40 protein-coding genes and 3 pseudogenes are annotated in these 50,840 nt (G+C 66.2%); 25 read left to right on the top strand and 18 right to left on the bottom strand.

Annotated elements, in window-relative coordinates; translation table 11 throughout:
* Positions 1-126 precede the first annotated feature (126 nt).
* Positions 127-1,266, top strand: a pseudogene (locus RIT73_RS15230) (ABC transporter ATP-binding protein); the annotation flags it as partial.
* A 103-nt stretch (positions 1,267-1,369) separates the two neighbouring features.
* Here the strand turns inward: RIT73_RS15230 and RIT73_RS15225 are convergent.
* A complete protein-coding gene (locus tag RIT73_RS15225; RefSeq protein WP_309132943.1) occupies positions 1,370-2,029 on the bottom strand; it encodes a TetR/AcrR family transcriptional regulator in 660 nt (219 codons plus the stop codon).
* Positions 2,030-2,336: 307 nt separating this feature from the next.
* On the opposite strand from RIT73_RS15225, the gene RIT73_RS15220 reads away from it, so the two are divergent.
* Both RIT73_RS15220 and RIT73_RS15215 read left to right on the top strand, forming a co-directional pair.
* Positions 2,337-2,918 (top strand): NAD(P)H-dependent oxidoreductase, encoded by a 582-nt coding sequence (locus tag RIT73_RS15220; RefSeq protein ID WP_309132942.1) that lies wholly within the window; start codon positions 2,337-2,339, stop codon positions 2,916-2,918.
* A gap of 176 nt (positions 2,919-3,094) precedes the next feature.
* On the top strand, positions 3,095-3,856 hold the full coding sequence (locus RIT73_RS15215) for an SDR family NAD(P)-dependent oxidoreductase (protein ID WP_309132941.1): 762 nt from the start codon (positions 3,095-3,097) through the stop codon (positions 3,854-3,856).
* A 7-nt stretch (positions 3,857-3,863) separates the two neighbouring features.
* Here the strand turns inward: RIT73_RS15215 and glyA are convergent, their stop codons facing one another.
* From glyA to RIT73_RS15200, 3 genes are all read right to left on the bottom strand, one after another.
* A complete protein-coding gene (glyA, locus tag RIT73_RS15210) occupies positions 3,864-5,225 on the bottom strand; it encodes a beta-eliminating lyase-related protein (RefSeq protein WP_309132940.1) in 1,362 nt (453 codons plus the stop codon).
* Between the two features lie 208 nt (positions 5,226-5,433).
* Complete coding sequence (locus RIT73_RS15205; RefSeq protein ID WP_309132939.1) at positions 5,434-6,393, bottom strand: hypothetical protein; 960 nt, start codon at positions 6,391-6,393, stop codon at positions 5,434-5,436.
* 49 nt (positions 6,394-6,442) lie between these two features.
* Complete coding sequence (locus RIT73_RS15200) at positions 6,443-7,477, bottom strand: nitronate monooxygenase (RefSeq protein ID WP_309132938.1); 1,035 nt, start codon at positions 7,475-7,477, stop codon at positions 6,443-6,445.
* A 258-nt stretch (positions 7,478-7,735) separates the two neighbouring features.
* On the opposite strand from RIT73_RS15200, the gene RIT73_RS15195 reads away from it, so the two are divergent.
* On the top strand, positions 7,736-9,124 hold the full coding sequence (locus RIT73_RS15195; protein WP_375295019.1) for a trans-sulfuration enzyme family protein: 1,389 nt from the start codon (positions 7,736-7,738) through the stop codon (positions 9,122-9,124).
* A 198-nt stretch (positions 9,125-9,322) separates the two neighbouring features.
* Here RIT73_RS15195 and RIT73_RS15190 read toward each other — a convergent pair whose 3' ends face one another.
* Positions 9,323-9,994, bottom strand: a complete 672-nt coding sequence (locus tag RIT73_RS15190) for a LysR family transcriptional regulator substrate-binding protein (protein WP_309132937.1) — start codon at positions 9,992-9,994, stop codon at positions 9,323-9,325.
* Positions 9,995-10,072: 78 nt separating this feature from the next.
* Positions 10,073-10,243 (bottom strand): annotated as a pseudogene (locus RIT73_RS17255) (LysR family transcriptional regulator); the annotation flags it as partial.
* A 230-nt stretch (positions 10,244-10,473) separates the two neighbouring features.
* On the opposite strand from RIT73_RS17255, the gene RIT73_RS15185 reads away from it, so the two are divergent.
* The 12 genes from RIT73_RS15185 to RIT73_RS15130 all read left to right on the top strand — a co-directional run bounded on the left by RIT73_RS15185 (position 10,474) and on the right by RIT73_RS15130 (position 22,847).
* Entirely contained in the window at positions 10,474-11,157 is a 684-nt protein-coding gene (locus RIT73_RS15185) for a methyltransferase (protein WP_309132936.1), read from the top strand.
* 34 nt (positions 11,158-11,191) lie between these two features.
* Positions 11,192-12,184 (top strand): tripartite tricarboxylate transporter substrate binding protein, encoded by a 993-nt coding sequence (locus tag RIT73_RS15180; RefSeq protein ID WP_309132935.1) that lies wholly within the window; start codon positions 11,192-11,194, stop codon positions 12,182-12,184.
* Between the two features lie 4 nt (positions 12,185-12,188).
* Entirely contained in the window at positions 12,189-12,680 is a 492-nt protein-coding gene (locus RIT73_RS15175; RefSeq protein ID WP_309132934.1) for a tripartite tricarboxylate transporter TctB family protein, read from the top strand.
* A 36-nt stretch (positions 12,681-12,716) separates the two neighbouring features.
* Positions 12,717-14,231, top strand: a complete 1,515-nt coding sequence (locus RIT73_RS15170; protein WP_309132933.1) for a tripartite tricarboxylate transporter permease — start codon at positions 12,717-12,719, stop codon at positions 14,229-14,231.
* A 36-nt stretch (positions 14,232-14,267) separates the two neighbouring features.
* Entirely contained in the window at positions 14,268-15,059 is a 792-nt protein-coding gene (locus RIT73_RS15165; protein ID WP_309132932.1) for a DUF1932 domain-containing protein, read from the top strand.
* A 147-nt stretch (positions 15,060-15,206) separates the two neighbouring features.
* On the top strand, positions 15,207-16,199 hold the full coding sequence (locus tag RIT73_RS15160) for a hydroxyacid dehydrogenase (RefSeq protein WP_309132931.1): 993 nt from the start codon (positions 15,207-15,209) through the stop codon (positions 16,197-16,199).
* 188 nt (positions 16,200-16,387) lie between these two features.
* Positions 16,388-16,930 (top strand): thiamine pyrophosphate-binding protein, encoded by a 543-nt coding sequence (locus tag RIT73_RS15155; protein WP_309132930.1) that lies wholly within the window; start codon positions 16,388-16,390, stop codon positions 16,928-16,930.
* 1 nt (position 16,931) lies between these two features.
* On the top strand, positions 16,932-17,528 hold the full coding sequence (locus tag RIT73_RS15150) for a thiamine pyrophosphate-dependent enzyme (protein ID WP_309132929.1): 597 nt from the start codon (positions 16,932-16,934) through the stop codon (positions 17,526-17,528).
* Positions 17,525-18,913, top strand: a complete 1,389-nt coding sequence (locus RIT73_RS15145; protein ID WP_309132928.1) for an aldehyde dehydrogenase family protein — start codon at positions 17,525-17,527, stop codon at positions 18,911-18,913. The genes RIT73_RS15150 and RIT73_RS15145 overlap by 4 nt, the downstream gene beginning before the upstream one ends.
* Before the next feature lie 385 nt (positions 18,914-19,298).
* Complete coding sequence (locus RIT73_RS15140) at positions 19,299-21,209, top strand: histidine kinase (RefSeq protein ID WP_309132927.1); 1,911 nt, start codon at positions 19,299-19,301, stop codon at positions 21,207-21,209.
* The gene (locus tag RIT73_RS15135) at positions 21,197-21,841 is read left to right on the top strand and encodes a response regulator transcription factor (RefSeq protein WP_309132926.1); all 645 of its coding nucleotides are present in this window, start codon (positions 21,197-21,199) and stop codon (positions 21,839-21,841) included. The genes RIT73_RS15140 and RIT73_RS15135 overlap by 13 nt, the downstream gene beginning before the upstream one ends.
* 1 nt (position 21,842) lies before the next feature.
* Positions 21,843-22,847, top strand: a complete 1,005-nt coding sequence (locus RIT73_RS15130) for a DUF4097 family beta strand repeat-containing protein (RefSeq protein WP_309132925.1) — start codon at positions 21,843-21,845, stop codon at positions 22,845-22,847.
* Positions 22,848-23,009: 162 nt separating this feature from the next.
* On the opposite strand, the gene RIT73_RS15125 is transcribed toward RIT73_RS15130, so the two are convergent.
* Together RIT73_RS15125 and RIT73_RS15120 are read right to left on the bottom strand one after the other, a co-directional pair.
* Positions 23,010-24,203: an MFS transporter gene (locus RIT73_RS15125; RefSeq protein ID WP_309132924.1), complete on the bottom strand. Its 1,194-nt coding sequence runs from the start codon at positions 24,201-24,203 to the stop codon at positions 23,010-23,012.
* A complete protein-coding gene (locus tag RIT73_RS15120) occupies positions 24,200-24,874 on the bottom strand; it encodes a GntR family transcriptional regulator (protein WP_309132923.1) in 675 nt (224 codons plus the stop codon). The genes RIT73_RS15125 and RIT73_RS15120 overlap by 4 nt, the downstream gene beginning before the upstream one ends.
* Positions 24,875-24,934: 60 nt before the next feature.
* On the opposite strand from RIT73_RS15120, the gene RIT73_RS15115 reads away from it, so the two are divergent.
* Entirely contained in the window at positions 24,935-25,807 is an 873-nt protein-coding gene (locus RIT73_RS15115; protein WP_309132922.1) for a DUF402 domain-containing protein, read from the top strand.
* A gap of 79 nt (positions 25,808-25,886) precedes the next feature.
* Positions 25,887-26,909, top strand: coding sequence for an NADP-dependent oxidoreductase (locus RIT73_RS15110; protein ID WP_309132921.1), 1,023 nt, complete (start codon positions 25,887-25,889; stop codon positions 26,907-26,909).
* 112 nt (positions 26,910-27,021) lie between these two features.
* Here the strand turns inward: RIT73_RS15110 and RIT73_RS15105 are convergent, their stop codons facing one another.
* The gene (locus tag RIT73_RS15105; RefSeq protein ID WP_309132920.1) at positions 27,022-28,011 is read right to left on the bottom strand and encodes an asparaginase; all 990 of its coding nucleotides are present in this window, start codon (positions 28,009-28,011) and stop codon (positions 27,022-27,024) included.
* A gap of 67 nt (positions 28,012-28,078) precedes the next feature.
* On the opposite strand from RIT73_RS15105, the gene RIT73_RS15100 reads away from it, so the two are divergent.
* The gene (locus RIT73_RS15100) at positions 28,079-28,549 is read left to right on the top strand and encodes an MmcQ/YjbR family DNA-binding protein (protein ID WP_309132919.1); all 471 of its coding nucleotides are present in this window, start codon (positions 28,079-28,081) and stop codon (positions 28,547-28,549) included.
* Here the strand turns inward: RIT73_RS15100 and RIT73_RS15095 are convergent.
* Positions 28,546-29,077: pseudogene (locus tag RIT73_RS15095) on the bottom strand (amidohydrolase family protein); the annotation flags it as partial. The gene RIT73_RS15100 and the pseudogene RIT73_RS15095 overlap by 4 nt on opposite strands.
* Positions 29,078-29,141: 64 nt before the next feature.
* Positions 29,142-29,747 carry a DsbA family protein gene (locus tag RIT73_RS15090; RefSeq protein WP_309132918.1) on the bottom strand — a complete coding sequence of 202 codons (606 nt, stop codon included), beginning with the start codon at positions 29,745-29,747 and terminating at the stop codon, positions 29,142-29,144.
* Positions 29,748-29,864: 117 nt separating this feature from the next.
* On the opposite strand from RIT73_RS15090, the gene RIT73_RS15085 reads away from it, so the two are divergent.
* Genes RIT73_RS15085 through RIT73_RS15070 form a run of 4 tightly spaced genes read left to right on the top strand, consistent with a single transcriptional unit; the run spans position 29,865 to position 36,729 of the window.
* Positions 29,865-31,325, top strand: a complete 1,461-nt coding sequence (locus RIT73_RS15085; protein WP_309132917.1) for a DUF3375 domain-containing protein — start codon at positions 29,865-29,867, stop codon at positions 31,323-31,325.
* Positions 31,322-32,149, top strand: a complete 828-nt coding sequence (locus RIT73_RS15080; RefSeq protein ID WP_309132916.1) for a DUF4194 domain-containing protein — start codon at positions 31,322-31,324, stop codon at positions 32,147-32,149. The genes RIT73_RS15085 and RIT73_RS15080 overlap by 4 nt, the downstream gene beginning before the upstream one ends.
* On the top strand, positions 32,146-35,499 hold the full coding sequence (locus tag RIT73_RS15075) for an ATP-binding protein (protein ID WP_309132915.1): 3,354 nt from the start codon (positions 32,146-32,148) through the stop codon (positions 35,497-35,499). The genes RIT73_RS15080 and RIT73_RS15075 overlap by 4 nt, the downstream gene beginning before the upstream one ends.
* A 3-nt stretch (positions 35,500-35,502) precedes the next feature.
* Positions 35,503-36,729, top strand: a complete 1,227-nt coding sequence (locus RIT73_RS15070; RefSeq protein WP_309132914.1) for a Wadjet anti-phage system protein JetD domain-containing protein — start codon at positions 35,503-35,505, stop codon at positions 36,727-36,729.
* 2 nt (positions 36,730-36,731) lie between these two features.
* On the opposite strand, the gene RIT73_RS15065 is transcribed toward RIT73_RS15070, so the two are convergent.
* Positions 36,732-37,811 (bottom strand): Fic family protein, encoded by a 1,080-nt coding sequence (locus RIT73_RS15065; protein ID WP_309132913.1) that lies wholly within the window; start codon positions 37,809-37,811, stop codon positions 36,732-36,734.
* A 177-nt stretch (positions 37,812-37,988) separates the two neighbouring features.
* Here RIT73_RS15065 and RIT73_RS15060 point away from each other — a divergent pair, with 177 nt between their 5' ends.
* Complete coding sequence (locus RIT73_RS15060) at positions 37,989-39,164, top strand: MFS transporter (RefSeq protein WP_309132912.1); 1,176 nt, start codon at positions 37,989-37,991, stop codon at positions 39,162-39,164.
* A gap of 25 nt (positions 39,165-39,189) precedes the next feature.
* Here RIT73_RS15060 and RIT73_RS15055 read toward each other — a convergent pair whose 3' ends face one another.
* From RIT73_RS15055 to RIT73_RS15030, 6 genes are all read right to left on the bottom strand, one after another.
* The gene (locus RIT73_RS15055; protein WP_309132911.1) at positions 39,190-40,911 is read right to left on the bottom strand and encodes an alpha-amylase family glycosyl hydrolase; all 1,722 of its coding nucleotides are present in this window, start codon (positions 40,909-40,911) and stop codon (positions 39,190-39,192) included.
* A gap of 28 nt (positions 40,912-40,939) precedes the next feature.
* On the bottom strand, positions 40,940-43,087 hold the full coding sequence (gene glgX, locus RIT73_RS15050; protein ID WP_309132910.1) for a glycogen debranching protein GlgX: 2,148 nt from the start codon (positions 43,085-43,087) through the stop codon (positions 40,940-40,942).
* Positions 43,084-44,550: a glycogen synthase GlgA gene (glgA, locus tag RIT73_RS15045; protein ID WP_309132909.1), complete on the bottom strand. Its 1,467-nt coding sequence runs from the start codon at positions 44,548-44,550 to the stop codon at positions 43,084-43,086. Before glgA ends, glgX begins: the two co-directional genes overlap by 4 nt.
* Positions 44,551-44,616: 66 nt before the next feature.
* Complete coding sequence (gene glgC / locus RIT73_RS15040; RefSeq protein WP_309132908.1) at positions 44,617-45,912, bottom strand: glucose-1-phosphate adenylyltransferase; 1,296 nt, start codon at positions 45,910-45,912, stop codon at positions 44,617-44,619.
* Positions 45,909-46,076, bottom strand: a complete 168-nt coding sequence (locus RIT73_RS15035) for a hypothetical protein (protein WP_309132907.1) — start codon at positions 46,074-46,076, stop codon at positions 45,909-45,911. The genes glgC and RIT73_RS15035 overlap by 4 nt, the downstream gene beginning before the upstream one ends.
* Positions 46,077-46,236: 160 nt before the next feature.
* Positions 46,237-48,675: a glycogen/starch/alpha-glucan phosphorylase gene (locus RIT73_RS15030; protein ID WP_309132906.1), complete on the bottom strand. Its 2,439-nt coding sequence runs from the start codon at positions 48,673-48,675 to the stop codon at positions 46,237-46,239.
* Positions 48,676-48,903: 228 nt separating this feature from the next.
* On the opposite strand from RIT73_RS15030, the gene poxB reads away from it, so the two are divergent.
* Positions 48,904-50,619 (top strand): ubiquinone-dependent pyruvate dehydrogenase, encoded by a 1,716-nt coding sequence (gene poxB, locus RIT73_RS15025; protein ID WP_309132905.1) that lies wholly within the window; start codon positions 48,904-48,906, stop codon positions 50,617-50,619.
* The last annotated feature ends 221 nt before the right edge of the window (positions 50,620-50,840 follow it).

The following is a 50,840-nucleotide window of genomic DNA, read 5'->3' as shown; positions in this document are numbered from 1 at the left end:
GATCTGTGGTACTCATGCCCCTTCTCGGCGCTCGGCGGGCAGTCCGAGGCGGCGGGCTCGCCCCCGTCCTGTGACCGAGTTCACCTATTTTGTTACCTGTGCGTATGATGTGAAGTGGATCTCTCCGTCCTCATCACCCACAACATGGGAGTCGTCGCGGACCTCGCCGATCGGGTGGCGGTGATGTACCGCGGCGACCTCGTCGAGGTGTCGCCGGTGAAGCAGCTGTTCACCGACCCTCAGGAGCAGTACACGCGTGACCTCCTCGCGGCTGTGCCCAGGCTGGGCTCGACGGTGTCGGGAAGCCGGAAGGAGGCCCGGGCCGAAGTCCGCACCGCCTCGGCGGAAGGTCGCGCCCCGGACGGGACCGCCTCGGCGGGGGAGGTGACTGCGAACGGGACCGCCTCGGCGGGGGAGGGACGCACGGACACAAGAGCACCGGTCGTTGTCGCACGCGACGTCGACATCGTCTACCCCGGCGGATTCGGCCGCTCGGACTTCCACGCAGTGAAGTCCGTGAGCTTCGACATCCGAGCAGGTGAGGTCTACGGCCTCGTCGGGGAATCGGGGTCGGGCAAGACCACGATCGGTCGGGCCATCGCCGGTCTGACCAGGGCGAGCGGAGGTTCGCTGCGGGTCCTCGACCATGAGATGGTGGGGTTCCGGGAGCGCGGGTTCTCCGCGGTCCGGCGCAGGATCGGCTTCGTGTTCCAGGACCCGGCGGCCTCGTTCAACCCGCACCTGACGATCGGGGAGTGCGTCGCCGAGCCTTTCGTGATCCACCGGAAGGAGATGGGCCCCGCGGATCGACGGGCCAAGGTCTTCGATCTGCTCGACTCCGTCCAGCTGCCGGCCGAGTATGCGGCGCGATACCCGCACGAGCTCTCGGGTGGGCAGCGGCAACGGGCCTCGCTGGCGCGGGCGCTCGCACTCGACCCGGAGATGCTCATCGCCGACGAGCCGACCTCCGCTCTCGACGTCTCCGTGCAGGCGAAGGTGCTCGAGCTGTTCGTCGAGCTGCAGAACCGGTTCGACTTCGCGGCGCTCTTCATCAGCCACGACCTCGCGGTCGTCGACATGCTCGCGGACCGCATCGGAGTGCTCTACCACGGGGAACTCCTCGAGGAGGGAACAGGTGAGCAGGTGCTCGGATCTCCGCGCCGTGATTACACGAAGCGGCTCATCGCCTCCCTGCCGGTCCCGGATCCGGTCGAGCAGGCCCAGCGTCGTGAACTGGCCCGAGCGCTGCGCGAGCCCGAGGTCTGACTGCGGTCCGCAGCTCCGTGCGGTCGACTCCCGGTTCGGTTCTGAGGGCAGGTCCGCAACTGCGGGACCGGGCACGGGTCGGGTCCGCGGAGGGGTGAGCCTGCTACTGGGGGTCGGAGATGAAGTCGAGGATCCCGGCTTGGCTGATGGGGAGCTCGAGCAGGCGGTCGAGCTCCTCGGGGTCGGGTTCCACTCCGACGATGCGCAGGGCATAGAGGGTGAAGTCGCGTTCGATCTGCTCGGGGGTCAGCTCGCCGGTCGGGCGGTACCAGATCGAGAGCGAGTTGCAGATCGACAGGACTGCGCGCGTGGCGAGCTGGGGGTCGTCGACCGTGAACCTGCCGGCGTCGACGCCTGCGGCGATGACATCGCCGAGAACGGCACGTGCCTGGCGCTGCAGCGTCTTGACCGCAGCTGCGTTCTCGCCCTCGAGGCGCTCGGTGTCGCGCAGCAGCACGGTCGACACCGAGACGTTCTCGATCCGATAGCGGACGAGGTAGCGCACCGATGCGGCGAATCGATCGAGGACGTCATCGCCCGCCTCGGAGATCACGGTCTGCCCGTGCTCGATGTACCAGGAGTAAGCGGTGTGGACGAGCTCGTACAGGGCGTCCTGCTTGGACGGGAAGTAGTAGTAGAGCGCGGACAGGCTCAGGCCCGCGGCTTGGGCGATGTCGCGGATGGAGGCGCCGTCGAAGCCCTTGGTGGCGAACGTGTCGCGCGCCGAGCGGAGGATGTTGTTGCGGCCGTTTGTTGAACGCACGGTGCCGGTTCTCCTTGGGCTGGGTATCGAACAATCACTCACTTGCCAGTCGACAATACAACAAGTCCCCAGCGCGGTGGGCCGGAATGTCGCGGAAAGCCTCGGCTGGTCCCGCCTGCCGGTCCCGTCGATGCGGTGCCGGTCGAGTGCCGTCCACTCCCTCCCGCCGAGACTGAGTGCCCCAACTCACTTCTGGCGAGCGGAATAGTTGATCCTTCAATCAGGTTGGATTCGATGCGGGCGACCGGCGCTGTGCGCCGACGCCAGCGAGCCCACTTCAGCAGCACTCGACGAACAGAGGACGACTATGCTCAACATCGCCATCATCCCCGGAACCTCCCGCCCTCAGGCGCTCAACCCCCAGATCGTTGCCTGGGTCGCTGAGCAGCTGACCGGCCGCGAGGACGTGCGCGCCGAGGTCGTCGACTTCGGCGACTTCGACCTCCCCCTGCTCGACGAGGTGATCCCTGCCGGTGCCAGGATGTACCAGAACGACCACACCAAGGGGTGGGGTGCCAAGCTCGACGAGTTCGATGCCTTCATCTTCGTCACCCCCGAGTACAACCATTCGATCTCCGGGTCGCTGAAGAATGCCCTCGACTTCGTCGCGAGCGAGTTCAACCACAAGGTCGCCGGCATCGTCAACTACGGCGCTGACAAGGGCGTGCGCGCCGCCGAGCACCTGCGTCACATCCTCGCCAACTACAAGCTCGCCGTCGTCCGCGACCAGGCTTCCTTCAGCATCTTCACCGACGTCACCGACGGTCAGTTCACCCCCACTGAGGTGTCCGCTGCTCCGTTCGCGTCGATGATCTCCGACATCGTCGCCTGGGGCGAGGCGCTGAAGTCGGTGCGCGAGGGCACAGCCGAGGACGAAGCAGCCGCCTGACCGTCCCCGATCGCCGAAAGTGCAGTGATCGATCGAAGGTGCACCTCGTGCGGAGCGCCCGCTCCGCGAAACATTGCACTTTCGTGCGATCCGCGCTCCCTGGGTGACCCGGACCACTTCCGTGCTTTAGAGTCTGAGTGAAAGAACGATCACTCAGTCTCGACCCAAGGACACTCATGGATCTCAACAACGTTGTCGCCCTGGTCACCGGCGGCGCCTCCGGCCTCGGCCGGGCCACCACCGAACGCCTGCTGGCCTCCGGCGCGCAGGTCGTCATGGTCGATCTCAACGCCGAGGTGGGTGAGCAGGTCTCGTCCGAACTCGGGGACGACGCCCACTTCGTCGCCGCCGATGTCATGGACGAGGAGCAGGTCCAGGCCGCTGTCGACACGGCGACCGGCCTCGGCGATCTGCGGGTCGTCGTCAACTGCGCAGGCGTTGCGACTCCCGGCAAGCTTGTGTCCAAGCGTGGCCCGCTGCCCCTGGACGCGTTCTCCAAGGTCGTCGGCATCAACCTCATCGGCACGATCAACGTCTGCCGCCTCGCCGCTGCCGCGATGCAGCAGCAGGACGCGCAAGGCGAGGAGCGCGGCGTCATCATCAACACCGCCTCCGTCGCCGCCTTCGACGGGCAGATCGGGCAGATCGCCTACTCCGCGTCGAAGGGCGCGGTGGCCGCGGTGACCCTGCCGATGGCGCGGGAACTCGCGTCCACGCAGATTCGCGTGATGACGATCGCGCCGGGAATCTTCGAGACCCCGATGATGGCCGGACTGCCCGCCGAGGCGCAGGAGTCCCTGGGTAGGTCCGTGCCGCACCCGGCCCGGCTGGGCAAGCCCGCCGAATACGCTCAGCTCGTCGAATCGATCATCGCCAACCCGATGCTCAACGGCGAGACGATCCGCCTCGACGGCGCGATCCGCATGCAGCCGAAATGATCTGAGCTCACACGGTGAACCTCACCCCGGCGAATTCCTTGCGCCACGCGGAGACTTCGGTCGCGATCGCGCGCAGGGCCGCCTCGGCGGGGTCAGCCCCTCCGGCCTCCAGCGCCCGGGCGATCAGCGACGCCAAGCGCGGCATGTTGTTTACGCTCATGCCCCGGCGCACGATCTCCGGGGTGCCGATGCGGATGCCGTTCTGATCACCGGGGACCTCGGGGACCGGCAGGCCGATTCCTGAGGTGAGGAAGCCGGCCTTCTCGAGCGTGCGGGCGGCTGTCGTGCCACCGCCGTAGGGGGAGGCGAGGAGACCGAACTGATGGGAGTCGGTGAAGCCGCGCGCGCATTCGTACGGCTGGACCCCCAGGCCGGCCAGTTCTGCCGCCAGCGCCTGGGCACACGCGCGCATCTGGGCGGCATAGTCCTCGCCGCAGGCGATCCAGTCCGCCAGCGTCACCCCGAGTGCGGCGACGGCGGCGACGTCGAAGTTCGCGGTCAACCCGGGGAAGGCGATGCGGTCGATGCGCTCGGACAGTCCGGGATCGTTGCTCAGCAGCAGTCCGCGTGAGGGACCGCCGAGGCTCTTGTACGTGCTCATCGACATCAGGTGGGCGCCCTCGTCGAGGGGGTTGGCCCACTGCTTCCCGGCGATCATCCCGCAGACGTGTGCGGCGTCGAACAGCAGGTGAGCGTCCACCTCATCGGCGATCTCCCGCACCGCGGCCACCGGATGCTCGAACAGGTTGAGTGATCCGCCGATCGTGATCAGCCGGGGCCTGACCTCGCGGGCCAGGTCTGCCAGGGCGTCGAGGTCGTAACTGTAGGCGCTCGCGTCGACCGGGGCACCGACCGTCCGCAGACCGTAGAGACCCGCAGCCCCTTCCGCGTGATGGGTGACGTGCCCGCCGATCGCGGCCGGAGAGGCGATGATCGTGTCACCGGGCACGCACGTGGCCATGAACGCATAGAGGTTCGCCATCGCACCACTGGGCACGCGCACCTCGGCGAAGGAGGCGTGGAAGAGTCGCGCGGCCAGCTCCGCCGTGATGACCTCGACCTGCTCGATGTGTTCGAGCCCCATCTCATACTTGTCACCGGCGTAGCCGAGTGAGGTGCGAGGCCCTGCGCCACTGGACAGGAGTGCAGCGGCCCGCGGATTGAGGACGTTCGAGGCGGGATTGAGGTTGAAGGCCTCCTCATCGTGGAGTGCATCGGAGGCCGCGATGAGTCCCTCGATGCGGTCGACGACCTCGGCCATCGGTACCCCCGGCGGCTGCGCCGCACCCTCGCCGAGGTGGGTGTGCGCGATCTCCTCGATGCGCGCTCGGCTGCCGGCCGGGACCCAGGGCTGGGGTGACTGGTGCATTCGTGACTCCTTCGTCGAGGTGGTGCAGGCGCTGCCGGACAACGACCGATCGGGTCGGTCGCCCGACTAGATCATCCTGACTCGATCATAGGGAGCCGGGAGTCGGAAGCCGGCGTTCGAAGCGCAAGAGTGCGTACACGGAATCGCTGAAGGACTTCGTACGATATCGGGTGAGTGCGTCGAACCGTTCGGTGGTCGAGGTGAGCGGCTATGGGCGCGGCAAGGCCGGAGTGTCGGGGCCATCCGGGCTGTCCGAGTCGTCACGGTTATCCGGGCCGTCGGGGTCGTTGGGGCCGTCGGGGTCGTGGGAGCCGTCACAGGCGTCGGAGTCTGAGGTGCCGAGAAGCCGCTCGATGAGTTCGTCCGGGGTGATTCCGGCGGCGCCCGCAGCGGAATTGATGCGGTCCATCGAGGCCTGCGACAGTCCGCCCTCCTGTGATTGCGCGGGAGAGCTCGGCGATAGCCCGCCCTGCGACAGCCCGCCCTGCGACAGCTCGCCCTGCGACTGCCCGCCCTGCTGTGATTGCGCGGGAGAGCTCGGCGAGGGCGGGCCCATCGCCTCCGGTCCTGGCTGGGCCGATTGACGCAGCAGCAGGGAGGACACCGGGACGACGACGATGCCCAGTGCGGCGAGGATCCAGACGATTCCGACGAGTCGCACGAACCAATCCGTAGCGGAGGCCTCTTCCACCCAGACCATGATGAGCGTCACGATGGTGCCGAGGGCGACCAGCGCGAGGGTGATGGCGAGTGCGATCTGCACCAGTAATGATCTGTGCCGCACCAGCAGCAGGATGAGGGACGAAACGGCCCCCGTTGCGGTGAGTATCGATGCTGTGGGAAGCCATTCCCAGCCGATGCTCTCGAAGATGACGTCGTACCAGACGAGTGCGAGCAGGAGGACCAGGGCGCAGACCGAAACGGAGACCGTGAGGATCCCGAACCATTGCACGGGTCTGCCGACCAGCATTGCCCCGCAGAACACGGCGATGCTGATGACACCAGTGATCACTGTCGTGGCGAGCACCTGGCCGGCGGTCTCCGACCACACGTCTGAAAGCAGCACGATGATTCCGCCGACAGCGGCCACACTGAACGACACGATCATCGTCACCACGATCGCGCGTTTGAGTCGTCGTGCGAAGAATGCGTGGGAGACGGTGTCCATGGGGAGTCAGTCCTTTGTCACGGTGACCGGAGGATGATTCAGTCTCTCATCATCCCCGCGTGAACGGCCCTCCGAGTTCCTTGATGATCGTCTCGGCCGACCCTTCCTTCGCACGCCGGTATCCGGTGCCGGCCCACAGGTGGAGTGCCTGCGGATCCTCGGACTTCTTGGCCTCCGCACGGAACTCCTTCGTCAGGTGGTGAACCGCCGGGTAGGCGTCGACGGCAAGGCCGTCGAACCTGCGGATGAAGTCGTTGGCGAGTGCCCGTGCCGGTCGGCCGGTGAATGCGCGGGTCAGTCTGGTCTCCGCGAATGCGTTGTCCTGGAGGGCCCGGCGATGGATCGCCGAGGTGCCCGCTTCGTCGGACAGGAGCAGCAGCGTCCCGATGACGACGGCGCTCGCCCCCGCCTCCAGCAGCTCCTCGACCGCCTCCGCACTGTCGACCCCGCCGCCGGCGGCGACGGGGAGATCCACCTCGGCGAGGATCTCACGGACCAGATCGACGGTGGCCCGGTCCTCGATCTGCCGCGTCGGATCTGCGGTTCCGGTGTGTCCTCCGGCCCGTGGACCCTGGACGATGAGGGCGTCGACGCCGCGCTCGCGGGCGGTGTCTGCCTCCGCGGCGGTCGTCACCGTGGCCGCGACCTGGGTGCCGACGGAATGGAGACGGTCGATCACCTCGGCGGTGGGAAGGTTGAACGTCGTCGAGACCAGCGGAACGGGATGGGTGATGAGGAGGTTGATCTTCTCTGCGTAGTGATCGTCGTCGTTGACGGGCTCAGGGTCGAGGGTGATGCCGCGTTCGGCGGCGAAGGGCTCGAGAGTGGCGACGAACGCGTCGAAGGCCGCGCGATCAAGAGGCACCGGATTCGGGGCGAAGAGATTGACGCCGAAGTTGTCGGTCGTCTCGCGCATCCGGTCGACCTGAGCGGCGAGTGCTTCGGCGGTGAGGTAGCCGCCGGCGACGAAGGGGAAGCCGCCGGCGCGGGCGACGGCCGCAGTGAGTTCCGGGGTTGTCGTGCCCCCGGCCATGGGTGCGCCGATGATCGGCAGGTCGGTTGTCACGAAGGCGATCGTGGACATGGTCGGTGCTCCTCGCTGTGGGTCCTGCCGCCATTGTCGCACTTGGGTCTCTCGCGCCTGAGTCCCTACCCGAGGTGACAGGACACGGTCGAGAACCTGACCCAGGGCGCCTCGTGAAGATGCCTGGCGACTGCACAAGTCGAAACATGACGAGCCGTGACATTCCGGGTCAGAGATGCCTCCCCTGGGCAGGACCCCGGTCCAGACTGGTGGTACTTCGGCAGCGATGTCGGAGAGCCCAGTGAGAAAGGACCCGCCGTGAGCTACCGCGTGCCGCCGAGTGAGCAGGTGTCGACGACGACTGCCGCTGACTCGCACCCCACCCCGACCGGAATCTCGACGCGCTCAATCCATGCCGGCGCTCGCCCCGAGGCACACACCGGGTCGGTCGTCGCTCCGATCTTCCAGACGTCGACTTTTCAGATGGACACTCCCGGAGAGACCCGCGCCGGTTTCGACTACGCGCGCACGGGCACCCCGAACCGCAGCGACCTCGAAGAGGTGCTGTGCGAACTGGAAGGCGCGACGTTCGCGGCGGCCGTGAACTCGGGAACTTCCGCCGAGGCCGCGGTCTTCTCCGCACTGCTCGGCCCGGGCGACGAGATCATCATCCCGCGCGACATCTACGGCGGCACCTACCGACTGCTCGTCAACGAGTACCAGCGCTGGGGCGTGACGATCCGCACCGTCGATCTCACGAACACGGCAGAGCTGGCCGCGGCGATCACCGACAAGACCGCGATCGTCTGGGTCGAGACCCCGAGCAACCCGGGCCTCGACATCATCGACATCGAGGAAGCTGCCCGGCTGGCCCACGCCGCGAACGCCATCCTCGCCGTCGACTCCACCTTCGCCACGCCGTTTCTGCAGCGCCCGATCGAACTCGGGGCCGATGTCGTCATCCACTCGACGACGAAGTTCATCAACGGCCACTCCGATGTCATCGGGGGTGCCGTGCTGGCCGGAGACGGCTCCACCTGCCCCCGCGCCGCCGAGGTGATCGACCGTCTGAGTGAGCACCTGGCCTCCGTCGGGCTGGGGATCTCCCCGTTCGACGCCTGGCTGACTCGGCGCGGGATCAAGACCCTGCCGCTGCGGATGGCCAAGCACTGCGAGAACGCCCAGATCGTTGCCGAATGGCTGGAGAGCCGTCCCGAGATCGCCGAGGTGTACTACCCGGGCTTGCCGTCCCACCCGGGTCATTCGATCGCGAAGAGGCAGATGAGCGGATTCGGCGGTGTCGTCTCCTTCTGCACGGACACCGAGGCCAGGGCCCTGTCGCTGGTCTCCGGCACGGAGCTGATCACCCTGGCCGAATCGCTCGGGGGAGTCGAGTCCCTCATCGACCACCCGGCCACGATGACCCACCTGTCCGTGGCGGACTGCGAGCTGAGCATCTCGCCGCGGTTCATCCGCCTGTCGCTCGGCATCGAGGACATCGATGACATCCTCGCTGACCTCGAGGCCGCATTCGCCAAGTCCGCCGAGGCGGGGCGTGCCGAGCCGGCGCCGAGCGAGGCGGGATCCGCTGCGGCGACCGCTGAGGCGACGACTGCTGAGGCGGCGACTGCCGAGGCGACGACTGCCGAGGCGGCTCCAGGCGAGTCTGCTCTCAGCGTGAAGGCTGATGCCCTGACCGGCGCCTGACGTTCAGACACGCTGCCTTGTGCCTGAATCAGGCACGAAGGCCTCCTGGCGACACAGGAATTCAACCCCTTAACCTGGGCTGACCAGGTTAAGGGGTGATTTCCCGGACATTGGAAGCCGCGGTAGGGCCTATCGGGCCAAGGTCGATGGCCACGATGCTGTGCCGATCGATTTGCTGAGTTCGCGGCTCGAGCGAACTCAGCCGACTTCGGCATCCCGGCGGATTTCTCGGGCCAGGGCGTCGGCCAGGTGACGGGTGGGTCCGTTCGGTTCCTTGTCGGCCGGCCAGGCCAGACCGATCTCCTGTATGAGATCCTCATGCTGGATGCGTACATAGGGCACCTCGGCATATTCGGACCGAGTGGCCATGGAGTCCGGGACGAACGTCACGCCGACGCCCGCGACCGCCAGATCGATCATCGGCACCACACTGTTGACATTCATCACCCGCCGAAGTCTGACACCCAGCTTGGTGAGGAAATCTCGGGTGACCGCGCCGAGGTTGTGCTCGGGGTGCATGAGTATGAGCCGCTCGGTCTGCAGAAAGGCCCTCAGCTGCATTGCAGGAACCACGGCACCTCGTTCTTGTCCTGCAAGCAGAGTTTCGACAGACTTGCCTGCCAACAGCACCTGTTCGTCAATGATCTTGTCGAAATGCACCCCGATCCCTGCTTGGCCCGTGTACATCACGGCCAGATCGAGCTTCTTTGCCCGCACCCCACTGAGAAGGTCGGAGTTGGAGAGCCCGTAGAGATTGAGGCTCAATCCTGGCCAGACTTCGAGGATTTCCGGCATCACCTGAGGAATCAGCGTCAGGGTCCGCCACCCTGTGGCACCCAGGCGAACAGTTTCACCGCTCAGCTGCCCCATACCTCTGAGGTCAGCCTCCATTGAGGATCGCAGCTTCTCTGCCGCAAGCAGGTAGTCGCTGTAGCGATGTCCCTCGGCAGTGAGAACGAGCGGCTGAGCGGAGCGATCGATCAAAGTGACTCCCACGGTCGCCTCAAGCCGGGCGATGTATCTGCTCAGTGCAGGCTGGCTGATGAACAAGGCGTCTGCCGCCCGAGTCAGGTTCCCGTGCTCGACGATGGTCTGCAGATATCTCAGCGCGTCACTCATCTCCGGAACCTCGTATCCACCATCGCATAACCACCATGTTATGCGGTGGTGGCTGTTTTTGCATTGGACGAGGGTAATGCGGCTCACATAACGTCATAACTCGAGCCCCCTGAGGACCACGAAGATTCGGAGCTGATCGCCATGCCGGAATCGGCATCATCCTCGCCGCATTCTCCGAGTCACAGCACTAAGCACTTGACAGAACCGCACTTCCACGAAAGAGGAAAACCATGGGATCAGCAGGCAACCGCGTCAAGGACATCACAATTCCGACACCGAAGGAGGAGACTCTGCGCCGTCTGGCTGCAGCGCCCGTCGCCAATGTCGGCGACGCCATGCAGCGTCTGTACTCGCTGGATGGCGATCTTGTTCCGCTCAACGACCACCGACTCTGCGGTCCGGCAGTGACCGTCAAGGTTCCGACGGGCGACAATCTGCTCATCCATGTCGCCATGGACACCATGACAGCAGGTCAGGTCCTCGTCGTCTCCGCTGAAGGCAGCAGCAGGCGCGCCGTGATCGGTGAGCTCATGCTGCAGTATCTGGCGACCAAGAACATCGGCGGTGTCGTCATCGATGGGTATGTCCGCGACCTCGACTACATCAGCTCCGCGTGCCCGTTCCCGGTCTTCGCGCGAGGCACCAACCCGAATGGGCCGTACAAGCATGGCCCCGGAGAGATCAACTACCCCATCTCCTGCGGGGGAGTCGTCGTCAACCCGGGCGACATCGTCATCGGCGACGCTGACGGACTGGCAGTCGTCCCGGCCGATGACGCCGATGACATCGCCGTCGAAGTTGACGGAGTCATGGACAAAGAAGCCACGATCATCGAATCCATCACCGCCACCGGCGAATTCAATCGCCCATGGGTGGCCGAACAGATGAGCCGCATCGGCGCAGTTCACATCTGAAGCACACACGAGTCTCACCTAACGAAGGACAATCATGAAGCACACACGACTAGCCACAGCCATCTCCGGAATCTCAGTTCTGGGCCTCACGCTCACTGCCTGCGGGTCGGGCGAACCCGAGAGTGCCGGTGCGTTTCCCTCCGAGCCCATTCAGGTCATCGTCGGCTTCGCAGCCGGCGGCGGCACTGACCTCGGTGCTCGCCAACTCATGCCCCTGGTCGAGAAGGAACTCGGTGACGGTGCGGAGATCCAGGTAGTCAATGAACCGGGAGCCGGAGGGTGGGTGGCCTGGGAACATGTGCTCAGCGAAGATCCAGATGGATACACGTTGACCTATATGAACACCCCGAACTTGCAATCCGGATACATCAACCCCGAGCTCGGGAGAGAGAAGTCGATCGACGACTTCACATTCCTGGCCAATCAGGTGACCGATCCCGGTGCCATCTCGATCCGCAATGACGAAGACCGCTTCACCGACCTCAAGTCGCTGATCGAGTATGCCAAGACCCACGAGCTGACGACGACGTCCACCGGTGTGGGCAGTGACGATCACATCTCGGCTCTGCAGCTGAACAAGGAACTCGGCACCAAGTTCAAGATCGTCCATACCGAGGGCGCGTCCGAAGGCATGTCCTCCTTCCTCGGCGGCCACGTCGATGTCCTCTTCAACAATGTGGGCGAGGCCTTCCAACCCAATGACCAGGGAGAGCTGAAAACCGTAGGAGTGCTGGCCGAGGAGCGTTCGGAGTTCCTGCCTGACGTGCCCACGGTCGAGGAATCCGGCTTCGGACCGGTCCATGGCAGCTCATCTCGTGGTGTCGGGGCCCCTGCCGGCATGCCGGACGATATCAAGACGAAGCTGTCTGACGCATTCCGGGCGGCCATCGAATCAGAAGAGCACAAGAAAGTGATGGACGAGCAGGGCTTGGCCATCAACTACCAGGGACCCGACGACTACAAGAACCTCATGCTCGAAGAGGACAAGAAGATCGAAGGACTGAAAGACCTGCTGGGATGGAGCTGACATCATGCAGAACAGAATCAGCTATATCGGACTAGCCGGGTTCCTGGCCGGAGTTGTGATGTTCGTCAGCATCTCAGACCTTCCTGAACTGTCCGCACTGTTCCCGAAGAGCGTCGCCTGGGCACTCATCGTCATCGGCGTCATCGAAATCATTCGCAACTACGTTGTCGGAACCAGAGATGCCAGGAGAGCCGCTCAAGCTTCCAGGTCCGCTGATCCGGCGCAGGCACCTGCCGACGAAGAAACTGAATCCGGTGCCGGCGGACAGGTCAGGCCCGTGCTCATCTTCGCTGGGGCCACCATCGCCTATGTCGCGCTCATCCCTGTTGTCGGGTTCTATGTGATGACGATCCTCTTCATGATCGGGCTCATGCTTGCACTCGGGGTTCGGAAGATCATCCTCTGTCTGGGCGTGCCGATCGTCATCACCGCCATCGTCTACCTGACCTTCACCTTGCAGCTGAATGTTCCACTGCCCGAAGGAGTTCTGCTGTGATCGCGTGCATAACAATCGGAGGAGGGGGTGTTCCCGATGTTCATTGATGTCATCGGCGAAGTGTTTCAGCTCGCCAGTCTGCTCTCGATCCTGTTGGGCACAGTCATCGGCGTCGTCATCGGGGCACTGCCCGGCCTCTCGGCAACTATGGCCATCGCCCTGCTCATTCCGGTCACGTTCCTCATGGATCCCATCCCGGGACTCATCCTGCTCGTCACGGTCTACACTGCCGGCGTATATGGAGGTACGATCTCCGCAATCCTCCTCTACACTCCGGGCACTCCGGCCAATGCGGCGACGAGCCTCGACGGCTATCCACTCACCCGGCAGGGTCTGGGCTATCGTGCCATCATCATCGCCACCGTCTCATCGATGGCCGGAGGAATACTCAGTGCGATCGCGCTGATTCTCTTCGCCCCGCTGCTGGCCAGGATCTCCTTGGTCTTCGGTCCGCAGGAGTATTTCTGGGTCGCGCTCTTCGGGCTCACTGTCATCGGCGGTCTGGCCGGGACCTCCCTGCTCAAGGGCATCATCGCCGCGCTGCTCGGCCTCGGGCTGAGCTTTGTCGGCATTGACAATATGGTCGGCACCCAACGCCTCACGTTCGAGGTCCAGGGCCTGCAGTCCGGTGTGCAGATGATTCCGGCCATGATCGGCCTCTTCGCAGTCGCACAGCTCATCGTCCTGCTGCGCACTCCCGCCGACAGCGGCAAGGAGATCCCGAAACAGGAAACCAGTCTGCGCAAGTCCAACCTCAGCTTCAAAGAATGGATGCGCATCACCCCGACCATCATCAAGTCAGGCTTCATCGGCACCGGAGTCGGCATCCTGCCCGGCGCCGGTGGTGACATCGCCTCATGGATCTCCTACAACGAGGCGAAACGGGCGAGCAAGACCCCGGAGAAATTCGGGACCGGCCACTACCCAGCGATCGCAGCACCGGAATCCGCCAACAATGCCGTGGTCGGCGGTGCGCTCATTCCCACCCTGACACTGGGCATCCCAGGCAGCACGGCTACGGCGATACTCCTCGGCGGACTGATCATGAAGGGGCTGGTCCCCGGACACGAGCTGTTCACCAAAGATGCCGTGGAGACCTACTCGATCATCGTCGGATTCATCATCGGCACACTCCTCATGGGAGTCGTCGGACTGGCGATCGCTCGCTACGTCGTCAAGGTCGCCGATGCCCCGGTCGGAGTCCTTGTCGCGGTGATCATCGCATTGTCCGTGCTCGGTGCCTTCGCAATCCGCAACTCGATGTTCGACGTCGTCATGATGCTCGTCTTCGGCCTCGTCGGTTACGGTCTGCGCGTCCTCAACATCAGTGCCGCCCCGGTGATCCTCGGACTCATACTCGGCCCGATCGCCGAACGAGGGTTTCGCCAGACCATGACCATCGTGGGAGACGACAATATCTGGTTGTCGTTCCTCACTCGGCCGATCTCCGTCGTCCTCATCATCATGATCGTCCTCACCTTGGTGTGGCCGATGATCGCCAAGGCGATGAAGCGGACAAAGGCGAAGAAGGCCCCGGCGACGATCGCCTGAGCGCAGCAGCTCCATCATTCACGAAAGCAGAAGAATATGACAACTGTAGGAATCCTCGGCGCAGGCATGGTCGGCAGCGCGTGGCTGCGGGGCATCCCGTGGGACACCCTCGACATGACGCCGACAGTCTTCGAACCAGCGGATATCGATGTCTCGCCCTTCAGTCAGGCATCGGAGGCCAGCGAGCTCGGCGCTTGCGACATCGTCCTGGTGTTCGTCAGCGGTGGAACAGCGGAGACGGCGATTCGCTCGACCTTCGGACCAGACGGAACCGCCGGACCTGCCGAGATCCTCGACTTCTCGTCGAATGGGCCGGAGGGCAAGAGGAGCATTGCCGAATGGTGCACTGCGCACGGCAGCTCTTACGTCGATGTCACCATCCTGGGTGCCATCGCGGCCGGTGGTCTGAGCACACCCTTGGCGATCGCCGGCACCCCGTCCGGAGCCGCACAGCAGCTCATCTCCGCGAGCGGAGCGTCACTGCTCCGAGCGGAGAACAGCGAAGCGGGGGCAGCCGCAAGGCTCAAGCTTGTGCGCTCGATCGTCACCAAGGGCCTGGAGGCGCTGGCCTGCGAAGCCCAGACGATCGCCGCGGAGTACAACCTGGGCGACGACTACCGGAGGATCTTCGGTGACTTCGAAACCGGCAGCTTCACCACCATCATGGACAGCATGGTGAGAACCCACCCGGATCATCGCGAGCGCAGAGGCAGAGAAGTGCGCGAAGTGATCGCCATGGTCAACGCCAGCGGTCGATCGAGCGCACTGCTCGACGCCGTGGCGCAGAACTATGAGCAGGGCGCGTTCCGTCCAGTCTGCTCACACTGATCCGACGCCACTCTCGATCTCCACTCTGCCAACCGGGTGCCGAGCACTGCGTCGCCTCGGCACCCGGTTCCATCTCCAGCAGCACGGGCAGCCGCAGTTCACTTGCCACCCGTTGGCAGATCATTCTCACCCAGGAAGGGCCAATCCATGCCGACCGTCTACATCACAGACCCCATTGCCACCGAGGTGTATGCGGACCTTCGATCCCGATACACCGTTTGCCGGGCCTACGGCCACGACGCCAGGACCTGGGCCGAGGTGGCCCCCGAGGTCGATGCCGTCCTGGTGCGCAGCGAGAACATCACCGCCGCGATGATCGATGCGGCACCGCACTTGAAGGTCATCGCCCGCCACGGAGTCGGCTTTGACAATGTCGATCTCGAGGCCGCCTCGGCGCGGAAGATCTGGGTGACCATCACTCCTGGAGCGAACGCCCCCGCCGTGGCAGAGCACGTCTTCGCCCTCGCGCTCAGCGCAGCGCGGAAGACCGTCGACGGCGCGCGCGCAGTCGCGGCCGGCGAATGGCATTCGGCCAAACCACGGCTGGTGGGGACCCAGCTGTTGGGAAAGACCATCGGAATCGTGGGCTACGGCCGGATCGGGCGTCGGGTCGCCACCATTGCTCGCGGCTTCGGGATGTCGATCGTAGTCACCGATCCCATCCTCAGCGACTCGGACATCACAGACGAGGACGTGCGCCTGACAGCGCTGGATCAACTGCTCGAATCATCCGACGTCGTCACGCTGCACGTCCCGCTCACCGTCGAGACTCGTCACATGATCAATGCCGATTCCCTGAGCAGACTGAAGGACGGATCGATCATCGTCAACACGAGCCGGGGCGGGCTGATCGACGAAGCCGCACTGCAGGACGAGATCGCAGAGGGCCGCCTGTACGCCGGGCTCGATGTCATCGAAGGCGAAGCGGTGAGCATGAATGATCCGCTTCCTCATTCGCGCATCGCCGTCGACCTTCCCGGACTGGTCGTCACACCGCACATCGCCGGGCAGTCTGATCGGTCGATGATCGACGTCGGGAATGCCGCGGCCGCGCAGATCCACGAGGCGCTGTCGGGACGAGAACCGCAGTATGCCGTCAACCGGGAGATGGTCAGTCGTGAGGTGACCTCAGCGGTCTGACCAGGGGAGGCTCTGAGCCCCTCGAAGGTCGCTTGGCAGACCGGGCACAAGTGGACAGACCTCAGGCGGGCGATGTGAGCCTCATCGTCCCTGAGGCTCGTTCCGAAGATCCAGTACCAAGAGTGGAGTTTCATCCGCAGATTCACCGGTCGATCCTCGACCGTCAATGAAGATCAAGAAAGGCAGATATGAGTTCGAAGACTTATGCACAGGCCGCCGCCGATGGAATCTGGCGTTCCGGTGCCGACCTGATCGGGTATGTCCCATCGGTGAGCGTAGCGCCCGTCATCAGCCGACTCATCGAAACTGATGGCGGTGCTGATGGTCGCTCCGAGCACGTCACTCCGCTGTCTCGTGAGGAGGAAGCCGTCGGTGTGCTGGGCGCCCTGCCCCTGGCAGGGAAGTTCGGTGCTGTGGTCATGCAGGACAACGGATTCGGCAACAGCCTCACCGCGCTGACAACGTTCTCCCTGTCCTACCACCTGCCGCTGCTCATCTTCGCCAACACGCGCGGCAGCCTCGGCGAATACAACTCCATGATCCATTCGATCAGCCATCCGGTGCCGCGGATCCTCGAGTCGATCGGATTGCCGGTCCTCGAGCTCGACCGTCGGTCCTCGGTCCAGGACTGGGAAGACACTGTCGCCGAGGCGGGAAACCACGCGAAGATGACCTACCGCCCGGTCGTGGTTCTGGGCTCGTTCTGGAACACCGACGGAAAGGTAGCCTGACATGCGTCGAATCGAAGCGCTGCAGCACATCAATGAACTCACCGCCGAGCTGCCGCTGGTCGTGACCTGCGCGGCGACCAGCCGTGAGCTCGCGTCGGTGGAGAACCGGGACAATCACTTCTACGTCCTCGATGCCATGGGTCTGGTCGGATCGATCACCACCGGTCTGGCACTGGCTGCCAGGGATTCGGCCCTGCCCAAGGTCGTCGGCCTCGAGGGTGACGGCTCCCTGCTGATGAACCCGAACGTGCTGCCCACCGGCGGATTCATCGCCCCGGAGAAGCTGTTCATCATTCTGCTCGACAATCAGGTCTACGGATCCACGGCATCCATTCCGACCTATGCCGACCGGGTGGACCTCGGTTCACTCGCCGGGGCGGCCGGCTGGACGGTGGGGCTCGCCGATGACGAGGCGAGCCTGCGCTCGGAGTATGCACGCCTGCTCACCACCGCCGGTCCGACCTTCCTGCACGTGAAGATCGAGGTGGGCAATGCTGCTGACATTCCGAAGCTGCTCGTTGACCCGGTGACGCTGACAAATCGTTTCCAGGCCTGGTTCACTGCCCGCCTGGAACAGGGCGCGGAGGTTCCGGAATGAGCCTGCCTGTGAAGACGGGGACCGGAATCAGGACGATCAATCCGTCCACCGGGGAAGAGATCAGCCAGTACGACTACACCTCACAGACCGAGCTGGACGAGATCCTCACCGGTGCCCGGGGCGCGTTCGGCCGGTTCAGCCGGACCCGCATCGATGAGCGCATCGCCGGGATCACGTCTCTCCTCGGGATCCTCACCTCGCGACGCGAAGAGTTCGCCACGCAGATCGTGGCCGAGATGGGCAAGCCCATCGGGCAGGCGCGCGGAGAGATCGACAAGTGCATCAGCACCTGCGAGTACTACGCCGAGCATCTTCCGGAGATGCTCACACCGCGGGTGATCGACGTCGCCCCCGACACGGCGAAGGTGCATCTGCGTCCGCTCGGCGTCGTCTTTGCGATCTTGCCGTGGAACTACCCGTGGTGGCAGGTCGTGCGCGCGATGCTTCCCGCGATCGGAGTCGGCAACACGGTCGTGCTCAAACATGCCGAATCCGTCACTGGCTGTGCTTTCGCCGTGCAGGAGGCGTTCCGCGAAGCGTTCTCCGAGAACGTCATGAACACCGTGGTGCTGCCCGGATCACGTGCTTCCGAGACGATCGGAGACGAGCGGATCGCTGCCGTGACCTTCACCGGCAGCGAGCAGGTCGGTGCCCTTGTCGCTCAGGCCGCCGGAGCGTCATTGAAGAAGTGCGTTCTCGAACTCGGAGGCTCGGACCCGTTCATCGTGCTCGACGATGCCGACATCGAAGCTGCCGCCGCGGCGGCAGTGAAGTCGCGGTTCCTCAACAACGGACAGTCGTGCATCGCAGCCAAGCGCATCATCGTTCCCCGGGCGATCAAGGACGAGTTCACCGCAGCTTTGCAGGCAAGTCTGGAGACCATGACGGTCGGTGACCCGATGGATGCCGAGGTCGCGGTCGGACCACTGGCCCGTTTCGATCTGCTTGACGCACTCGACGACCAACGCCGGCGCGGTCTTGCGGCAGGGGACAAGATCCTCGCCGAGGTTGCCCGTCCTGAAGGACCGGGCGCGTGGTTCGCTCCCGGCTTGGTCACGGTTTCCGACAATGACTCGCCACTGCTCCGAGAAGAGACCTTCGGACCACTGGGAGCTGTGACCTTCTACGACACCGAGGACGAAGCGATCGCAATCGCCAATGACACCCAGTACGGGCTCAGCTCTGCTGTGTGGAGCCGCGACACAGCACGTGCTGAGAGCGTGGCCGAGCAGATCGGCGCCGGTTCGGTGTTCATCAATTCCATCTCGGCTTCTGATCCCCGACTGCCGGTCGGTGGCATCAAAGCCAGCGGTTATGGCCGCGAACTCGCCGATTATGGCGTCGCGGAGTTCGCCAACGTGCAGGCTGTCCGCATCTCAGGCTGACCAGACTACGGCCACAGGCGTGGCGGACGCACTGTATCCATGGAGCGTCAGGACTGGGCAACTGGTCCTGGCGGGAGTCTGACACGGATAAGTGGTGAAGGCTGAATGCGGGCCTGCGCCTCAATGCGGGTCTGTGCCCTCACGCCCCGCTGGCTCCAATTCCTCGTGTTGCACGGGTAGGGATTGGAGCGGGCGGGGCGTTGTGCTGAGCCGGTGGGTTGAGTTGGAGCCGGCGAGGCGTTGTGCTGAGCTGAAGCGGTGAATACGAGCCGGCGGGGCGAATTGACGGCAAGCGGGTGTGACGCCGTTCGCGGAGGAAAACCCGAGGTGGGGTTGGTGGGCATCTTGCTGTCGGCCATCGAGCGGTCGGCGTAGCGTAATGGGTATGAGTGAGAAGACCCCCGAGAATCCGCCGGAGGCGCAGCCGCAGGGCTCCGAATTCGCGGAAACCTCCACCACCGAGGCCCACCCAGAGCCCGCGCACCCAGAGCCCGCGCACCCAGAGCAGACTCCCCAGGACAGCACGCATCCCGACCCCACCCTCGCGTACCCGACGCAGTCCCGGAGCGGACACCCGACGGACCCCACCCTCGAGTACCCGACGCAGTCCCGGAGTGGACACCCGACGGACCCCACCCTCGAGTACCCGACGCATCCTCAACAGGACACTCGGCAGTACCCGCGGGCTGCGCAGTCCGTGCCCCATGTGCCTGCTCAGCCCCAGCAGCCACCGCTGCAGGCAGCCCGGCCGGTCCTCGCGACCCAGCCGACTCAACCAACGAACTACCCGGCTCAGGCGTCCCACCCGGCTCAGCCCCAGACTCACCCCCAGCAAGCTGTTCACCCGGCTCAACCAGTAAACCACCCGGCTCAACCGCCGTACCCACCCCAGCCCGCCCAGCAATCACCCGCGCAGCCGATGCCAGTCGCTCAGTCACCTCGGCGGCGGAGGACTCGGTCTGAGGACCTCGTCCCCGCACCGGTGACCGGATCGGCGCCGCTGACTCATGAGGGCGTCACCGAGATTCCTGCGGACGGGCCGATCGAATGGCCGCGCAAGAGCATCGGCGTCGTCGGGGTGGCGAACCTGTTCCTGTCGGCGATCATGGCCGTGATCTGGGCCTGGATCCCGCTGGTCCTGCTGTTCACCGGAATCGGGGGCATCTTCGCTCTCGGCCTCGGCGTCCTCGCGCTCGTCGGCTGGGTCATCGTCCAACAGGGCGCCAATGTGTTCGAACGCTACCGGGCCGAGCTCGTCTACGGGGACGGCATCCCCGTCCCGACACGGATGCGCAACAACCGTGAACCCGGTTTCACCCGGTTCATCCACAACCTGTGGCTGCTCGTGAAGTCCGGCTCCTTCTGGCGCTCGACCGCACACCACTACCTCAAGATGCTGCTCGGCGGAGTCATCGTCGGCGGAACCGTCGCTGCGATCTGTGCCTCCATCTTCGCGATCTTCGGCGCGATCAACCCCGAAGGCGTCACCACCTTCTTCCTCGGCGGGCCGGCCGGCGGGCTCGGCCGAGTCGGCGTCGCGGTCGGCGCCCTCATCGTCCTGGGCAGTTCGCTCGCCATCCTGTGGTTCGCTCCGTACCTCGACCGGGCCCTCGACCGCAGCCTCCTGCCGCCGGCGCGCACCGCCGCCCTGCAGGAGGAAGTGACCGAACTCGACCGCGCCCGGATGGCCGGGATCGAAGCTGCCGCCGCGGAACGGCTGCGCATCGAACGAGACCTCCACGACGGAGCCCAGCCGCGCCTCGTCGCCCTGAGCATGACCTTGGGCATGGCGAAGGCGAAGATCGACTCCGACCCGGAGCGGGCCAAGGAGCTCGTCTCCGAAGCCCACGCCGAGGCGAAGGGAATCGTCAACGAACTCCGCCAGCTGGCCCGCGGCATCCATCCCGCAGTGCTCACCGATCGCGGCCTCGACGCCGCAGTGTCCGCCCTGGCCGGGCGTTCGCCGATCCCGGTCGACGTCGACGTCCGCCTCGACGGGCGGATCGAACGCGAGGCCGAAGCTGTCGCCTACTTCGTCGTCGCCGAGTGCCTGACGAACATCGCCAAGCACGCGCACGCCTCCCACGCCCGCGTCCTCATCGCCCCCATCGACCATGCGGTCCAGATCGTCGTCACCGACAACGGTCGCGGCGAGGCCCGCATCGACCGCTCCGGACGGCACACCGGCCTCGCCGGACTCGTCGACCGCGTCGAGGCTGCTCGTGGAACACTGAACCTGACCAGCCCCACCGGCGGGCCGACTACTGTAGTTGTGGAGGTGCCATGCGCATCGTGATCGCCGAAGACTCTGCCATCCTGCGAGCCGGACTCGAAAGGCTCCTCATCGATGCCGGCCACGAAGTGATCGCGGCCGTGGCAGACGCCAATGAGCTCCTCGCCGTCATCAACACCACGCCGCCGGACCTCGCGATCATTGATGTGCGGATGCCGCCCACATTCACCGACGAGGGAATCCGCGCCGCCGTTCTCATCCGGAAGCAGAACCCCGAGGTGAAGGTTCTCGTCTTCAGCCAGTACGTGGAGGAGCAGTACGCCTCCGAACTCATCGCGGAGAACACCGGCGGTTTCGGTTACCTCCTCAAGGACCGCGTCGCCGACGTCGAGGACTTCCTCGACGCTGTCGAGAAGGTCGCCTCGGGAGGGACCGTCCTCGACCCCGAGGTGGTCTCGCAGATCCTCGTGCGCACCCGCAAGCGCGACGGGCTGGGAACGCTGAGCCCGCGCGAACTCGAAGTCCTCCAGCTCATGGCCGAGGGGAAGTCGAACGCTGCGATCGCCGGCACCCTCTACCTCAGCGCCGGTGCCGTCGAGAAGCACATCAGTTCGATCTTCACCAAGTTCGGCCTCACCGCCGACACTTCGGACAACCGAAGAGTCCTTGCCGTACTCACTTTCCTCGGAGCATAGAATGCCTGCCACAGTTCAGCTCAACCCCTCCACCCGATCGAGCCTGCGCGCTCTCATCGTCATCGCGGCGATCATCGTCCTCCTCATCCCCGTCGGCATCACCGTCGCTCACGGCGCCTCCCGTCTCAACTACGGGAAGCTCGAGGTCACCGAACCGCTGCCGGCCTCGCTGACGGATCTGCAGATCTCCCTCGACTCCGGTGCCGATATCGAGGTGAAGACCGCCGGCACCGACGCCCCCTCCGTCAGATTCACCGGCACCGGCCCCCGCGGGCAGGCCCCGGGGCTGGACGTGAGAGAGGCCGGATCCTCGGCGGTAGTCTCCGTCGATGACTTGGACCGCGTCGAATCCCCGCGCATCGAGGTGGTCGTGCCCGCAACAACCTCGCAGGAGCTCAAGCTCGACCTCAACGGCGGATTCGGCAGCATCGACATCGCGGGGGACTACCGCGAGATCGCCAGCCGCAGCGAAGGTGGCGACATCGAGATCAACGGCTCGGCCGACAAAGTCCGCACTTCGACCAACTGGGGCTCGACCGATCTCTACGGAACCTTCGGGACTCTCGAAGCCAGAACCGAGGCGGGCTCGATCGACGGCAGCGACCTCGGCGTGCGCGACCGTGTCGACGCCACCACCGCCACCGGGGAGATCACGCTCGACTTCTCCAACGAGATGGCGCCGCTGGCCGGGATCGTGGCGAAGGCCGGCAATGGCGACATCTCACTGCACCTGCCGCGCCTCGACGCCGCCCGCGCCAGCATGGCCGCGGAAGCCGCATCCGGCCAGGGCGCAGGGAACGATGCAGGTGCGCCTCCGGCCCCGGCCAAGGACCTTTCGCGGGAACTGCTCTACCGGATCTCCGCCGATTCGACCCAGGGAGAGGTCTCCCTGGTCAAAGACCTGGAGAAGTACGATGCTTCCAAGGGGACGAAGTCCGAGGGCTCGGGCGTCATCCCGGTCTCGGTGACCACCGAGACCGGCGACATCAACATCGACCAGAACTGAGCCGGCACCTGCGGGCGGGGCGGAGTCGATCTCGATCCCCGGGCCCGTCTCCCGTGACGCGCTGATCCCGGACTCTCCGAGGCTCTCGACCGTGACCGTCGTGGACTGGCTGCGCACCCGCTGAGGTGTCCACCGCGGTGGGGAAGATCAGATGCGCAGCGTTCAGCTGCGCCGCGACCCCGCCGTCACGGCGCCGAGGCAGACGAGGCAGACGGCGAACACGACGGTCAGAGACACCGGATAACTCATCACCGGAAGCAGCGCTGCCAGCACTGTGGGCAGCAGGAATCCGAGATAGGCCAGGGCGTAGTAGACCCCGGTCAGTCCGGCGAGGTCCGCAGCGGTCGCGATCCGCTGCACCTGGATGAGACCGGCGATGACGAGCAGACCATAGGCGCCGCCGAGGAACGCTGCGACGGCGATTCCGAGCACGGGGCTCTGCAGAGCTGCGGCGATCACGGCGGCGAGAATTCCCGCACTCATCGCCGTCATCGCGATCACCACCGCCCGGCTGCGACCCACCCATGTCCAGCGCGGAGTGATCGTCTGCACCACTGCGCCGGTGCCCAAGGTGACGACGGTGAGCACGGTGGCATAGAGGGTCGTGCTGTCGCCGAGGTGGTGCTCGACGCTCGCGGGGAGGATGGCGTAGGCGATGCCGGCGGCCCCGAACACCCAGGGGGAGGCCGGGACGACCACTCGGGCGAAACGGCGGTGACCTGCGGCAGGCACCCGCAGATCCCTCCACCACGGACCCTCGGCAGGCGCGCGATCGGTGCGGGTCTCGGGGGCGAAGCAGGCGACGACCAGCGCCGCAAGGCTCAGGCCCAGGTGCACGAGATAGGGGAGAAGGGCCGGTCCCGGCGCGTACTGGGCGAGGATTCCCGTGACGCCGGCGCCGAGGGCGAAGCCCGTGGTCAGAGTCAGCGAGGGGCGTCTGGCTCCTGCGACCGCCGAGGCGGTGAGGTCGAAGGGCGGGGCGGAGAGCTCCTTCATCCACGAAGTGCCGACCGACATCGCCACCCCGACTCCGATGCCCGCGAGGACCCGTCCGAGGCACAGCAGAGGGAACGAGTCGAGGCCGCAGGCCAGGAGCACGCTGCCGACGACTGTGGCGACCATACCGAAGAGGAAGACGCCCTTGCGTCCGTGCCGGTCGGAGAGCGCCGCGGCGATGAGGAGGCCGGGGATGAGGCCGAAGACGTACATGCCCAGGAGCAGGTTCGCCTGCCACGGCGCATAGTGACCGATGGTCTCGTAGACGTGAAGCAGCGGAGTGAAGTGGTTGCCGCCCCAGGCGAGCATGAATGTGGCCGGGGCGACTCGCAGCCACGGGCGAACGGGAACGGCACTCACCGGCCGGCGCGTCCGAGATCGTGGCCTTCGGCGACGTGCTCGCGCACGCGGGCGCTGAAGCCCGTGACGTCTCCGGCATCGATGAGCTCGGCGAGCTCCTCGTGCCCGGCCAGCAGCGAAGCCATGGTGTCGGGCCGGCTCGCGGCCACGGAGTATGTGAGCCGAGCGAAGCGAGGGCCGAGATCGGCGCAGATTCCGGCGACGACGACATTGCCCATGCTCTCGATGAGGCGGACGTGGAAGGCGTAGTCCGCTGCGGCGAATGCGAACGGATCCGTGGCGTCAAGAGCGGCCCGCTGCCGCTCCAGCGGGTCCCGCAGGGCAGCGACGAGGCCGGCGGTGCGCTCCGGGTGGCTGCCCAGCTCCGCTGCGGCGGTGGTCTCGAGCATCATCCGCACGGCCAGCAGGTCGCGGCGTTCGGCATCGGTGAGGACTGTGACCAGCGCACCCTTCTTGGGGACGAGGGTGACGAGTCCCCAAGCCCCCAGCTGGAGCATGGCTTCGCGCGCCGGGGTGCGGCTCATGTTCGTCGCTGCCGCGAGATCTGCTTCGCGCACCAGCTGACCGGACGCGAGCTCCCCTTCCACGATGCGCCGAGCTGCCTCGGCGGCGGCTCGTTCGGCCAAGGACGCGTGGTCGCATTCCCACGGAAGCGCATAGGAGGAATCCATGGCCGCTAACCTAGCAGATGTATGCATTGATAGATGCATCAGGGGTCGTAGACTCGTCCCATGGAGATCACCGATCGACGTGCGCGGTTCGCGGACCCCTATGAGATCGCCGTCCCGAAGGATGCGGGATTCATCGGCGAGGCACCGTTCTGGTCGTCCGGGGAAGTTGTGACGTGGACGTTCAGACGCTTCGACTTCGAGCGCGATCACGCCGAGGTGCGTCGTCCGATGCAGGTGATCGAGGACGGGCCCGAGGGGGCAGTCCTCTGGCTGTCCGGCGGGACGCCGACGACGGACACCCGGATCGTTGGCTGGGAGGACACCGACCCTCACGATGTGCCCCTGCGTGCCCGCTTCGGTCCTTCCGCCTCGGCGCCGAGGCGCGTCAAGGTCGCCGGTGCCTGGCGCGGGCTCGGGGTGCTCAAGATCGTTCCCGCCCGCGTGCCGTTCTCGGTCTGGGTGCTGCTCAAGCACGATCGACCGGCACTGGGTGGAGCAACGAACGGGGAATCGGTCCGGACGAGAAGGCGCGTCGAATGGTACGTCAACCTCGAGGCCACTCATCGGCGCACGGAGTCGGCGCTGTTCACGAGCGACCACATCCTCGACATCACCTTCCCGCAGGCCGGAGCGACCGCCTCGCGCTCAGCTCGTCCCCGTCCGAGTGAGTTCCTCCATCCTGAACGTGCGGTGTTCAAAGATGTCGACGAACTCGCAGCAGCCGCGACCTACGGGGTGTGGCCTGTCGCATGGTCGGACATCATCCGCCGCAACGGGATGAGCGTGCTCGAGAGCCTCGACGCCTTCACCTGGGCCTTCGATCCCAAGTGGGGGCAGGTCGCCTGCGAGCTCGCGGAGATCTCCGAGCCGGATCCCGCGGAGCGGGAATCTCACAGGGTCGGGAGTGGTTGCTACGACAGAGACTGGATCTAGTCTCCGGACAATTCGTCCTCTGAACCCGGGGCAGTCGGACTGCCTCGGTTCGCCCGCAATCGAAAGGAATCGTCGCTCAATGACCTCCAATCACAGGATTCTCCTCAAGTCCCGCCCCGTCGGCGCTCCCACTGCCGAGAACTTCGACCACGACGAAGTCCCCATCTCCTCTCCGCAGGACGGCGAAGTTCTCCTGCGGACCCTCTACCTCTCCCTCGACCCCTATATGCGCGGACGGATGTCGGATGCGAAGTCCTATGCCGCGCCGGTGGAGATCGGCCAGGTCATGGTCGGCGCCACCGTCTCCGAAGTCATCGACTCGAAGTCCCCGGACTTCAAGCAGGGTGACACCGTCCTCGGCTATGGCGGGTGGCAGGAGTACTCCGTGGAGAAGGCCGCCCACCTGCGGCGGGTCGACCCCGACATCGCGCCCGTGAGCACCGCCCTGGGCGTGCTCGGGATGCCCGGCTTCACCGCGTATGCGGGTCTGCTCGAGATCGGCCAGCCGGAGCCCGGCGAGACCGTCGCAGTTGCCGCCGCCACCGGTCCCGTCGGCTCTGCGGTCGGGCAGATCGCGAAGATCAAGGGCGCCAGGACCGTCGGCATCGCCGGCGGGGAGAAGAAGGTCGCCCATCTCAAGGAGCTCGGCTTCGATGTGGCCCTGGACCACCGCTCAGGGAACCTCAAGGAGGAACTCGCCGAGGCGACGCCCGACGGCATCGACGTCTACTTCGAGAACGTCGGCGGAGATGTCTTCAAGGCTGTGCTGCCGCGTTTGAACACGTTCGCACGGGTGCCGGTGTGCGGCCTCGTCGCCACCTACAACCAGACGGAGCTGCCGGCCGGACCCGACCGGTCGGGCCAGCTGATGGGGGCGATCCTGGCGAAGTCACTGACCGTGCGCGGCTTCATCCAGACCGAGTTCGTCGGCCGGCTCTACGAGTCGTTCCTGTCCGATATGAGCGAATGGATCCGCGACGGCAGGATCCAGTACCGCGAGGACATCCGTCCGGGCCTCGAACGGGCGCCGGTGTACTTCAACGACCTGCTCACCGGTGGCAACTTCGGAAAGATGGTCGTCGCCGTCGGCGCCGACTCCTGAGGAGAACCGGACGAACCAGCTTTCTGTTCACATTTGACGCCTCCGTTCGGATTCAAGTCCGAACGGAGGCGTCAAATGTGAACGAACCTGGAACCCACGCGCCAAACTCGGGTCAGGCGAAGGCGGCGAACACCTCGGCGGGGTCGAGGTGGTAGCTCAGGCACAGCGACAGGAGGAGGCGCGCCTTCCTCGCGTCGAGGATGCCGGCAGGGATGAGGCCTGCGGTGAGCAGTCCGATCTCGCCGCCGGGGTAGCTGTAGGTGTTCGTCAGGCTCGCCCCCGCGCCGGGGCGGGAGGCGAGGACGAGGGGCATGCGCTGGGCCAGATCCTCCACCTCGGTGATGAGGTGCTCGGGGATGTGGCCGCCGCCGACCCCGGAGAGCACGGCTCCGGCGTACTTGCTCTCGGCGATCGCCCGCACAGCTTCAGGATCTTCGCCCATGCCGATCTCGACGAGGGCGATGGGGGAGAATCTCTGCGGCCGATCGCGCCCGGCGAACGGAGATGACCATGGCCGCGGAGCATGCGGGGCCAGCACTCGTTCCTCGCTGATCCAGCCGATGGCCCCGAGAACGGGACCGGACGAGAAGGCAGCGGTCGAGGTGACGTGTGTTTTGCGGGCGAAGCGCGGGTCGTGGACCTCGTCGTTGAAGACGAGGGTGCACGGCAGGTGACGCAGGCCGGGGCTCATGACGGCCAGGGCGGCGGCTCGGACATTGGCGGGGCCGTCCGCACCGGGCAGGGTGGGATTGCGCATCGCTCCGGTGGCGGTGATGGGAACCCCCGAATCATTGAGTAGCCACAGGGCGAAAGCGCTCTCCTCGAGAGTGTCGGTTCCCTGCGTGAGGACGAGTCCGGTGGCGCGTGAGGTGCGCGCGAGCTCGACGACGTCGTGGAGGATGTCGAGGGTGACGTTCGCGCTCGAGGCCTGGGCGACCTGGGCGAACTCCGCGTGCAGGTTCGGCCAGATGTCCTCCAGCCCTGCGGCTGCGGCGATCTCGGCGCCGGAGAGGGCAGGGGCCACTCCGCCGAGGTGGTTGGCCGTTGATGCGATCGTCCCGCCGAGTGCGGCGAAGAGAAGGTGAGGAGAATCAGGGGACATGACTGCAGTGTATCGAGAGATGCCTGTCGGGAGTTCGCGTGTCTGCGGCATTTGCTAGCCTCGGTTCATGGATGCCGACACCGTGCTCGAACTCGCCCATGACCAGGCGATCCAGTACCCCTCGGTCGCGATCGACTATCCCTTCGGCCCGGACCACAAGGTCTACAAGGTGCGGGGAAAGATGTTCATGATGCAGTTCGAGCTGCGCGGGGTGCCGAGCATGAACCTCAAGATCGATCCCTTGGACGGGGAAGTGCTGCGTGACGCGTATGCGGAGATCTCACCCGGATACCACATGAACAAGAAGCACTGGATCACCGTCGCCGGGACCTCGGCGAGCACGATGGAAGCAGGACCTGCCGACCCAAGCGAATCCGACCCGGGCGAGGCCGGCACTTCCGGAACGGGCGGGGCCCGGCTCGACCCGGGCCTGCTCCATGATCTCGTGCTCGAGTCCTACTGCCTCGTCGTTGCAGGCCTGCCGAAGAAGGACCGCCCCGTCGACCCGCGGACCTTCGGCGGTCGCGGCGACTCCTAGATCGAGGACAGCCCTTCACGATGCTCGCCCTCAGGACGCTCGCCCGCATATCGGCGCTCGCCGTCGACCCAGGTCTCGAGCACGGGCACCGAGGCGATCTCCTCTCCGGCGACCACCAGCGGGTCGGCGCCGAGGACGACGAAATCTGCGCGCTTGCCGACCTCCAGTGATCCGAATTCCGCTTCCCGCCCCAGAGACACGGCACCTTCGAGGGTGTGCGCCCGCAGGGCCTGGGCGGCGCTGATGCGCAGCGAGTCCGGACCCAGACGGTGGCTGCGACGGGTGATCCGGGTGACGGCCGTCTGGATCGCCACGAGCGGACGAGGTTCGGCTACCGGGGCGTGCCATCCGCTCGATGTCGGCCGGGTCCGGCAGTCCGCAGTGTTCGATCCGATGCCGGGCATCGGGGTCGGGTCGAGCGGCCAGCGCCGCTTCGATGGCGTCGACGACCATCCTGATCGCCGTCGGATTCTGCGCGTGCGTCGCAGTCTGCAGGCCCTGAAGGTGCGCCCTGCGAACGAGGTCCGCGAGAGGCCTCACGGAGTTCCTTTCACAAGGGGGCGGTCGGGGAAGATCTCCCGCGCCGCTGTGCTCAGAACTCCAGACGGCCGGTGATCTGGCTCTTGAGTTCGAAGAAGTGCTCGTAACCGACGAGGGTGGCGAAGGCGTCCCACAGCTCCAGGGCCTGCTCGCCCTCCGGACGGCGGGTGAACACCGGTCCGAAGAATGCCCGGTCGTCGAGGCCGATGATCGGGATGCCGACCCCGCTTCCGGTCTTCTTCAGCGCCTGTTCGGTGCTCTCCACGAGCTCGGCGTCGAACTGGGGATCATCCGCGGCGTCGCCGAGATCGGCGGGAAGACCCGCCTCGGCGAGGGATTCGGCGATGACGGCGTTGATATCATCGCCGCGGCCGCCGGGATGGATGCGCTCGCCGAGGGCGGCGTAGAGCGCGGCGACGGACTCAGCGCCCTGCGCGTGCAGGGTGCGGACGATGACGCGACCCATCCGGTGACCATGGCCGTGGGCCTCGTCGGTGTCCTCGGCCTCGGGAGTCGAGTTGAGGACTTTGAGGCTGAACGGCTTCCAGTGCACCGACAGTCCGCGCCGCTCGGCGACATCGGCCACCCAGCGGCTCGTCACCCACGTGAAGGGGCAGATCGGATCGAACCAGAAGTCAATCGTCGTCGGCTGTTGCATGAGAAGCTCCTTCGCTGGCGGTCTCGGTCTCAGTCTCGAAGTCGACCGGTGTGTGCGCCCCCAGTCTATTCGCCGCCGATTTCTCTGCATCGGCGGCCGCGCGAGACAATATGATCCATGTCCGCACTCTCCTCCGCGCTCGCCTACAAGCGGCTGCTTGACGACAACGCGACCTTGCGCATGCTGCGGGCGGACCACCTCGCGGTCATGGCGGCGACCCTCGACAGTCACCTCGGGAAGCCGGGCACACGCCTGCTCGCCGAGGATCTCCACGAGAACATCGACGCCGATCTCGAGGTTCTGCGCGATCACTTCGATCTCTCCGCCCGCTCGGCCAAGGCATACTGCGACGACTGGCGGAGGGCGGAGATCATCATCCGCCGGCCGGCGACCTCGGCGCGCGGGGAGACCTACGAACTCTCCGCGGCCGGCTTCGATGCCATCCGGGTCCTCGAGCAGCTGCGCACCCCGCCGCAGACGGCCACCGAGTCGCGGTTGGTCAGCCTCGCCCAGGCGGTCCGCCAGCTGGCCATCGACACCGATCCGGACACCTCCCGGCGGCTGCAGTCCCTCGAGGCCCAGCGGCGCCGCATCGACGCCGAGATCGCCCGGGTCCGCCGCGGCGATCCGCGGGCGACGCTCGATCGCAGGCGCGCCACCGAACGAGTCACCGACATCCTCTCCCAGGCGCAGGGGCTGCCGGCGGACTTCGCCCGGGTTCGGGCCCGGTTCGAGGAGCTCAACCAGGAGCTGCGGCTCTCGATCCTCAACGTCGACGAGACGCAGAGCCATGTCCTCGACGAGGTGTTCCGCGGCGTCGACCTCATCGAATCCAGTGACGAGGGCCGCACCTTCGCCGCCTTCTCCGCCCTCATCCGCGACCCCGAGTCCTCGGCGGCCTTCGACGAGGACATCGCGGCGATCCTCGATCGTGACTTCGCCGCAGTCCTCGACCTCGGCACCCGCCGCGCTCTGCGCTCGCTGATGCGGCAGATGAAGGACGGCTCCCGCGAGGTGCAGGACATCCTCACCGAGTTCGCCCGCGGCCTGCGCCGCTACGTCCACTCCCACGAATTCCAGCGCGACCGCCTCATGCGCACTCTCCTGCAGGACGCGCTCGCCGCCGCCGCTCCCGTCGCCGAGGTGCGCAGGCCCTACGACGACCTCGGCGTCGGCCTCGAGCTCTCCAGCGTCCCGATGACCAGCGCTGGGGAGGTGTCGCTGCATGATCCGGACGACTTCGACGCCGGTGAGGCGCTCACCGAGGCGGAAGACGCAACCTTCGACTTCGCCGAGCTCATCGCCGTCGCCCGCGAATCCGAGATCGACTTCTCCGAGCTCATCGACAACGTCAACGAGGCGTTGGAGGCCGCGGAGCAGGTTTCCGTCGCCGAGGTGCTCGACCGGTTCCCCGCCACGCAGGGGCTGGCGAGCGTCATCGGTCTGCTCTCGCTGGCCGCCACCCACGGGCGCGTCGACCCCGAGACCGCCGAAGGCATCGCCTGGACCGGAGTGGACGGCGTCCCCCGCTCCGCCAGCATCCGCAGACACTACTTCAGCGAGGACATCCACGCATGACGAAAGAGACCACCTCCATCGCCGAGGCGCACGCCGGAACTGATGGCTCGGCCCCGAGCACACCCGAGCGTTCCGACTCACCCGAACATGCTGACGCACCCGAACATGCTGACGCACCCGAACACGCTGACGCACCCGAGTCGGGCGGGCGCGGGCTGTGGACCGGTGACACCGGTGTCCTCGGGGAGCGGACCCGGCGGGTGCTGCTCGAACTGCTCAAGGGTCCCTATGTCTCCGGTGCTCAGAGTCCGCAGCTGTGGTCAGCGCTCGTCGCCGACGAAGGGCTGGTCCGGTCGCGGCTGCACGAGCTCTTCCTCGAGCTCGTCATCGACAAGGTCGACGAATTCGCGTTCACCCGCAAGGTCCTCACCGAGGAGATCGACGTCCCGGCCGCGGTCCGCAGTGAGCGGCTCACCTTCATCGACACCGCCATGCTCCTCGTGCTCAGGCAGCTCCTCCTCGCCGCCCCCGGTGAGAAGCGCGTGATCGTCGACCGCGAGGAGGTCTACGAACGGCTCGAGATCTACCGCAGGGGCGACGAGTCGACGTTCCTGCGTAACCTCAACGCCGCCTGGACCCGGATGAGCAGCAGATTGCGCGTCCTCCACAAAGCCGGCGAAGGACGGTACGAGATCTCGCCGATGGTCCGCTTCCTCGTCGACGAGGACCGAGTGCGCGAACTGACTGAGGTCTACCGGCGCATCGCCGCAGGAGAGGGCGGAACCGAGGACCGCCGCGACGAGGGTGGAGGCGACACCGTCACCGAGGACAACCTCGGCGAGGATGCAGAGACCACCACCGAGGAGACGGGAGGCGCGGAATGAACGAGATGCCGCTCTTCGACCTGGAGCCGTCGATGCTCGCCGAGGCGGGGGCCGGTTCGCGCCCGGACGTCGGCTCGCAGTGGCGGCTGGCGGAGATCCAGATCGCCAACTGGGGCACCTTCTCGGACTCGATTCATCGCATTCCCGTGGCCCGCCGCGGCCACCTCATCACCGGCCCCTCCGGTTCGGGCAAGTCCTCGCTCCTCGATGCGATCGCGGCCGTGCTCACCCCGGACAAATGGCTGCGGTTCAACGTCGCGGCGCAGACGGCGGGCATGCGCAGCGATCAGCGCAGCCTCGTCAGCTACATCCGCGGCGCCTGGACGCGGACGACCGATGACACCGAGGACCGGGTGGTGAGCAAGTTCCTGCGTCCCCGGGCCACATTCTCCGGAATCCTGCTGCGCTACAGCGACGGCGCCGACGGCGAACTCACCCTGTGCCGGCTCTTCTTCCTCAAGGGCAGCGGCACCCGCTCGAGCGATGTCAGCGACCTGTGCCTGCTCGAGAACACCGGCCTCGACCTCGCCGACCTGCAGCAGTACGCGAAGAACGGTCTGGCCACCCGAGCGCTCAAGTCCGAGCACCCCGACGCCCTGGTGACCTCGAACGGTGCCCACGCCCGGTTCTACGCCAGGATGCGCAAGATCTTCGGGATGGCCAGCGAGTCCGCGCTGCAGCTGCTGCACAAGACGCAGTCGGCCAAGAGCCTCGACAGTCTCGACCAGCTGTTCCGCGACCACATGCTCGAGGAGCCGGGCACCTTCGCCCTCGCCGAGACCGCGCTGACGCAGTTCGACGACCTCAAGGACGCCCACGAGCACGTCGTGCAGCTGCGCGAACAGCGCGACCACCTCACCGAGCTCAGGGCCGCCGCTCGCGCCTACGACTCCGCGCACGCCGCCGCCGAGAAGGCGCTCGAACTCTCGACCGCCCTGCATCCGTTCCAGAAGCGTCGCGAGCTCGAGCTGCTGCGCGACGATGTCTCCACCCTGGCGGAGAGACTCGTCGACCTCGAGGTCGCGGACGAACGAGCGCGGACCGAGCTGCGCCTGGCCACCGACGACTACGATCTCGCGCACCGGAAGACCCTCGACCTCGGCGGTGCCGAGACCGAATACCTGCAGCAGCGCATCGAGTCCGCCGAGACCGAACGGCGGGCGATCGCCGAGCGGTGGGCGACCCTGTCCCGGCAGCTCGCGCAGGCCGGGATCGACTCGGCGCCGACCACCTCGGCGGAGTTCGCGGAACTCCAGTCCCAGATCGCGCGCACCCTCGAATCCGGGGCGCAGGAATCGGGACCGAGCCATGCCGACCACGACCGATTCTCCGCAGCTCGGAGCCGGGTTCGGGGCCTCGAGGCCGACATCGAATCCCTGCGCCGCTCCGGAACGACGGTGCCCGGTTCCCTGCTCGAGGTCCGCCGGGCGCTGGCCGAGGGCACCGGACTGAGCGAGACGAGCCTGCCGTTCGTCGCCGAGCTCATCGAAGTCGATCCCCGCTGGGCGGAATGGACCGGTGCGATCGAACGGGTGCTGCGGCCCCTGGCGCTGACGGTGCTGGTGCGCACCGAACACCTGTCCACGGTGCGCTCCTGGGTCGACTCCCACCGCATCCGCGCCCGGCTCGTGTTCGAGGAGATCCCCACCACTGTGCCCGCACCGAAACCGGCTCACAGTGAGAAATCCCTGGTCAACAAGGTGACGGTGGCGGAATCGAGTTTCGGCGAATGGGTGGCCTGGACACTCTCGGAGCGCTTCGACGTCGCGTGCGTGGACACCGTGGCCGAACTCGACGACCACCCGCGGGCCGTCACCCTGGCCGGTCAGTTCAAGACCTCGCGCACCCGCTATGAGAAGGACGATCGGCGTCGCATCGACGATCGCAGCCAGTGGGTGCTGGGCAACAGGGAGTCGAAACTCGAAGCGCTCGTCGAAGAGCTGCTCGAGGCGCAGAAGGAGCTCGCCGCCGCCGAGGAGATCGTCACCACGGCGAGTGCCGCCCAGGCCCAGGCGCAACGCCGGATGGGGATCCTGGCCGGAATCCGTGAGCAGTCCTGGCGCGACGTCGACCGCCAGGGCGCGCAGTCCGCGGTCGAGGCGCTGGAGAGGCAGCTGCGCGAACTCAACGACTCCGACGGCGACCTGCAGACGGCCATCGCCGCCGAACGCGAGGCCAGGGCCCGGAAGGAGTCATGCGAGGACGCTGCAAGGGAAGCCGATTACGCCCTGCGTCGCGCGGGTGAGGAGCTCGCCGGTCTGCGCGAATCCGCTGCGGCGCTGGAGTCAGCGGTCGCCTCGGGGGAGATCGCCGAGGTGGATCCGGCAGTGGCCGCCGAACTCGACTCCCGCTTCCGACGGATCCAGCGCAGCATCACCCGGGCCGTGCTGCCCGACCTCGGCGCGCAGGTCTCGCAGGTGCTGCAGGAGGAGCGCGACCTTTCACAGAACAGGGCGAGTGCCGCCGGGCAGTCGGTGACCCGGCTGGCGGCGGAGTTCAAAGCGAAGTGGTCCTCAGTGGCCTCCGACCTCACCGCCGACATCGCCGATCGCGGTGCCTATCTGCGCATGCTCGATGAGATCACCGCCCACGGCCTGCCCGATCATGAGCACCGGTTCCGGGACATGCTCCGGCAGCGCTCCCGCGACCTCATCGGGGAGCTGCTCGGCGAGATCCTCTCCGCCCCGCGCGAGATCACCGATCGGGTCGAGCCGATCAACTCCTCCCTGCTGCGGTCGAAGTTCGACGAGGGCCGGTTCCTCAGGCTCAAGGTCAAGACCCGGCGCTCGGAGACGGTGACGAGCTTCATCGACTCGCTGCGTCGGGTCGCCGAGGGTTCATGGGGCGATGAGGACATGGCCGCGGCCGAAGCCAAATACACGATCCTGGCCGAGATCATGCGCCGCTTCGCCTCGAGCGAGCACGTCGACCGGGTGTGGAAGCAGCAGTGCCTCGACACCCGACTGCACGTGAGCTTCCTCGCCGAGGAGATCGACGAGATGGGACGCGCACACGCGACCTACGACTCGGGAGCGGCGATGTCCGGTGGGCAGCAGCAGAAGCTCGTGGTCTTCTGCCTCGCCGCCGCCCTGCGCTACCAGCTGGCCGATCCCGACGAACCGGTGTCGAAGTACGGCACCATCATCCTCGACGAGGCCTTCGACAAAGCCGACACCCGCTACACCCGGATGGCGATCGACATCTTCATCGAGTTCGGCTTCCACATGGTGCTCGCCACGCCGCAGAAGCTGCTCCAGACGATCGAGCCGTACGTAGGTGCGGCCACCTCGGTGGAGAACCCGAGCCGGCAGAAGTCGCTTGTCGCGACGATGACCTGGGGCGAAGGCTGAGCCATGATCACCGTCGCCGAAGCTCGGGAACTCGCCGCGAAGCGTCTGCGGAAACAGCTGTCCACGTGGGCAGGCGAGTCGGTGTGCGGTGGTGTCAGCGCACCGGTGTTCGAGCTCGGCCTGAGACCGCCCACGGAGAAGGAGGTCCTCCGTGATCAGTCCGCCGCCGAGGTGTGGGCGCGGTCCTGGAGGGCCGCCGAGGTTGATGCCGGAGCCGGCGAGGCAGCGCGGGGCTTCACCATCGAGTGGGAGTCGCGATCCTGGCGCGCGGTCGGGCGCCAGGAGATCCCCGTCCGGATGCGCATCACCAGCCCCGACGAGCTCGCGGACTTCGCGGGAGGGGACGCGGCGCGGGAGTGGACGCGCCTCTCCGCTCGTGTCGCCGAGATCGACCGCCGCTGGGGCGGGAGTGCCGACGAGGCGAATGCCGCTGTCGACGACGAGGTCGCTGGCGCCTCCGCGTTCATCCGCGTCGTCCGAGCGCAGGCGAAGCCGATCTTCGCTCTCGACGATGCCGACTTCGCCACTCTCCTCGACGTCGTCGACTGGCTGGCCGCCAATCCGCTGGGCTCGATGCGGCCCCGCCAGTTGCCCATCCGCGGCGTTGACTCGAAGTGGTTCGGCCACCACCGCAGCCTCGTCACTGCGCTCCTCGGACTCGCGAATGCCTGCACCCGCCTCAACATCCTCGACGCCGAGGCGACTGTGCGCCTCCGCATCCTCGACGAATCGATGCGGCCGGGAGGGCTGCGCGATGTCCTCGCGCCTGTCGACCAGCTCGCGAGGCTCCCGCTGAGTCCACACTCAGTGCTCGTCTTCGAGAACCTCGAATCCGTGATGGCCCTGCCGAATCTCCCCGGAGTGGTCGCCGTCCACGGTTCCGGATACGCGGTGGATGCGGTGGCACGGATCCCGTGGCTCACCTCGGCGAAGGTGCTCTACTGGGGCGACCTCGACTCGCACGGGTTCGCGATCCTGGGCCGCCTGCGCAGCCACGTCCCCGCGGTGCGCTCGATTCTCATGGATGAAGACACCCTGCTGGCCCACCGGGACCTGTGGGTGACGGAGCCGAAGCCGTTCACCGGCACGGTGAACGGTCTCACGGGAAGCGAACGTCGCGTCCTGGGGCGGCTCCGCACCGAGGGGAACGTGAGGCTCGAGCAGGAGCGCATCCCCTGGTCACACGCCCTGACCGTGATCAGTGCGCTGGCGGGGCGACCGGTCCGATGAGATCAGTCGCGTCGCGAAAGGGTCCGCATCAGGGGTACGTTGATGAACAGTCTGTCGCGACCGATCTTGAGTGACTGAAGCAAGGATTCGGATTCCAATTCATTAAGCCACTTGGACGCCGTGGGCCGGGAAACGCCACAACGCTCGACAACGTCGATGATGCGGCAATACGGCTTCTCGAACAAGAGGTCCAGGAAGTCCGAGTTCGCTCCTGCGGTCGTGCGCTCGCGAAGTCGCGACCTGAGATCGGTTTGAAGCACCTGGATCTTGTCGATGAGATCAAGCGTCAGCAGTGAGGTCGACCGGACGCCTTCGAGCATGAAGAGATTCCACGCTTCCCAAGAATTTTCCTTGGTGACCTCTAGGAGTAGCCGATAATAGTCGTTCTTGTTCTCAATGATGTAGCGGGATAGATAAAGGACAGGCACCCGCAAGAGTTCGGCCTCCATGAGCATCAGTATGTTGAGAATGCGTCCAGTTCGCCCGTTTCCATCTGGGAAAGGGTGGATTGCCTCGAATTGATAGTGTGCGACGGCCATGGTTACTAGTGGATCGAGGCCGTGTTCGCCATGGATGAAGTCTCCCCACGCTTGCAGCTTGTCAGTGATCAGCTCAGGGCCTTCGGGAGGGGTGTAGCGCTCGGTGTGGTTGACTGGATCGCCGATGAACGTGCCCGGCAATTCTCTGACAGTTGTCTCGCGTCCATTGACACTTGTGCACACTTGAGTGGCCATTGATGATGAAATCGGACGAGTCTCCAATTCTCTGATACCGACGTAGAGCGCTTCTCTGTATCGGAGGGTCTCTTTGGCTGCAGGGTTGGCGTGTGCGGAATTCACCGAGGCGAGCTGGAACAATTCGTCTGTGGTTGTGACGATGTTCTCGATTTCAGAGCTGGCTTGGGCTTCCAGCAAGACTACGGCGTTGAGGAGAATCGACGGATTGGGAAGACGATGCACCGCTTGATCGAGGGCCGCCAGCCCTGCGCGTGCTTCTGTGGTGGCTTTGAGCACGGAACGAGTCTCAAGGTTGTCGACCGGTGGTTCCGGCAGATCGTTGTACGGTTCGTCTGGTTTCCACATGTGTGAAGTCTATTGCCATGACCCCGCCGAACGTGTAAAAAAATCGACGAAATCTTTACACGTTCCAGAGAAGTGGCAAGTTGCTTGTCATATCGAAGGGCGTGTGAAGTCGGCGCCTCGTCGGCTCTCACCAGCATTTGAGTAGGCTGGAAGCGTGAGTGACGCAGGGGAGGGCCGATGACCGACCGGCCGCGCGGGGGACTGCTCGCGCTCTGCGTCGCGGAGCTCGCCAGCTGGGGGCTGCTCTACTACTCACTGCCGGTGGCCGTGACCCCCATCGCCGCCGACACCGGGTGGAGCCAGACGACGACCACAGCGGCGCTGTCGGCCGGTCTCGTGGTCTCGGCGATCGCCGGGGTGCGGGTGGGCCGGATCCTCGACGCTCACGGGCCGCGGGTCGTCATGACCACGGGTTCACTCCTCGGGGTGCTCGCCCTGCTCCTCGTGGCGTGGTCGCCGAACCTCATTGTGTTCTTCGCGGCCTGGCTGCTGGCGGGCTTCGCCCAGTCGGCGACACTGTACCCGCCTGCCTTCGCAGTCATCACCCGCTGGTACGGCGCCGAGCGAGTCAAGGCCCTGACGACGCTGACTCTGGTCGGCGGACTGGCGTCGACGGTGTTCGCGCCGATCATCGCATTCCTCCTCGACCGGTTCGGGTGGCGGTTGTCCTACGTCATCATGGCCGGCATCCTCGCCGTGATCACGGTGCCGATGCACGCGTTCTTCCTCAATCGGCACTGGACCGACGAGGCGGCCGAGCGCAGAGAGGACACGACCCCTGCCGATCGGCGCGGGCAGATCCGGGCCATCACCCGCACACCGAGGTTCGCGCTGCTGCAGATCGCCATGTCCTTGGCGACGTTCACCCTGTTCGCGGTCACGATCAACATCATCCCGCTGCTCATCCACCGCGGCTCCGGCTTCGGTCTGGCAGCGGTCGCCCTCGGACTCGTCGGATTCGGTCAGGTGGCCGGACGGATCGGCTACCTGGGGCTGGTGAAGCGGACCTCGCCGCGGAGTCGGATGATGATTCTGTTCGCCTGCGGCGCCACGGGCCTGTGGCTGCTCGCGTTCGTACCCGGTCCGCTGTGGCTGCTCATCGGCATCGCCATGGTCTGCGGCGGAGTCCGCGGCTGTCTCACCCTGCTGCAGGCGACGGCGGTCTCCGACCGTTGGGGGACGGCGAATTTCGGCGCCGTCAATGGCGTCTTCATCGCCCCGATCACGGCGCTGACGGCGCTGGCTCCGGTGGCCGGACCTGCGCTCGCCGGAGTCCTCGGCGGCTACCCGCTGATGGTCATCGCCATGGCTGCCGTCCTCACCGCCGCGACCCTTCTGTCCAGCCGGACCTGAATCGGGCGGGCCGGGTACGTCGACGTCAGGCGATCGCCAACCAGACGGCGCAGTCGGTCGGCACGCTGTCGGTGACAGAGGGATCGCTGGCCGCGAGGATCCGGGCGTCTGCGGGAATCGGCCAAGCCTGCGGGCCGAGGTTGAGCACCACGCGAGTGGTTCCGGCCGCGGTAGTCACGTCGAAGGCCACGATGCCGGAACCGGCACTGGCCTTGTTGTCTGCTCCGGCCCGCGCTTCGGCTGCCGCTGCGAGATCGACGAAGTCGAACGATCCTGTGCCGAGCGCGCGTTCTCGGCGCAGCGCGAGCAGCGTGCGGACGAGTTCCAGAGGGGAGCCGTCCTCGCCCTCCTGCTGATCGACGGCAAGGTCGCCGTAGAGCGTCGGCTGCGGCAGCCATGCCGCTCCCGACTCGCTGAACCCGTAGGCGGGAGCGTCCCGCTGCCAGGGCATTGGCACACGACAGCCGTCACGGCCCAGCCGTTCCCCATTGGTGCGGTGGAACGTCGGATCCTGCCGTGTCTCCTCGGCGAGGTCGAGAACTTCGACCAGGCCGAGCTCCTCGCCCTGGTAGAGGTAGGCGCTGCCGGGAAGCGCCAGCATCGCCGTCGTGGCCGCGCGAGCGCGACGGGCGCCGAGTTCGGGGTTCGGGGCGGGAACCGGGGCGCCCAGCTGCGAGGTGAAGTGCTCGGGCGCGAGAGCGAGCCGCGTCGCCGGGCGGATCACATCGTGATTCGAGAGCACCCAGGTGGTGGGAGCCCCGACGAGGTCGTTCGCCCGGAACGACTCCTCGATGCACTCCCGCAGCACAGCCGCGTCCCAGGGAGCCTCGAGGAACGAGAAGTTGAAGGCCTGATGGAACTCTCCCTGGCGCACGTAGCGGGCGATGCGCTCGTAAGGCTCCACCCACGCCTCGGCGACCATCACCCGGTCTTCGGGGTATTCGTCGAGCACCGCGCGCCAGGAGAGGTAGATTTCATGCACGCCGTCCTGATCCCAGAAGGGAGCGGCGCTGGTCGTCATCCCCTCGCCTTGCAGCTCCTCGGTCGTCCGATCTATGTCGGGCAGGCCTGCGGCTTTGACGAGACCGTGGGCGACATCGACGCGGAACCCGTCCACGCCCCGGTCGAGCCAGAAGCGCAGGACGCCTTTGAACGCCTCCCGCACTCGCGGGTTCTCCCAGTTGAGGTCGGGCTGCGAGGAGTCGAACAGGTGCAGGTACCACTGTCCGTCCGGTGTCTTCGACCAGGCCGGTCCGCCGAACACCGATTCCCAGTTGTTGGGCGTTCGTTCGGGATCAGCGGGGTCCGCGTCGCGGAAGATGTACCAGTCCCGCTCGGGCGAATTGGGCGGCGCGGCGAGGGCACGCTGGAACCACTCGTGACGGTCGCTGGTGTGGTTGGGCACGAGATCGACGATGACGCGCAGCCCGAGGTCGTGGGCGCGGGAGACGAGTGCCTCGACGTCGGCCAGCGTTCCGAACAGCGGGTCCACATCGCAGTAGTCGGAGACGTCATAGCCCGCATCGGACTGCGGAGACGGGTAGAAGGGGGAGATCCACACCGCATCCACGCCGAGGTCGCGCAGATACGGCAGTTTCGCGGTGATGCCGGGAAGGTCACCGATCCCGTCACCGTCGGCGTCGGCGAAGGACCGGGGATACACCTGGTAGATGACGGCGCTGCGCCACCACTCGTCGGACTCGACGGCCGGGTGGAAGGAACTGCGGGCGGGGGAGAGCTGGGTCATGAAGTGCCTTTCCGCGAGAGTCGCTTGTTCAGGGGGCGGCGACTGTCGACATGACGACGACCGACTGGGCCAACACGGGGTAGGGTTCGGGGGCGAGGCCGTCAGAATCCGGGCGGGCGGAGTCGACCTCGAGGCGCCAGCGGAGCCTGTCACCGGCGTCCGGCAGGCGGACGTCGGCGTCGCTGCCGACGTTGAAGATGACGAAGACGGCGCCGGAGATCGGCTCTCCCGCGGGGTCGCCTGCTGCTCCACGGAGTTCGGCCGCGACCACCCGGAAGTCGGGATCGTGCCAGTCCTCCTGGGTCGGGACCTCGCCGTCAGGGCGGTGCCACACGACGTCGAGGTGGCCGTCCGCGCGCTCACGTCCGTGCAGGAACGTCCGCTGGCGCAGCACGGGGAGGCGACGACGCACGTCGATGAGATGCCGCACGAAGGTCAGCAGGTCCAGGTCGGGCGAGGACCAGTCGATCCAGCCGATGGGGTTGTCCTGCGCGTAGGCGTTGTTGTTGCCGTTCTGGCTGTTGCCGATCTCGTCGCCCGCGAGCAGCATCGGCACCCCTTGCGACACGAGCAGTGTCGTGAGCATTCCGCGGACCCGGCGGGCCCGCGCGGAGCGGACCTGTTCGTCGTCGCTGGGGCCCTCCACGCCGAAGTTGTCGGTGTGGTTGTCGTCGTGACCGTCGTGGTTGTCCTCGAGATTCGCCTCATTGTGCTTCCTCGCGTACGACACGACGTCGGCAAGAGTGAACCCGTCGTGTGCAGTGACGAAGTTGACCGAGGCCGTCGCGTCTCGATCCGAGTGATCGAAGAGTCGGGCCGAGCCGAGCAGTCCCGAGGCCAGCGCCACCTGTCCGAGCGGGTCCCCGCGCCAGGCTCGCCGCACTCCGTCCCGGTACCAGTCGTTCCACTCCGACCAGGGGTGGGGGAAGTGCCCGAGCTGATAGCCGCCCGATCCCAGGTCCCATGGTTCGGCGATCAGCTTGATTCCTGCGAGAACGGGATCCTGGCGCACCGCCTGGAAGAATGCCGCGCTCGGGTCGAAGCCCTGAGCGGTGCGACCGACGGTGGTCGCCAGGTCGAAGCGGAACCCGTCGATGCCGTAGTGCTGCACCCAGTGGCGCAGGCTGTCGAGAATGAGGCGCAGCACCATCGGATGGTCAGCCCTGAGCGTATTGCCTGTCCCAGTGATGTTGACGTAGTGGTGGCCCTCGTCGATCAGCCGGTAGTAGCCGGTGTTGTGCAGGCCGCGGAGGCTCAGCGTCGGACCGCGTTCGTCGCCTTCGCCGTTGTGATTGTAGATGACGTCGAGGATGACCTCGATGCCGGCTTCGTGCAGGGCATGGACGAGCGACCGGAGTTCCGAGTCGGCGTCGCCGGTCCGGTGGGCGTAGCGCGGCTCGGGTGCGAACCACGCGATCGGCTGGTAGCCCCAGTAGTTCGTCAGGCCGTTCTCCACGAGGTGCTGGTCGTCGAGGAACGCCTGCACCGGCAGGAGCTCCACAGCGTTCACACCAAGGGAGGTCAGGTGGTCGATGATCGCCGGATGCGCCATGCCTGTGTAGGTGCCGCGGATCTCCTCCGGGACCTCGGGGTGGGTCGCGGAGATTCCCTTCACGTGGGTCTCGTAGATGACGAGGTCGGCCAGGGCGTGCTGAGGGCGATTCGCCGCGGGATCCGGGCCGCTCACAGGACGTGCGAGGATGCACCTCGGCGACACCGGGGCACCGTCGCGACGGTCCATGACGAGGTCGTCGTCGGGTCCGAATTCGAAGCCCGACATCATCGGATCCCACCGCACCGGCCGATCGAGGATGCGCGCGTAGGGGTCGATGAGGAGCTTGTGCGGGTTGAAGCGCAGGCCTTCACCTGGCCGGTTGGGTCCGTCGGCCCGCAATCCATAGTGGGCTCCGATGGGGACGTTCGCGACATGGGCGTGCCATACATCGCCGTCCCGAAAGGGGAGGGGGATCTGCTCCTCGGCGCCGGCGGCATCACCGGAACCGGCGACGGTGCTGGCGGAGCCGAAGAGGCACAGCGTCACCTGAGTGGCCTCCGGCGCCCAGACCGCGACATTCGCACCGCCCTGGTCAGCAGTCACTCCGAGCGGCCACGACCGGCCCGCCGTGACCTCGCGACTGCCCGCCGTGACCTCGTGCCGGACAGCAGATCCGCTCATCGCATCATCTCGGCGAACAGGTCGGCGTAGCGTGTGGCTGAGGTGTCCCAGTCCACCGACTCTCGCATCGTCGTCTCGCGCAGTCGCAGCCAGGCCGCACGATCCGCGTAGAGATCGACGGCGCGACCGAGTGCGAAGCTCAGGCCACCCGCGTCGATGATGCCGCCCTGCCTGGGGTCGCCGAAGGTGAAACCGGTTGCCGTGCCGGCCGCGAGGTTCGCAGGCGTCGCATCGACGACTGTGTCGCGCAGGCCCCCGGTCGCGGCCACCACGGGCACGGCGCCGTACCGCAGACCGTAGAGCTGCGTGAGCCCGCAGGGCTCGAAGCGCGAGGGCACGAGGACGAGGTCACCGCCGGCGTACATGCGGTGGCTGAGCGGTTCGTCGTATCCGATCCGCACCCCGACGGACCTCGGGAATCGCGACGACAGTTCATTCAGGCCGTGCTCGTGGGCCGGATCGCCCGAGCCGAGCACGACGACCGCCCCGCCCGCCTCGACGAACCGCGGCAGCGTCTCGAGCAGAAGATCGACGCCCTTCTGATGAGTCAGTCTGGTCACGACGACCGCGAGCGGCCCCATCGGCTCGTCCAGTGAGAATTCGTCCAGCAGAGCGCGGCGATTCTCAGCCTTCGCCGCGGGGTCCGCAGCGGAGTAGGGGATGACGGATGGATCGGTCGCCGGATCCCACACCGTCGTATCGATGCCGTTGAGGATCCCGAGCATCTCGCCGCGATCTCGCCGCATCCTGGCCACACCCTCGAGACCGAAGCCGAACTCAGGGGTGGTCAGCTCTTCCGCGTAGGTGGGACTGACGGTCGTGACCCGCGTGGCGTGCACCATTGCGGCTTTGAGCGTGCTGACGTGACCGTGGTATTCGAGGGACTCGGAGTGGAAATCCCACGTCGGCAGGCGCAGGTGATCGAGCTGCTCGGGGCTGAACATCCCCTGGAACGCGATGTTGTGGATCGTCAGCAGCGTCGGAACGTCAGAGCCGGCGTACTTGAGATAGGAGGGCACGAGCCCTGCCTGCCAGTCGTGCACATGGACGACGTCGGGCCGCCAGTCATCGGCGGTGCCGTGGATGGCCACCTGCGCCCCGACCCACGACAGTGCCGCGAAGCGCACAGGGTTGTCCGGGTGATCGCGACCGTCGACGTTGTAGGGTCCGCCCGGGCGGTCGAACAGGTGCGGCGCATCGAGCAGGAGCAGATCGAGACCATGGCAAGTGCCGGATCGGACGACTGCGGGGCCGCCGAAGAGGTCGTCATCATGCCAGACCTCGCTCGTGCTGCCGACCTGGTCGAGCATCCCCCGGTAGGCGGGCATGAGGATCCGCGACTGCCAGCCGAGCCGGGCCAGCGCTGCCGGCAGAGCGCCCACGACATCGGCCAGTCCGCCCGTCTTCAGCAAGGGCGCGCATTCCGAGGCCACGGACAGCACTCGGCGCTGATGGTGTGACATGGAGATCCTTACTCTTCGGTGCGGGAGGGTCGGCGGGAGAGGTTCGGCGGGACCACCTCGGCGAGGTCACTCGAGGGCGGCGGCACGGCGGTCGAGCATCGGCTGGGTGATGAGCACGATTCCCTCCTTCGTGCGCCGGAACCACTTCTCGTCCTCCTCCGGATCCTCCCCGACGACGAGGCCGGCCGGGACCTGGACCCGGTTGTCGAGCACCGTCTTGGTCAGCCGGGCGCCTCGGCCCACATCGACATACGGCAGGGAGACGACATGATCGAGGGCGGCGAAGGAATGGACCCGTGCACCCGTGAACAGGAGCGAGTTGTGCACCTCCGCGCCGCTGATGATGCTGTTGCCCGAGACGAGCGACTGGATCGCCTGGCCGCGGCGTCCCTCGTCGTCGTGAATGAACTTCGCGGGTGGGGTCAGTTCGGAGTAGGTCCAGATGGGCCACTCGTTGTCGTACAGGTCGAGTGCGGGCACGAACTCCGTGAGGTCGATGTTGGCCTGCCAGAACGCGTCGATCGTGCCCACGTCGCGCCAGTACGGTTCCGTCTCCAACCCGCTCATGACGCAGGACTCACTGAACTTGTGCGCGAAGGCACTGCCGTTCTTCACGATCGCGGGGATGAGGTCGTGGCCGAAGTCGTGGCTCGAACTCGTATCCTCGGCATCCGCGAGCAGCAGGTCGCGGAGGAAATCCCAGTTGAAGACGTAGATGCCCATCGACGCGAGCGCCATGTCCGGGTCACCGGGCATGCCGGGCGGCTCGGCCGGCTTCTCGAGGAAATCGACGATCCGGGCATTCTCATCGACGTGCATGACACCGAAGGCCGAGGCCTCCTCGCGCGGCACGGTCAGGCAGCCGACGGTGACGTCGGCACCCGTCTCGACGTGTTGGCGCAGCATGATCTCGTAGTCCATCTTGTACACGTGGTCGCCGGCGAGCACGATGACGTATTGGACCTGGTAGTCATCGACGATGTCGATGTTCTGCGTGACGGCGTCGGCAGTGCCGAGATACCACTTGTTCTCGGCGACGCGCTGGCTCGCCGGCAGGATGTCGAGGTACTCGTTGCGCTCGGACCGGAAGAAGTCCCAGCCGCGCTGCACGTGCCTGATCAGCGAGTGCGCCTTGTACTGCGTCGCGATCGCCATCTTGCGGATCCCGGAGTTGAGGGCATTCGACAGTGGAAAGTCGATGATGCGCGACTTCCCGCCGAAATGGACCGCCGGTTTGGCACGCCTGTCGGTCAGCTCTTCCAGGCGACTGCCTCGACCGCCCGCCAGCACGAATGCCATGGCCTGGCTGCTCAGCCGCAGGTGCGAGCCCGAGAGACTGCCTGTGTGATTCCGAGGGATCATGACTTGTCCTCCACAAAATAGATTGCCTTCTCCGCCCCCGACCGGTGGACGACGAGGTGCCTGCCATCGGCGGTGGGCCCGGGTGCTGCGGACTGGTCGGAGTGGGCGCCCTCGCTGAGTTGCGCAGCGTCGAGCACCGACCACGGTGCACGGCCATCTTCCATCTCGACTCCCTCGTCCACGGATTCCGTTTCAATCCAATCATGAAAGTCAGCTGCGCATAACCACCGGGTTCGAGTGTGGACAGCACAGAGCCCGGCGGGAACTGCGCAGGCTTCCCGCCGGGCTCTTCGAAAAGGCGTGGCTCTCATTGCGACGACGAGGTCACAGCGCGGGCTCGATGTCCCAAATTCTGCTCATGTACTCCCGAATCGCGCGGTCGGAGCTGAAGTATCCCATCCGTGCGATGTTGAGGATCGCCATGCGCTGCCACCGGTGCGGATCCCGATAGGCCCGGTCGACCTCGGACTGGGCGAGGTCGTAGGCGTCGAAGTCGGAGGCGACGAGGAACCAGTCGCTGTTCCACATCAGATCGACGAGGCGACCGTGGCGATGCGGCTCGTCGGGGCTGAACGCTCCCTCCGCCACCGCCTGCAGAACATCCTGCAGCGGCTGACTCGCCCTGATCGCCGAGCGCGCGTGTTCCGGCTCGGACCGACGTGCCGCCACCTCGTCGGTGGTGAGTCCGAACAGGAAGAAGTTGTCGGCCCCGACCTGCTCGCGGATCTCGACATTGGCACCGTCGAGAGTGCCGATCGTCAGCGCGCCGTTGAGCGCGAACTTCATGTTGCCGGTCCCCGACGCCTCCATGCCGGCGGTCGAGATCTGCTCGGAGAGATCCGACGCGGGAATGAGCTTCTCCGCCATAGACACGCCGTAGTTCGGCGGGTAGACGACGCGCAACAGGTCCCGTGTCTCCGGATCGCTGTTGACGATCCGGGCGACGTCGTTGATGAGCCGGATGATGTCCTTGGCCGTGTGGTAGCTCGGAGCGGCCTTGCCTCCGAAGATCTTCACTCGAGGCACCCAGCCGGCTTTCGGATCCCGCTTGATCCGCTGATAGCGGGCGATGGTCCACAGAATGTTGAGCAGCTGTCGCTTGTACTCGTGCAGGCGCTTGACCTGTGAGTCGAAGAGGGCATCGAGCGGCACTTCGATGTCGTGCTCGGTGGCGAGCCAGTCGACGAACTTCTCCTTGGCGCTGGCCTTCGTCCGGCCGAACGCCTCCTGGAACGCAGGATCGTCGGCATGGTGCTCCAGACCGCGCAGCCGGTCGAGGTCGGTCTCCCATCCCGGCCCGATCGTGTCGGTGATCAGGGTGGCCAGCGTCGGGTTGGCGAGCTTGAGCCACCGCCTCGGCGTGATGCCGTTCGTGATGTTGACGATCCGGTCGGGGTGCAGTTCGTCGTGCACGGGGAACAGGTCCCGCTTGACCAGTTCGGAGTGCAGGGCGGAGACGCCGTTGACCTTGTGGCTGGTGGCGAACGCCAGGTCGCCCATGTTGACCTGATCCCCGCCGATGAGCCGCACGGGGCCGGGTCGGCCGCCCTGCAGCTCGACGAACTGCCTGTCGAGCCCCTCGATGATCTGCAGATGGCGCGGGAGCACGTGACGCATGAGGCCGACGGTCCAGCGTTCGAGCGCCTCCGGCAGCAGCGTGTGGTTGGTGTAGCAGAGCACTCGGGTGGCGATCTCGACGGCGGAGTCGAATTCGAGACCGTGCTCGTCGACGAGCAGACGGATCAGTTCCGGGCCCGCGATCGCCGGGTGGGTGTCATTCATCTGGATCGCGACGTATTCGGGCAGGCGGGTCAGGTCGTCGTGTGAAGTGAGAAAGCGGCGCAGGATGTCCTGCACCGAGGCCGACGACAGGAAGTACTCCTGGGACAGCCGCAGCTGCTTGCCCCCGTCGGTCGTGTCGTTGGGGTAGAGCACGCGGCTGAGGCTGCGTGCGAGCGCTTCGGGCTCCGAGGCCGCGGCGAATTCGCCCGCATTGAAGCGATCGAGGTCGAAGAGGTCGGCGCTCGGCATCGCCGCCCACAGGCGCAGTGTGTTCGCCCATCTTCCCCCGTAGCCCACGACCGGGGTGTCGTGGGCGGCGGCGAGCACCTGGCTTCCGGGAACCCACAGCGGTCGGCCGTTCTCCTCGGCGACCTCGCCGCCGAACCGGACCTGGTAGGCCGATTCCGGGCGGGTGAAGTCCCAGGGATTATCGGTGGCCAGCCAGTTCTCCGGCGTTTCGATCTGGCGACCGTGCTCGAAGCTCTGCTTGAAGAGACCGTGCTCGTAGCGCAGTCCGTAGCCGTAGCCGGGGCAGCCGACGGTGGCCATCGACTCCAGGTAACAAGCGGCGAGTCGGCCGAGGCCGCCGTTGCCGAGAGCCGCATCGGGCTCGCCCTCGGCGATCTCGGAGAAGCTGAGTCCGAAGCTGCCCAGCACCTCTGACACGACGTCGCGCAGGCCCAGGTTGATCGCGACATCCTCGAGCACCCGGCCGATGAGGAACTCCATCGACAGGTAGTAGACGCGTTTGCGATCCTCGTCCCAGGTGCGCTTCGTCGACCTGAACCAGGGGCTCACCGCGCGGTCGCGAATCGTGCGTGACAGCGCGATGCGCCAGTCGAGCTGTGATGCGTCTTCGGGCCTCTTGCCCACGGTGTACTGCAGGTGGCCGAGCAGGGAGCGTCTGATGTGCTCGGGGGTGGGCTCGGGCAGGCTGAGATCGTCACTGCGAACGCCGCGGACGTCGATGCTCTCTGACATGGGTCTCCTGAAGCGCTCTCGGATTCGATTGTCTTGCCGTGTGAGTCGATGCGCACACTGCGGTCCAATCATAGGCGCAGGTCGGATCCCGGGAATCCATGGAACGCAGACCATGCCCGTGAGGGCGCGCATCGTCAGCGAGGCACCGGAGCTCTGACACTGCTGGGACCGCTCCGTGAGGGCGGGTTTAGACTGGCGGCGATCCACGTTTCCACGGGAAGGAATCACATGCCGACCGTCGCCAGGAACATCGTCGATACACTCGTCGCCAGCGGGGTGGAGCGGGTCTACGGGATCCCCGGAGACTCCCTCAACGGTTTCACGGACGCTCTGCGGGTGAATCCCGAACTCGAATGGGTCCACGTCCGCCACGAAGAGGCCGCGGCCTTCGCCGCCAGCGCCGAGGCGGCGATGACCGGGGAGCTCGCCGTGTGCGCCGGCAGCTGCGGACCCGGCAACCTCCACCTCATCAACGGCCTCTATGATGCGCAGCGCTCCCGCGTCCCGGTCCTCGCCATCGCCGCGCACATCCCCAGCGACGAGATCGGATCCAACTACTTCCAGGAGACGCACCCCACCGAGGTGTTCCGCGAGTGCAGCGTCTACGTCGAGCACGTCGCGACTCCGGAGCAGATGCCCCGCCTGCTGCGCATCGCCATGCGGGAGGCCGTCGAGAAGCGCGGAGTCGCCGTTCTCGTCATCCCCGGCGATGTCGGGCTGGGGGAGATCGACGCCCACGCCGAGGTGATCCGTGCCCATCAGTCCCACGTGATCCCTGCGTCTCCCCAGATCACAGCCGCCGCCGAGGCGCTCAACTCGAGCAAGAGGGTGACGATCCTCGCCGGGGCCGGAACCGCAGGGGCGCACGACGAGCTGATCGCGATCGCCGACAGACTCCAGGCACCGATCGTCCATTCCCTGCGCGGGAAGGAGTACGTCGAGTACGACAATCCCTATGACGTGGGGATGACCGGATTGCTCGGCTTCTCCTCGGGCTATCACGCGCTCAAGGACTGCGACGCACTCCTCATGCTGGGCACCGACCTGCCGTATCAGCAATTCTATCCCGAGGACGCGACTGTCATCCAGGTCGACGTGCGGGGATCGCAGATCGGGCGGCGGACCAAGGTCGACGTCGGGCTCGTCGGCACTGTCGCCGACACCGTGGACGCTCTGCTGCCGCTCATCGACTCCGGCCGCAGCAGCTCTCACCTCAAGGCGATGACGAAGGGCTACGCTAAGGCCCGCAAGGGTCTCGACGAACTGGCGACACCGTCGAAGCGGACGATCCATCCGCAGTACCTGACGAAGCTCATCAACGACCTCGCCGATGACGACGCTGTGTTCGTTCCGGACGTGGGATCTCCCGTCGTGTGGGCGGCGCGGTACCTGGCGATGAACGGGAAGCGGAGACTGATCGGCTCCTTCAGCCATGGGTCGATGGCCAACGCGCTGTCGCAGAGCGTCGGGGTGCAGGCGTCGAACCCGAATCGGCAGGTGATCGCCCTGGCCGGCGACGGCGGACTCGCGATGCTGCTGGGCGAGCTGCTGACCCTGACCCAGAACGACCTGCCCGTGAAGACCGTCGTCTACAACAATTCCTCGCTCAACTTCGTCGAGTTGGAGATGAAGGCCGCCGGCTTCGTCACCTTCGGCACGGACCTGTCGAATCCCGACTTCTCCGCCATCGCCGAGGCGGTCGGGATCAAGGGCTTCCGGGTCGAGAAGTCGTCACAGCTGCCGGCGACGGTCAAGAAGTTCCTCGACCACGATGGTCCGGCCGTCCTCGATGTGGTCACCGAGCGGCAGGAGCTGTCGATGCCGCCGTCAATCAGCGCGGAGCAGGCCAAGGGCTTCGCCCTCTATGCGATCCGCACAGTGCTGTCCGGCAGGGGCGACGAACTCATCGACCTCGCCAAGTCGAACATCCGCCAACTGTTCTGACGAAGCCGCTGTTGTGAGGAAGCCTCCCGCGGCTCTGCATCACATTTGGAACAGCGCCTCATCGAGCGGACCGTTTTCCATTGAGAGTGCAGGCCGCACCCTATTTGCCAGGATTGTTGTGAGACAGTTCCTGGCAAATAGGGCGGGGTAGGAGGTACGGCATCATGCTCGCTGCTCAACCCGGAATCACCCCGACAGGGCGTCGCTCGTTCAATAATGAT

Origin of the sequence: Brevibacterium sp., from assembly GCF_031179145.1 — a bacterium.
Lineage (GTDB): Bacteria > Actinomycetota > Actinomycetes > Actinomycetales > Brevibacteriaceae > Brevibacterium.
This window is presented reverse-complemented; position numbering and strand designations above follow the sequence as displayed.

Coding starts and splice junctions, on each gene's coding strand:
- RIT73_RS15220 (WP_309132942.1), top strand. CDS start 2,337: ATGCTCAACATCGCCATCATCCCCGGAACCTCCCGCCCTCAGGCGCTC.
- RIT73_RS15215 (WP_309132941.1), top strand. CDS start 3,095: ATGGATCTCAACAACGTTGTCGCCCTGGTCACCGGCGGCGCCTCCGGC.
- glyA (WP_309132940.1), bottom strand. CDS start 5,225: ATGCACCAGTCACCCCAGCCCTGGGTCCCGGCCGGCAGCCGAGCGCGC.
- RIT73_RS15205 (WP_309132939.1), bottom strand. CDS start 6,393: ATGGACACCGTCTCCCACGCATTCTTCGCACGACGACTCAAACGCGCG.
- RIT73_RS15200 (WP_309132938.1), bottom strand. CDS start 7,477: ATGTCCACGATCGCCTTCGTGACAACCGACCTGCCGATCATCGGCGCA.
- RIT73_RS15190 (WP_309132937.1), bottom strand. CDS start 9,994: ATGGGGCAGCTGAGCGGTGAAACTGTTCGCCTGGGTGCCACAGGGTGG.
- RIT73_RS15185 (WP_309132936.1), top strand. CDS start 10,474: ATGGGATCAGCAGGCAACCGCGTCAAGGACATCACAATTCCGACACCG.
- RIT73_RS15180 (WP_309132935.1), top strand. CDS start 11,192: ATGAAGCACACACGACTAGCCACAGCCATCTCCGGAATCTCAGTTCTG.
- RIT73_RS15175 (WP_309132934.1), top strand. CDS start 12,189: ATGCAGAACAGAATCAGCTATATCGGACTAGCCGGGTTCCTGGCCGGA.
- RIT73_RS15170 (WP_309132933.1), top strand. CDS start 12,717: ATGTTCATTGATGTCATCGGCGAAGTGTTTCAGCTCGCCAGTCTGCTC.
- RIT73_RS15165 (WP_309132932.1), top strand. CDS start 14,268: ATGACAACTGTAGGAATCCTCGGCGCAGGCATGGTCGGCAGCGCGTGG.
- RIT73_RS15160 (WP_309132931.1), top strand. CDS start 15,207: ATGCCGACCGTCTACATCACAGACCCCATTGCCACCGAGGTGTATGCG.
- RIT73_RS15155 (WP_309132930.1), top strand. CDS start 16,388: ATGAGTTCGAAGACTTATGCACAGGCCGCCGCCGATGGAATCTGGCGT.
- RIT73_RS15150 (WP_309132929.1), top strand. CDS start 16,932: ATGCGTCGAATCGAAGCGCTGCAGCACATCAATGAACTCACCGCCGAG.
- RIT73_RS15145 (WP_309132928.1), top strand. CDS start 17,525: ATGAGCCTGCCTGTGAAGACGGGGACCGGAATCAGGACGATCAATCCG.
- RIT73_RS15140 (WP_309132927.1), top strand. CDS start 19,299: ATGAGTGAGAAGACCCCCGAGAATCCGCCGGAGGCGCAGCCGCAGGGC.
- RIT73_RS15135 (WP_309132926.1), top strand. CDS start 21,197: ATGCGCATCGTGATCGCCGAAGACTCTGCCATCCTGCGAGCCGGACTC.
- RIT73_RS15130 (WP_309132925.1), top strand. CDS start 21,843: ATGCCTGCCACAGTTCAGCTCAACCCCTCCACCCGATCGAGCCTGCGC.
- RIT73_RS15120 (WP_309132923.1), bottom strand. CDS start 24,874: ATGGATTCCTCCTATGCGCTTCCGTGGGAATGCGACCACGCGTCCTTG.
- RIT73_RS15115 (WP_309132922.1), top strand. CDS start 24,935: ATGGAGATCACCGATCGACGTGCGCGGTTCGCGGACCCCTATGAGATC.
- RIT73_RS15110 (WP_309132921.1), top strand. CDS start 25,887: ATGACCTCCAATCACAGGATTCTCCTCAAGTCCCGCCCCGTCGGCGCT.
- RIT73_RS15105 (WP_309132920.1), bottom strand. CDS start 28,011: ATGTCCCCTGATTCTCCTCACCTTCTCTTCGCCGCACTCGGCGGGACG.
- RIT73_RS15100 (WP_309132919.1), top strand. CDS start 28,079: ATGGATGCCGACACCGTGCTCGAACTCGCCCATGACCAGGCGATCCAG.
- RIT73_RS15090 (WP_309132918.1), bottom strand. CDS start 29,747: ATGCAACAGCCGACGACGATTGACTTCTGGTTCGATCCGATCTGCCCC.
- RIT73_RS15085 (WP_309132917.1), top strand. CDS start 29,865: ATGTCCGCACTCTCCTCCGCGCTCGCCTACAAGCGGCTGCTTGACGAC.
- RIT73_RS15080 (WP_309132916.1), top strand. CDS start 31,322: ATGACGAAAGAGACCACCTCCATCGCCGAGGCGCACGCCGGAACTGAT.
- RIT73_RS15075 (WP_309132915.1), top strand. CDS start 32,146: ATGAACGAGATGCCGCTCTTCGACCTGGAGCCGTCGATGCTCGCCGAG.
- RIT73_RS15070 (WP_309132914.1), top strand. CDS start 35,503: ATGATCACCGTCGCCGAAGCTCGGGAACTCGCCGCGAAGCGTCTGCGG.
- RIT73_RS15065 (WP_309132913.1), bottom strand. CDS start 37,811: ATGTGGAAACCAGACGAACCGTACAACGATCTGCCGGAACCACCGGTC.
- RIT73_RS15060 (WP_309132912.1), top strand. CDS start 37,989: ATGACCGACCGGCCGCGCGGGGGACTGCTCGCGCTCTGCGTCGCGGAG.
- RIT73_RS15055 (WP_309132911.1), bottom strand. CDS start 40,911: ATGACCCAGCTCTCCCCCGCCCGCAGTTCCTTCCACCCGGCCGTCGAG.
- glgX (WP_309132910.1), bottom strand. CDS start 43,087: ATGAGCGGATCTGCTGTCCGGCACGAGGTCACGGCGGGCAGTCGCGAG.
- glgA (WP_309132909.1), bottom strand. CDS start 44,550: ATGTCACACCATCAGCGCCGAGTGCTGTCCGTGGCCTCGGAATGCGCG.
- glgC (WP_309132908.1), bottom strand. CDS start 45,912: ATGATCCCTCGGAATCACACAGGCAGTCTCTCGGGCTCGCACCTGCGG.
- RIT73_RS15035 (WP_309132907.1), bottom strand. CDS start 46,076: ATGGAAGATGGCCGTGCACCGTGGTCGGTGCTCGACGCTGCGCAACTC.
- RIT73_RS15030 (WP_309132906.1), bottom strand. CDS start 48,675: ATGTCAGAGAGCATCGACGTCCGCGGCGTTCGCAGTGACGATCTCAGC.
- poxB (WP_309132905.1), top strand. CDS start 48,904: ATGCCGACCGTCGCCAGGAACATCGTCGATACACTCGTCGCCAGCGGG.